We start from the raw sequence: 42,418 nt of genomic DNA on the forward strand, positions 1-42,418 counted from the left end.
GATTCTCGCCCACAGAAGAAATGATATTATAGCTATTTTCTCCACCATAGCTAGAATGACATTAAGTATTTCTTTAAACAAAATTATAAATAATAAATTTATGCTTTTTGATTCTACTATAAATTGTATAAGAAAAGATGGTTATAAAATTCTGCATTTAGGATTAATTGCCATCTCCATAATGGCACTTATTACTGCTTATTTTGCTGAGTATATATTTCATTATATCCCGTGCCCTTTATGTGTTTATGAAAGATTTCCATATTTAATCTTGATAAAAGTTTGTTTAACTGCTCTAATCATCAAAAAGCTAAGCAAATATACTTTGATATTCATTTTTCTCACATTACTTAGTTCTTGCTTATTATCTACATATCATAGCTTAGTAGAAAGAGGTGTAGTGCAACCAAGCGCCATTTGCTCATCAATGATCCACATTCCAAAAGGTCTTTCTATCCAGAATATTAAGCAAATATTCTACAGCCAACCCATAACTAGCTGCACCAAGCCTACTATCAAATTATTCAGCATTTCTATGACAGAGTATAATCTACTCTTAAATATTCTTCTTCTAATATGCTTACTAACCGTCTGGCTTTATCATAAAAAATCTTAGTTATAAAACTTTATTTATTTTTAAATAAAATAGTTAAAAATTAATTGTCTTCTTGCAGAATTTAAAATATCGTGTATAGCTTTGATATAATGTGTAATATCTTCAGAATTTGTAGAGCTTATTAAATCTTTTAGTAGGGTCAAGAATAATTTGAAACAAGCACCTATATAAATTTTGCAGCACTATCATGGAATAAAGCTCTTCTTACATTTTTTAATCATGTACTAGAATCAAATAATAAATTGTTACTTGAAAAGTTATTATCTCAGGATATAAATGTAAAAGAAGATATCAAGATCTAAGATCCATTAGTTTGTAGTACTACCAACTTGTAAATATATGTTATGTCTTGTTAAGAAAGATAGTGTTTACGTATTTTAAAAATACTCAAATTGATTAGAAAACAAAAACTGATATCATAAAACAATGCTTAGGTGTATTGTAAGGAAGTATTATTGACTCATAATATCATTATGGTATTGATAATGCCACAGAAGAAGAGTTAACAAATAATATTTGTTATTATACTTTTAGTATTAAATTAGCTAGAAATATTCACATCCAATTTTAGATTTGGTAAAAAGAAGTTTAAAATCTCTTTTAACTCTTTAAAAAACCTAGCGATTTTAGCTAGTCTAGCACTACCTTATCATTTCAGTACTATAAGCTTTTTACTATAATTTACAGCATGCTCATCTAAAAATAATATCTTATGCAGATGATCTATGCCTATTTCTAGTATAACATTTCATTATTACTATAAAGATACTTTACTAATCATGTCAGTGATTTTTATTGCATAATTAATACCTGTAACTAAAGACAAATTTTTGTTATCAACCATGATTATATTTTTTAACATTTCTTCTAAAAACTTTTTAAAATCATTATTTCTTAGATGTTCTAAAACACTAACTAAACAATTTACTACACCTACTAACTTTTAGAAAATTGCCTCTTGTTTACTTATAGAAAATTTAGCATGTTTAAGTTTAAATCTTGAAAAGATTCACCAAGAATTTTTACCTCAGGATACTACTACTTTTAAAAAAAACTAATTTATTATTATTAATATATAAATCATTTCAAGAATTAATACTAACTTTAGGTAAAAAGTTATCTTTCTGATGAAGAAAATCAATACATTTATTTGCTACTTATTTAACTGCAGTCGTTAATATATTATTCTAAGTTTTTAAGACTATGCAAATCTAGATTTAACGCTCAGCTATTTTAAAATAAATGCTTAAGGAATTATACATTATCCTTTCTTACTATATACTCTGTCCTAATAGAAATGAGAGTAGTACACCTTAATGTTATAAATGATTTTCTAACCATCTATATCTTAATGTATAATCGCATGAAAAGTTAAGAATTGATGACAATAACTTTGTTTTTAAATTATTATTTATATAACTTGCACGTTAGAATCACTATGTTCTATAATAACTGCTTTTTTATATCCATTACCTATAAGGACCAGAGGTACAATTAAATTTAGATATTTAAATATACTATAGTAAGTTGTTTTTGAGATACTGTGGGGTGAATTGTTATATGACCTGAAAGCGCACTTACCGCTTAACCACGCTATCTAAGCCATGTATAACACCCCTAGCTATTTTTTGAGATAACATTTAATAGGTAATGCTCCCAATGACACGAGACAATACCTACATTTCGTTAGGAATTTCAGCATTTTCTGCTTGCCCTAATAATTGTAACAAAACATACTCACTTGCTTCAGTCCAGCTTACAGGTGGCTCTTCACCTGGTAAAGCAGTACCATAACGCTCATTAAAAACTCTAGTAGCCTGCTTAGTAAATATATCAAATGTACTTGTAGATTCTATCCCATAACCATATTCTTTTAAATTTTCCTGTAAAATGTTAACTTTTTCTCCTGTACTATAAGGATTTAATAATACTTTACTCTTTTGCTCTTGTGTAGTCTCATAATATCTACCAAAACCATCTTTAGCTAATTCTTCCCAAGGAAATTTTGATCCTGGAGCTATATGAGCATTTTCCTCTCTATTTACAGTCACCTCAGCAAGACCGACTAAATTCTTTTTTAAATCTATCTCTGGATATCTTGCTGATAAATCTGTAAGAAAGTTTTTTAATTGTGCTATTTGCTTTTCTGCAAATTCACTCTTTGCATCATTAACAAGCATAACTCCGATACCAAAATCATTAACATTTGCCTTTCCATTCCAACTACTCTTACCTGCATAAAAAGTTTTATCTGTTAAATCATTATGATATTGATATTGTATACCGCACTCATCAAGTATGTAATGAACACTTGCTCCATTTTTTTGTAATGTAGCAATAGTCTTATTTAAATCACCATCACAAGCAGAATAAGTAATCACTACACAACTAGGTTTTACTCCTTCCGGCCTTGGGGCCATATATTTACCATTTGGACTATTTGTATTACTAATACCAGTATTCATAAACTCCCTCCTTGTATTTAATAATTGCTATTGGCTTAGAATTTACTAAGCCCCTAAAAAGTAATACTTTAACAATATTAAGTCAATAAAAATTGAAATCTTCTTTATAAGAATCGCTACTTACTTAACAAGTTCAATTATTATCTTTACTAAGCTAACATTTGGATTTTAGTAAATGCTCTAGTGTGATAAAAATTCACTTTATAATTCAAAAAAACTTCATTCTCATATTGTGTTTCTTCTTCAAAAATATTATTTAAGAGATGACCTTTTATTTCTTTGAATAGACATTCAATTTTATTATTATGAAGCATTGTCATTATCAGCTTTTAATTTTTCTTCCTCAAAACTATTAGAAAATATTTAAAAGTTGTAAGGTATATTTAAACTCTTGCAAAATATATAACTTACTTATTAGACATTACTTAATCTGCATATTTTTTAACTTGAATAGCACTACTCCAAAACTTGCCATAATTCTTTTTGACTAATACCTACCGCAATGCGTTGTTCCTTTAAATGTATTATATATTACTTTATTTTGAATAAAGTAACTTGGTTATTTAATAAAATAATATTAAAAGCCTTTATTTATCAAATATTAAAGCTAGTAAATAATGAACTAAAAATATAAAGATAATTAGTAATAAAATAGTAAAATTACTGAATTTTGAGAATATAGTAGAGGAAGTTAGTTTTTTAGGAATTAAACCATCAGTATAATTTATTGCATTTAAATCTAATTTTTTTATTACTCTTCCAAGAGGGTCAATTATAGCTGAAACACCGTTATTAGCTACTCTAATCATAGGTAAACCATTCTCTACAGCTCTACTTCTACTTATATGAAAATGCTGATATGGACCACTTGATTTACCATACCATGTATCATTTGTAACATTAATTATCACATCAACTATTTCATTAGAAGTACGAACAAAATCAGGAAAAATTGATTCATAACAAATTAGAGGTTTAATTTTAAGATTATATTTATCAAGATAAACAAGACCACCGTTTCCTTCTTTATAATCGACTAAGCCATGAGTTAGTTTCTTAAAAGGTAGTATTTTTTTAAGGGGCATATACTCACCGAAAGGTACTAAATGCGATTTATGATATTCAAATAGTTTATGACCATTTTTTGCTAGCGCATACATAGCAGTATAAAGCTCAAAATCATTGCCTTGTTTTTTATTATCTGAGATACCACCTGTTATTAAAGTAGCATCTACTGAATTTAACATTTTTAATAACTTAGATTTTACTTGTGGTATATCTATAGGCACTACTAATGCTGCTTCAGACCAAATAATTAAATCAGTAGATTCTGAATTTTCTGATAAATTAATATGTAGCATCAAATTATGCCAAAACTCAGTTTCATCCCACTTTTCAGTTTGAGGAATTGAAGGCTGCACTAAACGTACTTTTATATCAGTGAAATTTGTAGGATTACTATTTAATCTTATACTACCGTAAATCATAACTGTGGTTAGTATTATAGCTGAACTAACTAGCAATAATTTCAGTTTATTAAATTGCTTAGTAAAAAAGGGATAACAAGAAGTACTAACATATATAACTATAAAACTAAGTCCGTATATCCCGATTATACTTAAAGGCTGAATTAAAATATCTGAAAATAAAAAAGCATAACCTATCAAATTCCACGGAAAACCAGTAAATATCCATGACCTTACCCACTCAAATAATACCCAGCATAAACAAAATATAAATTGGTAATATTTACTTTCTCTAGCAAAAAAACTAATAGTACAAATAGCTGATATAAAAAAAGCTAAAATCAACGGCAGACCGAATAATGCAAAAGGAATTGCCCACCAAAAATCTGCAATATAAACACTAACACCAATACTTACCCAATATATTCCACTTAAAAAGTGTCCAAAACCAAATAGATAAGCAAATTTTGCTGCTTCTTGCCAATTCCTAGAGTTTTGAACTAAATAACATAGATAAGATAATGTTAATAATGCCGGAATAAAAAAAGTCGGAGCAAAAACTAAACCACTTAATATGCCTAATAATAAGCAAATAATCTGGATCTTATACATTTTTACTGATTAAATTTATTTACAAAATAATACATCATGCTATCATTTCAGCAAGTTTTAATTAAAGGTAAATATAATGACTATGGGATTATTAAAAGGAAAAAAAGGACTAATCACAGGTGTTGCAAATAATATGTCTATATCATGGGCAATTGCTCAGCTTGCAAGTGAGCACGGCGCAAAACTTGCTTTTACTTATCAATCTGAGGTCATAGAAAAACGAGTTAAACCGCTTGCAGAAGAGATAGGTGGTGATTTTATTAGTGAATGTGATGTTACAAATCCTAAATCAATTAACAACTTATTTGCTACCATAAAAGAAAAATGGGGTACTTTAGACTTTCTTCTTCATGGTATGGCATTTGCTGATAAGAATGAATTAAAAGGACGTTATATTGATACAAGCTTCGAAAATTTTCAAAACTCTCTGCATATATCATGCTACTCCCTTTTAGAACTTACAAAAGCAGCAGAACCTTTAATGCTTGATGGTGGCAGCATTCTAACTTTAAGTTATTATGGTGCTGAGAAAGTTATACCTAATTACAACGTTATGGGAATAGCTAAGGCAGCACTTGAGGCAAGCGTCAAATACTTAGCAAATGATATAGGCAGTAATAACATTAGAGTAAATGCTATTTCAGCTGGTCCTATAAAAACTTTAGCTTCTAGTGCTATTGGTGATTTTGGATCGATGCTTAAATCTCATGCTATAATGTCTCCGTTAAAACGTAACACTACTCAACAAGACGTAGCAGGAGCTGCTATATACTTATTTAGTGAATTATCTAAAGGTGTCACCGGTGAAATTCATTATGTAGATTGCGGGTATAATATTATGGGAAGTAATAAATTATAACTTTAAGTAGTAACCTTCTTATCACTGTAGGTAGGTATTGCCTGCATAGACTAAAAATAGTTATTGTAGACTAACAGCAGTATCTAAAAATAACCAATGATACATACTACTAGATCCCGCGATTAAACTGCAAGACATATTAGCCATTACCTGCTGTAACCTTCTTTTTTAAGATGTTGATGTTTTGGAGTAACAGATGGCGGTGTATTAGACTTTATCTGAGCATTTTTAACCTTTAGCTCTTGTATAATTTGTGCCGCTCTATGCAAATTATTTTTTTCGTCTTTTGACATGTTAGAATAAAAACTCTCAATTTTATCATTGATTGTTTTCTCTATTTCTTTAAGATTGTTCTTAGAAATTTTATAAGAATTTATACCTATATAACTAGTAAACTTTGACCACCTAGATTGGTTTTTATGTAATTCTTGATGTATTACATCTACTAAATCATTTTTTTTGAATGTTAATACATAATCGGAGGCTTCTACTAAAGATTTAGATAAATACTTCTTAATTTCTCCTAATTGCTTACCTTTAATACTTAACTTCCTATCTTCTTGTAATTTTGTTATTACTTCTTCAATTATTAAGGATATTGCGTTTTCTTTCTTTTCATTTACTTCTGTTTTAGAACTCACTTCAGTATTAGCATGTTCTGCTACTTTTTCTTGTACTAAATGTTTAATATACTTGCTATCAGATTTTTGTATTTCCTGCTCTATTTTATATGCTTTTTCTGGCTCTAATTTTGTATATCTTTTATCTTCTCTTGCAAGAGGAGCATACAATAAAAAATTAATACTTTGCGCTATTCTACTATCTAATGAATCAATGGAATTTCTTTTTGGATAAAATGTTTTTTGAAGAACAGAGTAATGATCTAATATTTCTTGAGAAATATCCTTTACATCAAGAGGTTGCAATTCCCCATCAGCATTAAATCTTGCTTTCATACCTGAGCGTCTTGCTTCCAATAATAATAGTTGTTGAAATACCTTATCATTAGATCTACGACAAACAAAATTAGGATCATTATCTGGCATTAACTCATGTGCATTTTCCATTATTGCTGTATTTAATTTATGTAACTGCTCATTGTTAAGCTTTTTATCTAAAAGCCTTATAAAAGATTCTCTTTGTTTGTGTTTACTTGCAAAGGCATGTTGAATATTTTTTAGAAAACTCAGATCAAAATTTTTATTATCTACTTCCTTAATAACTAAATTTACTAAATTCCCTAGATTAACTTTTAGTTCCTCATTTATTCCAGAATTTTTATTTTTTTTAAACTTTATGGCCACCATGCTAATATTTTGTATGTTATAAACTTAAATTATAGTGATATCACTAAATAATTTCTATGTATCTTTACTATACCTATAATTAAAACTTAAAGCTAGTATCTTAAAAGTCACACTTAATCTTTATTACTTCATTACTTCCTAAAATTTCTATTTTATAAAACTTATCATTAGTAATTGTTTCAATTGAAATAAAAACATCTATTGATTTTAAATTATTGATCTAAATAGATAATTCTATCTCAATAGCAATTTGAGGATTGCTCACTATATCTTTTCTTGTTTTATAATCAATGCTATCTTTAGATATTCTACTAATAAATAAAACAAAGTTTAATTTGTGTCGAACTGCAGCTAATATATATCAAAAGCTTATTTAAATTTTCCATTTAAAGCTTTAAAAGATAATTAATACCTTTCTTAATAAAATTGCTTTTAAAATTCAATATCTTCAAATTTTTTAGGATAAAAATTGTTAATCAAAAACTGATAAAGCTTAAATAACAACCTAGTAAATTAATGATTGAAATTCCATTTTTATCAATTTCTACAGAAGAATTATTTTTTTGCTTCTAAATATAATAAATTACAAAATATAGTATTACCTAATGTTCTAGAGAAAAAAAAAGCGAATACCCAATTAAATCTAATACATGTTTCGTTACTTTTTTATTAAGCTTATTTATGGTATATTGTTTAAACCACTTAAAATAATTCTTTTTTATTACCTTTTAATGTCTGTATATATTTTAACTCTCTAATATAACTTTTTGTGCTTAATTTTATTAATTATGTCTTTTATTACTTCATGTTTATCCTCTGAAACTTCATTATCATCATTTCTCTATAAACATTTTCAATATGTGTTATTTTAAATTTAAAAACTAATAGGTATTTTAGTATTTATTAAGAGGATGATTCAACAATGCTTTTTTGAGATGATTAGTTTGAAGATGAGTATATATTTGTGTGGTAGAAATATCAGCATGCCCCAGCAACTCTTGAATAACTCGTAAATCTGCTCCTCCTTCTAATAGATGAGTAGCAAAACTATGGCGCAATATATGTGGAGAAATATGTTTAGGATTAAGTCCTGCATAAAGAGCAGCAGATTTTAGGAGAATAGCAAAGTTCTGTCTAGTCATGTAGCCAGTTAGTGCTGAGGAAGGAAACAAATAAATAAGATTTTTAGGTTTCGCTTCATTTACAAAGATCTCTCTAATTGCAAGATATTCAGTAATACTACTAACTGCTTGCTCATTTATTACTATAATTCTTTCTTTATTACCTTTACCAAGTACAGAGAATACTTTCTTAATGCTTCCTGACTTTTTATTATTCAGAATATTGCTAAGCTTAAGACTAACCAGTTCAGAAACTCTCAAGCCGCTAGCATACAACAAATGTACCATCGCATTAAGTCTTATACCTTCAGGCGACTTATCTTGTGTACAATATTCAAGTAATGATTTAACTTCGTCTATCGATAATATTTTAGGAAGTTTACTTTGATATTTTGGTAAATCTACAGTAAGTACTGGATTAAAAGTTGTATGATTTTCACTAATCAGAAACTCATAATAGCTTTTTATAGTTGATATTTTACGATTAATAGACCGCGGTTGCAAATTATTATTTGCTAGATATTCAATCCAATGTCTGACATTTTCTGTAGTGATACAGAATTCAGATAATTTTTGTTGAGCAAGATAATTTTGAAAATCATATAAGTCCTGCTTATAGCTAAGTATAGAATTTTTTGATAATGCACGCTCAGCAAGAAGCATTTCTAGGAATTGAGAAATAAATCCCATAAAATTTTCTAATTTCCATGTGGAGGCCAGGGCCGGAATCGAACCGGCGAATAGAGGATTTGCAGTCCACGGCATTACCACTTTGCTACCTAGCCTTAGTTTATTACATATTCGGTGTCATTTTCCAATAGGCAGGAATCCAGAATAAAAACATTTGAGATAATATAAAAATTACAAATTTCATAAACTAACTTTTATCTTTTTTACTTGATGCTTGTATACTTGAAGAATAACATGAGAGCTAAGTAAAAACGTTACTTTTTCCGGATGTTAACAATATCAAGGTAAAAAAGCAACTATTTTATGGGATAATTCTAACAAATGAAAAGTTAGTGTAGAATAGTTTAATTTAGAAAAGAGCAAAACATCTCACAGCTTTTGCTGCAGCATAGATAAACTATTGTAGAAAATTAAAAGTGAAAAGCCACAACACCAATTTTTCAAATTAAAAGAGTATACCCCTCATTCTTGCTAGATATTTAAATGATTTATCATTAATAAAATTTGAGATCTGGCTAACCGAATCTACTATATCGTTATTTTAAACAAGAGGAAAATTTAATAATTTTTTTAAAATATGATTATTTAAATTTGATTGTTTAGGCATCAAAACACTAACTGCTTGAAATAAAAGAATGACTTAAGCAACTCTAGTAATTTTATCAAACTTTGATTTCATTACAATCACTCTAAACATATGAATTTAAGATAAGTGATTGAATAAAAAGAGAAGAAATAAGAAATTTACAAAGAGAAATTGTTAAGTTACATAGTATTTTAATTTTTAAATATATACTCAGCAATGAAGAAATGTATCTCAACATATAAGTAATAATTAAATATTTGGTAATCTTGTTAAAATAGCAATAAGCAGTTATAGGGAATCTATAGAGTATTCATTACATCTTGTAATTAATCATAAAGAAATAATTATGACAATTAAATTACTAAAGCTAATAGTACTAATTTATCAACAATAGGTGATATAATAACTGAATTACAAAACACATATTCAATATTAATACAATCTCTACTTCTGATTTTTTAGACATCTCAACTTCTTCTTTATTTGCTACTAAAAAATCAAATCTTTTACAACCACTATATCTTTATCATTTCATTTTTATGAATTTCCTTGTATAAGATTATATAGCTTCTAATTATCTATAATACTTTTTGCTTTTAGATCCTAATATTTCTACATAAGGTTTTTCATTATGTAAGTTCTTTATCTTCTATTGTCTATAAAACAATTAATAAATTTTATATAATTTTTCAACTTATCTCCCAACTATGTAGAGTAATTCAATAAACTCTACATCAATACTACTAAAGATTTGTTTATTAAAGAAAATATTGACTCATTTTGTTAGATTACTAGGTCTAATTCCTGAATCAATATGAGAATCTTAGCACTAAATTCAAAGCTTAACACTGATAAAATCTTTAAAAAATTTTTTATAAATAATGCGTTACTATTTTGACCTTTCATTAACTAAACTAATAGTAATACTATTAGTTTCAAAAGATCTATAGCTTTTCTACATATTTAAAAGCATTAATTCTTATCTCATCTAATATCTTTTATAATTTTCGCTTTTTTACTTAACAAAATTAGTAACTACTGTAATCTAATAAAAATTAATAATCAAGTATTATTGACTATATATGATAGTTTCAAGTAAGATTTATTTTAGGCTTTTAATCTGCTATATTTTTAATATAAAGAGTAATATTTATGGTTTGTGATTCTTCTTTTTTAGAAACATTTGCTAAATTTATTATCAATAAATTTAGCAAAGAAACATTATGGAAAGAAGTTCAAATAATATTATCGAATAATTTTTCTTGCCTTGAATTAAAAAAGATTTTAATCACTAAACATGAAATAAAAAACTTACCAATTATTATTCCATTTACTTCTCTTATCTCAAAAAAAAATCACTCTTCATATTCTTTATCTAAACTAGAAGAACTGTTTATCTTGTCAAAAATAATTACTGAATATAAAGCATTACCTTTTAATGGTAGCGAATCATTAAAAGCTGCAGATGTTTTAAGCAAATTATTTAATGAGCTTATAGCTAATAATATTGATATAAAATTAATAGAGACTTATAATAATTCTAAATATTGGCAAAAGATTTATACATTCTTAGAATGTAGTTTCTTACAATGGCAAGAACAAATAGCTTTTACTCAAAAACAAAATAGAGCAAGTCATAAATTAAAATTACTACAAGAAGAGATAATAAAGATAAAAAATAGTTATAAGCAGGTAATATTATTAGGAATATTCAAACCTAATTCTTTCTTAAACAGATTTAAAAAAGAGCTACAAAATCATGATATTCCCTTAATTTATTATAATCAGCCAATATTGCTGAATAATATTAGTAATAATGTATCTTATTATGAACCTACAAATATTTATGAAGAAGCTGAGCAAATAGCTAATATATGTAATCAAAATAGCGATAAGAGAATAGCAATTGTTATAAATAATCACAAATTTAAAAAAATATATTGTAGTTTTTTAGAAAAAAATTTAGTAGCATTTAAAGATTTACTAGGCAATAATTTAGCACTTACAAATATTAGTGCACTACTAATTTCTATTATTAAAATAATATGCAACAATTTTGATCTAAAAATTTTATTTTTATTACTTAAAAATCCTTTGATTAATTGTTCTATAGTACAGGAGTTAGAACTAATATTATCTAATAAACATCGCTTTATATCTTCGCCGAAATATTTATTGCAATTACAATTTGATAATGAAGAAGTAACAGATTATTGTCATAACTTGATAGATATGTTATTTACTGATAATCCACATAATGCTAAAGATATTTTAATATTAGCTAAAGAGATAGCTGAAAAACTTGTGCCGAATATCTGGCAAGAAGAAGGAGGAATAGAATTACTTGAATTTTTAACAAATTTAACTAAATATAGTAACTATATAAATATAACCAATAAAAAATATTTTCCTAAAATTTTTTCTTTTTTACTTTCTAGTATTAAATATTATAAAAATACTGATTTTGCCAATATAATTATTGGCATGCCAGAAGATTTAGCTTTATCCAAATTTGATTTGGTAATATTACCAAGTTTTAATAGCGAAAACTGGACATCTGCTTCTAAGGCTCATCCATGGCTTAGCAAAAAAGCACAGCAAATATTAAATATAGATTATGACAATATTACTCTTACCTTATATTCAGACTACTTCGACTTACTTTTACAAAATAAACAAGTAATTATATTAAATGCTAAAAAATATAATGGAAAATTAACAACTCCTTCTAATTTATTTTTAAAGTTACAAAATTGCCATCTTTTATCTCAACATTATTCCAGAGTAAACAAGAATCTAGATCTTTCTATACCAAATGGTGCATATAGTACCTTTTTCCCCAATGTATTATCAGTAACCGATATAGAAACATTAATAAGAAACCCATATGGTTTCTATGCCAGAAAAATCCTTAGATTACGTAAGAAAGATAAAATATGGGAAGAGCCTAAAATATCAGATTTTGGTAATTTTATTCATAAAACTTTAGAAGAATATTCAAAAAATTATGATAAAGAATATATTTATTTTTCTATCACTGGCAAACAAAATGCTTTAATAGCTATAGGTAATAATATTTTACAAACTATAATCTTACCTGTATACACAAAAAAAACTTGGCAAATAAAACTATTAGCACTTAGCAAAGCTTTTATTTCATTTGATATAGAACGCCGAAAAAACTGCAAAAATATTTATTTTGAGGTCAAAGGAGAACTACAGCTAAATATCGTAGGCCAAAATATAAAAATAATTGGGATAGCTGATAGAATTGAAATCAGCAAGTCAAATAAAGTAACTATCTTAGATTATAAAACTGGTACTATTCCAACTAAAAAAGAAATTGAGTTAGGACTCTCACCTCAACTTATTATAGAAAGTTTAATGTTAATAGAAAATGGATTTAGTACAGCGTCATTCAGCAAGTTCGATACAAGTAAATTTTTTAGGTCTCGCTTGTACTCACATACTTCTTGCTGCACAGTCCCGCCCTTAAATTCATCTTATTTAGAATTTTCTGAGTCTAGCTATATTAATATTGCCTATGTAAAAATAATAAGTACTGATCCTTATATCCAAACAATAGAAATATCTTTAAGCAGAGAAGCTTTAAATAAACATAAAACAGGATTAATAAAGTTACTTGAATATTATATTACAAATAAATTCTTTTCTTATGATTTAGATTTATCTAAGTATAACGATTATTTGCATTTGAGAAGGTAGCAAGTTACTAGCATGTTTAAGTTTTTGTCATAACAATAAGGAAAAACTACAAATTTTAACAAAGTAATCTATTAAAAACACTAAGAAACTAATTATTTTATAGCTTGCTGAGCAAGCAAAAATTGCTTACAATGACGTTTTTATTATAATTTCTTGAATCATAATGTGAACTATAAATCCATCATTAACCTAAAACCTTTATTCTGATCTATTACAATCTTACTATTCGCATTATAAATAATTGGATCATTAATTTCTTTATGACCAAATTTATTTGTTTTAAATACTGGTATAGTTAATCTATTTGCAAACATACGAAGCACTAACATTGTTGCTTCAGAATCGTTATCGAATGTACCAAATATTATAGCTTTCACATCTTGAAGCAAACCTGCTTGTTTTAAATGAAGTAAAGCACGATCTAATTGGTACGGCAAGATATTAATATCTTCTAAAAAAAGAATTTTTTCTGTCGTATTTATTTGCCAATTTGTACCAATGCTAGTTTGTATTATAGTTAAATTACCACCAGTTAATTTGCCACTAACAAGCTTATTTGATTTTGCGATATCATTAAGAGCTGATAAATCATCTATAGTAGCTTGCTTTACTTTATCTTTCACTATTTCTGCTATTTTTATAAAGTTACCTTGAGCTTTATCATGTTTTAAGATGTCAGCTATGTTACCACCATGAATTGTTTTCCATCCCCATTTTTGTGATAAAAAAATATGCAAAGCAGTTATATCACTAAATCCTATGAAAAATTTTTCTTTATTCGGTTTTGACAGTTTTTGTAAGTAAGGAATTAATCTTGCTGAACCATAACCTCCCCTTAAACTCCATACTATATTATTAGATTCATCAAATAAGGCATCTCGTAAACAATTAAATCTTACTTCATCGCTACTTGAAAGAAATGGTAACTTGCTTTTGACAAAGCATTTAAGTGGTAAATGCAAATTTAATGCAGCAATATTTTTTAAATTCATTAAAGTTTTATTATCAACTCCTGAGGCAGGAGCAACAACAGTAATAGAAGTATTTTTTATCAATTTTAAAAATTTTTGATTATTTATTTGAATATTAGACTTAGAAAAAGCTGATATTGAGAAAGAGATTACTAGAAGAAAAAAAATAATTCGTATTATATTCTGTAATTTCATTATGATAATTTTAGTTTTTTAGCACATTATCTGTATTAGTAAAGCACTAGTGTATAACACTAGCATTATTCCTCTCAAAAGCAAGAATAACATTGACTATAAAAAAAACCAAATAGGTAATAATTACTTGGAAAAGTATTTATACTAAATAAGAACCATTACCTCTGGCTTGTACTTGTTCAGATATAACTTAACTAATTGTTTTAATATTCGCTAAGATGAAGTATAAAAATAATTTTTAAACTCAGGAGTTATATCATTTCAATGCTACGCTTAGCTTCTATTATTGTTTCTGCAATTATACTTACATGTTATCACATGTCAAAATAAAATGCTAATAAAATTAATCTTTAGAAATACTACAAGCATGCAAGTCTCTTCTAAATTGCAGATTATGATTCTTATTCAAAATTACTCGATAAACTTGAATATTTTCTAATACTCTTTGAACATAATCTCTTGTTTGTGAATAAGGTATTAACTCAATCCAGTCGATTATTTTTCTCATATCTTTTATATCTCGTGGATCACCAAATCTATCTATCCACTTTATTACATTAAAACTTCCAGCATTATAAGATGCAATAGATAAAATATAAGAACCCCGATGATCATTTAGTAATTTTTTGAAATGATGTGAGCCAAGCTTAATATTGTATGTAGGATTCTTAGTTAATGCTGCTACATTACACTTAATATTTATAGACTTTGCAGTATCACAAGCAGTCCCCTTAATAAGCTGCATTAACCCCATAGCATTCGCATAACTTACTGCTTGATGATCAAAAACTGACTCTTGTCTTATTATACTATAAGCTAAGTAAGAATCAATAGGCAAACCATCTAGATTATATGGTGTTGGAAAGGCACACTCTGGAATAAAAGTATTATTTTGAGCAGCAATTTTTGCAACCTCAACCATATGGTTAGCATTATTATTTGCTTTAATAATTTGAGTAATTATCAAAATTTCCACAGGATTTTTAGTATTTTTAATAGCTGCTTTAGAATATATCATGGCTAAATGGTTTTTATTATATTTAACTAGTAACTTTATTGCTTTAATAATGTCTTTGCTTTCTATAGCTTGTTTCTCTTTAGAAGTTACAAGAGGAACAGAAGGTAAAATTAGCTTTGTTCTATTTAGTTCAACACTTGCTGCTTGCCCATAAAATGTAAAAGAATATTTAGCAGCTTGCTCATAAAATTTCTTAGCAGTTTTTCTATCACCTTTTGCTTCATAGCTTCTGCCTACCCAATAAAACCCACGTGCTAGACTAATGGGAGTTTTAACTACTTTAATAAATTTATTAAAATGCACTAATGCTTGATCCGGTTTCTTTAAAAAGCTTAAAGCAAGCCAACCAGCTAGCCACTCCTGGTCTCTTATCGTTTCATGGCATACAGCAAAGGGTAATGTAGCGAGTTTATAACTATTAGCAAAATCTTTATAATCAATAAATTCACGAGCATAATAAGACTGCATACGACACCACTTAGCAAAATGCTTACGATTATTTTTAGCTTTTTTAAATAAAGTAATAATCTCACTTGTTAGCTTTTGTGTTTTTTTAAAATCTAAGTAACGATACAATAATCCAGAAGTATGATATTTTTCAGATATATTTGTAAAAAGTTTTTCAGCATTTGCTGATTTACGTATAATAGCAATTTGTGCTTTAAAAGAATCTTTGTACCCCTGATCTACATATTTTAGTGATTGCTCTGCTAATTTAATATCTGAATTCCATAAATGCTCTTCTATTCTTTCAATATGATCATTTGCAGTTAAATATTTATGCCACTTATTGTAATATGCATTTTCCTCTTCATAATTAAAATTAGCATATATCCAAGCTTCTTTAATAATAGGCAGTAATATTTTATGATCTTTAATTAAACTACTTGCTGCAAGTGCATAGAATTTATATCCTTTACCAGTAATAGGAGGATGTTTGCTAAACCAATCGAGGATTACTTTCTTACTTGTATTATTATTTAAATACCCTTCAGCTCTTTCTTCTAATATTTTATTTTGAGGCCACTCTGGATTACCACGCAAAAATTTTATTACTTGCTCAAAATTATTATCTGAATATTTATCATCTAAAAATTTTTGTGAAAGAACAATTTTTGTTAAAACCTTATTATTTACCTTTAATGCTAATTTTTCAGCTTGCGACCAATTTTTCTGATCCATATAGATAAAAGTTTGCTTAATATTATCTATGGAATCAGAATTAGCATTCATGTTCAGAGCTAATAACAAAAATATAGTAATTAATAATTGTATTGTAATTTTCATAAAACTTATTCACGCATAAAAAAGCATGAAAAACGTTATTGCGAATGACTAAATGAGCTTAGCAATCATTAATAAGCAGTTTTATAATACTTTCTCTGGATTGCTTCGTTAAAAGCTGAAAATTGAATAGAATCAATATAAGCTAGCGTGGTATTAAATACCAGTGGAGCCAAAACCAGCACTACCGCGAGATGTCTCTTCAAGAGTGCTAACTTCTTCCCATGATATACGTTCATATTTTGCAATTATCATTTGTGCAATTCTCATACCTTTTTCTATAACAAAATCTTCTTTGCCTAAGTTAATAAGAACAACTTTTATTTCACCTCGATAATCAGTATCAATAGTACCAGGAGAATTAGCAACTGTAATTCCATGCTTAACAGCCAGCCCTGAACGTGGTCTTATTTGTGCTTCAAACAAGTCTGGTAGTGCTATAGCAATGCCGGTTGGAATTAGTGCTACTTCACCAGATCTTATAGTTATAGGCTCGTTGTTCGCTGATATTAAATCCATACCTGCACTATGCCACGTAGCATAGCTAGGTAACAAACCAGTAAAATTGTCTAGTTTTTTAATTTTAACTTTATTATGTAGATCTTGTTGTTTGAAAGTCATTATTTTAAATAAAATTTATTATTAATAATCTTATTTTCAACTGCATTAGTTAAGGAATCAGCAAAATCATCAGCTAATATTTTGCTTCCCATACCAAGTTTCTTTTTAAGCCATGGCTGTTTAGCACAAAGATATTGAAACTTAATATTATCACCGAACTTTTCTTTCATTACGCTATACATATCACCTATACCATCAATTAAGCCGTAATCAAGAGCTATTGGCCCTGCCCAGAATTCACCGTTAAATAAAACCTCATCTTGCTGAGTTAGTCTCCCTGCTCTTCTTGTTTTTACATACTCTACAAAATGTTCATAAACATGCCTTTGTAAATTTTTAATAATTTTAAGATCATCTTTATTAATAGGTTTAAAAGGATCTAGAACTGCTTTATTTTTTCCTTCTGTATAAACTCTTCGTTCTATTCCAAGTTTATTAATCGCTTCATGGAAACCAAATCCACTTGATACTACCCCAATACTACCTATAACTGAGCTATGCAAGGCATATATTTGATCACCGCTACAAGCAAGCCAATATCCACCTGAAGCTGCTATATCTTCTATAAAACTATAAATTTTAATTTTATTTTCTTTAGCAAGTGCACGAATACGTTTTGCAATAAGTTCAGCCTGTACCGGCGCACCGCCAGGAGAATTGATAATTAGACACAAAGCTTTTAATTTTTTTATCTTAAAAGCTTTTTCTATTAGTTCATTTAATGATTCTAATGTAAGACCTGATTGCAAGTTACTTACTTTACCAATAACACCGCTGAGACGTAAAACAGCAATTACATCTTTAGAATTACTAAAAATTGAGGTAACTAATTGATCTAATTTACTTATCTGACGTTTAGTTATTATAGAATCAAATTCTGCATTAGCAATAGTTGATTTATTTACTTTATTCATTATGTTGCTCATTTTTAACTTCTGAATTAATATCCTCAATCATTACTGATTCTTGAGCAGGAACTACTTGAGTACTATTTTGATTTATTACGTCTTTAACTATCCCATTCTTTATGGACTGCAAAGGTTTAACAAGTTTATTAAGAGATTGTCTATTATAGCTATTTTTAGGATCCGGATAATTTCCTGATATAGATGATAAAATGATTCCTCTAACTTTTTCATCGTACCAATTTGTATTACCGACAAAGCTAGTTATTATTTTTCCGCTTGGATCTACTAATATGCTAGTCGGTAAACTAACAACACTTAAAGCTTTAAATAATTCATTCCTATAATCATAATAAATCGGCAAATATCTTATTTGATAGCTTTTAAAATACTCTTTAATAATTTTTATGTCTTGATAATCTTCTGAGATTGGAATTACTGAAAAAGGTAATTTTCTAAAATCTTTTTGTAACATATCAAGATCTGGCATTTCTTTGATGCAAGAAGCACTCCAAGTAGCCCAAAATACTAACAGTATAGTTTTTCCTTCAAACTGATCAAGAGAATATTGATTTTTTTCTTCATCAAAAAAAACTATATTATCAGGAACATTTAAGCCGTTTAAGTGTTTTACCTTAAATTTAGCATAAACTTTAGGAATAAAAATTGTTATAGATAATAAAAATACTATAATATATATTAAATATTTATTATAATTACTCAGGTTCATATAAAATTTATTGTAATGAAAACATTCTATTTATTTGTATTCACAATTATATGTGCTAGTGCTGTATTGTGTTTGTGTAGTTGTGGTATAAAAAGACCTTTAGAACCACCGCAAAAGGAATTACCTGCTGGTTCAAAAATAATGGTCATCCCTGCAACATTGGAAACCCAAAAGAAAGATAAAAAACTATAGATCTGGTGAGTATGCAAAAAATCAGTTTTTTATTTATCTTTAATGTGTTCTCGCGTAGGCTGGAATAACACAAAATGTTTTTTAAAAATTATAAAATAAAACCTCAGCTATCTCAATCTTAATATCGCTTCAGTGTCGTACCTTGTAACACTAGGTCAAAGCAATATGATTCCATACTATGCTGTGGTTCAATTAATGTATGGTTTATTTCACCACATTCACCAGTACAAATATTTTTTTCTAATAAATCTAAACGTGTTTGCAATGTTGTAAGACTAGGATGCTCTACCCTTATATTTGCACTTCTTAAATAACTAGAAGATTTATAAGGCAACATACTAATAAAATAATATTCTCCTTTATTATTAGTAGTAGCAGTACCAGAACCAGTAAAACTTGAATCATTTTTATCAGTAAATTTCTTTCTATCAACACAAGTTTTTAAAGGTTCATAAGGATATTGAGCATTACTTCCTGCTTGCCACAAATAAACTTTAGCATCTGCAACCGGTACACAATTTTGATCTAACACTTTGCCCTTAATTAATATTTTTTTACCATGAAACTTTGGTAATTGTCCTGTTTTACGTAATAAATTATTAGTAGGCTCAAATACTTTTGGCTCATAATCATTAAATATATTTCTAGTAATTTTACAACGATTAAGCTTATTAGGGTAGGTTTTAGAAACAGCAAATATGCTGAATGTCCAAAAACATAAAAAACAAAATATAAATTTTTTCACTTTTATACTCCTAATAAATGAAGAATCAGTAGATGAAGTTTAATTTGAATAAAGAGCAAGAAACCTTACAGCTTTTGATTGCAGTATAGATGAAATTATTGGAAAAATCAAAAGCGAAAAACGTTGGATTAAATTTTCTAAATTAAGTAAGTATAACATATCTTATTTTTTTATTCAGGTCCTGCATCTAAAATTTAGAATAATTATTTATATTAATCAAATTATTTTTATTCTCATTTGATTATTGATTAATTGATTGTTATAGTAAACTTAATTGCACTAAATTTTAATATTAATTAAATATGCAAAAGTTTTTATCTTTAATAATTGTAATTCTAGTACTTTACAATATAGTAAAGTTAAAAATATCTCCTGACAACACTAATTCTACAATTGCAGAACAAACAGCTTCAGATAATTCATATACCAATGAAAATCAGACCAGCATCAATAATGATGTTCCTATTTCATTAAATGGTAATTTATTTGAGCGAACAGTTTCAAAAATAGTAATAAATGCTCTTAAAACCGAAGAAGGGAAAGCATTTTTTGAAAATATTCTGCAGCCACTAAATAAACCTATAGATACTAAGGATTACACTATTGAAGTACATAAGAATTTAGTAGGACCATTATTTAAGATTAATACACTTGGTAGCGGTAATATCGGCCCTGCCTCTTGTGGACATGTAGTTACTGTATTTTATCAAATATCAGATATAAACAATAATCTAATATCAGAAGGTACTAAAACTTTCACTTTAGGTTCTGCCCCTATAATGATTGGCTTAGATAATGTAATAGTTGGTATGATGGTAGGAGAAGCACGAGAAGCTATTATTCCGGCAAGATATGCTGTTAATAATAGTAATAATACTATCTCCAATGATATGGCTTATAAAGTCAATGTAATGTTAAAATCTATATTACCACAAAATTTTGTTAAAAGTAATGAAGTTAAAATTTTTGATGATGCAATAGCGTATCGTATTCCTTTATTATGTGGTGAAAAAATAACTTTTAATGCTAAAGTTACTCGCTTATCAAATGGTAAAATATTATATGATTCTAAAGAAAAAGGGCAAAAAATAGATATGAAAATTGGTGATGTTACTTATCCTTTAATTTTTTCTTATGCATTACAAGGTAAAGTACCGGTAGGAACACGAACTGTTATTGCGAAATGGAAATCTTTTAAAGCTCTAGGCTCTAAGATAAATAAAATTATTTCTCATGAATTATTACCAGTAAATGAATATCTTTTGCTTGAGCTTAATGATTTTAAATAAAATTAAATAAGTATGAAACAAAATAAAATATCAGATAATCAAAAATAAAAAAATTATATTTTGTTATCTGTCCTTGTCATAATGATAATAATTGTATATCTTGTAGCTTTAATAAAAATTATGTAATTATTAAAAACTTAAGACTCAAATGAGATATTAAAAAAATCTTACTTTAAACTTGAGTTAAGCAAAAGGTTTAGTATGGAAGTTATAAAAAAAAATAAAAATATTATTATATCAATAAGTATAATATTTTTATTAGCAGTAATTATTTATATCTCTACAAATAAGAGTTCCAATAATAAAGGAAATGATAATATATTAGAAGTAAAGATATCTATAAAAGATCACAAATTTGTTCCAAATGTAGTTGAAGTACCAAAATCTACTAAGGTGCGGTTAATTATTCACAATCAAGATAATACCGTAGAAGAATTTGAGAGTCATGATTTACATCGTGAAAAAATAGTTATGCCGCATCAGTCAATAAATGTTATACTTGCACCATTAGCTCCTGGGAAATATGAATTCTTCGGAGATTTTCATCAAGATACAGCTCAAGGTTTTATAATTGTTAATAATTAGATAAAAATATGTTTAAAATTGCTTTAATAGTGTTTCGTGAATGTTTAGAAATATCTTTATTACTTGGCATGATACTTGTAGTAACAAAACAAATAGAAAAATCTCGTCTTTATATTATTGCTGGGGTGATGCTTGGAGTAGTATGTGCTTCAATTTTTGCATTTTTTACACGTAAATTATCTCTATCTTTTGGTGGAATAGGAGATGAACTATTTGATTCGGGAATCATGATACTAATAACAATTCTAATTAGCTGGACTATAATATGGATGCAAGGTTATGGTGTAAAAGTAAAACAGCATATAAATAACTTATCAGCAAAAATTCATAAAGGTAATGCCAGTCATCTAATGTTAGTTTTTTTAGTTGCCACTACCATATTACGAGAAGGTGCAGAAATTATTATTTTAGTGTATAGTATATCTTCAGTTGAAACAATAAAAAGTAGTATTTACTTGCAAGGAGTAATAATAGGTGCTACAAGTGGTTTCCTACTTGGTTTAACAATATATTTCGGTTTAATTAAGATTGCTAATCAAAAATGTATTTTTAAAATCTCTACTATATTATTAATGTTAATAGCAGGGGGTTTTGCAGCAAGTGCAGCAGGTATTTTAACTTCGTCCGGTTTGATTATGTTTTTATCTGATCAACTCTGGGATAGTTCATGGTTAGTAGCCGATAGAAGCATGGTAGGCAAGATGTTACATATTGTTACTGGTTATATTGCAAGACCTAATGGACTGCAAGTACTTGCTTATTTCACTACTATATTACTGATAAATATTTTTATACAAATAAGGTTAAGATATTCCAAAAATACCTTGATGTCAGTACAAGAAAATGAATCAAATTAATTTTAGTTAAAGAGACAACAATTAAAGTATTTTATAAATAAGTTAAAAATTTAAATATGTTAAAACTTTTATCAGAAATTGCTCCGGTAATAGTATTTTTTGGGAAATTTTTTTATGGTGGTGGTATACAAGATGCTACTCTTTACATGCTCATTACTTCTATTATTTGCATTGCTCTTTGCTATATTATAGACAAAAAAGTATCAAAACTTTCTATTATTTCTACATTTGTTTTATTAGTCTCAGGAAGTATAACTCTAATTAGCGGTGATTCAATGTATATAAAAATTAAACCAACTATATTATATGTTATTTTCGGAATAATTTTTCTTATGAGCGGTATAAGAAAAAATCCCTTTATTAAGTATGCTTTAGAAAGTATCATACGTCTAAAAGAAGAAAGTTGGATAACTTTAAGTTATAGAACAGCAGCCTTTTTCTTTTTTATGGCTGTGGTTAATGAAGTAGTCTGGCGTAATTTCTCAGACGAAACGTGGGTAAAATTTAAAGTATTTGGAGTAGTACCAATGACTATTATATTTATTTTACTGCAACTACCTCTTTTATTAAAGAATAAATTACCTGACAGTAAAATATAATTTATATACAAAGAATGTCAAAAGTTATAGTTTTTATAATGTTATCTTTAGTTTTAGCAGGTTGCATGCCAGCTATTTTTACTGCTGTAGCAACTACTGGTATTGCTGCCTCAAAAGATCAACCAATGTCTGAAACATTAAATGATTCAAGGATTTCTACAGGTATTAAAGCTGATTTAGTAAAAAATAATTTTAGAGATCTAGGTACTAAAATCAAAGTTGAAGTATCACAAGGAAGAGTATTATTAACTGGAAATGTTCAAAAAGAGAAAGATATATTAAAAGCTGTTGAAATTTCTTGGAATCAAAAAGATGTAAAAGAAGTTATTAATGAATTAAAAGTAAATAAAAATAGTAATCATTTTGACTTAGCGCAATATACTAAAGATTGTATGATAACAGCACAAATTAAAGCTAAGATTTTAGTTAGAAAAGATATAAAATATGCTAATTATACAATTCTAACTGTAGATAATATTGTTTATTTATTTGGTATTGCAAGGTCAGAAGAAGAGCTAAATAAACTTGCTTCTATTGCATCAAAGATAAAAGGCGTTAAAAAAGTTGTGTGTTACACTAAAATAATAGATTATTTTAATAACGATAATAATGATAAAGCATTATAATTTTAGCTTATTAATTTCATTAATTTTTTGTTTTAGTCTAAGTGGTTGTAATTTTTCAAAAAAAGTACCATGTTTTTACAAATACTCATATAAAGAATTATCAAAAGAAGATCCACATAATATAGTTTATCAAGGACATTATAAAGTTGGTAAAAATTATAAAGTATATGGGAAAATTTATAAGCCCTACATCCCTAAATCTTTTACTGAGACAGGTTATGCATCATGGTATGGTGGATATAAAGACGGTTTTCATGGCAAAAAAACAGCTAATGGAGATAAATTTAATAGAAATCTATTAACTGCTGCACATAAAACTCTTCCACTTCCTTGTCTAGTTAAAGTTACTAATAAAGCCAATAATAAGTCAGTAATTTTAATGGTTAATGATAGAGGACCTTTCAAAAAAAATCGTATAATAGATGTTTCTCAAAGAGCAGCTGAAATTTTAGCATTTAAAAATCAAGGTATCGCTAAAGTAAAAATAGAATATTTACCAAATGAAACTAAAAAATTTTTAAAAAATATTAATTTAAACAAATCACAAGGTAGAACTCTAGCTAAGAAATCTTTATCTACTAAGGTAGTAAAAAATAATAAATGTAGCATTAACTGCCATATAAAACTCATAAATTTAAAGCATCGACTGGCAGTAAATCCTTAACTATACTGCTATATTTAAGAACTTTTTAAGATAAATTCTAAAGTAAGAAAACTTGCTAGCTGTATATCCTTTTTTCTTTATTATTTTTGTTTAACTTTTACTTTAAAACTTTTTATTTAGAAACAACTTTAAGTGAAGGTTTAACTTGAGCTATATTAAAATGCTGGTCTAGTAATCTGATCATTTTTTGATCACGAGATACAGCACTTTTGCTGCCCGTAACAACCGCAATTAATGACTTACCATTTCTTGAAGCTGCAGTTACTAAATTATAACCGGCTGGAACATGGTAGCCAGTTTTTAACCCTTCAGCGCCTTGGTAATTTTTAGTAACATTATTATGTCCATTTACTATATTTCCACGAAATACAAAACTAGTTCTAGAAAATAACGGATAAAATTTAGGGTAGTTTTTTTTTAGTGCCATAGCAAGTCTTGCTATATCTCTTGCTGTAGTTTTCTGTAGTGGATCATGCCAACCTGAGGCATTTTTAAAATAGGTATTTTTCATTCCGAGTTGTTTAGCTTTAAAATTCATCAAGTTTGAGAAAGCTTTCTCAGAACCTTTCATACCCTCTGCAACGGCTACTGCCACATCATTAGCAGATTTAACTATTAAAGCGTTAATTGCCTCTCTAACTGTTAAAGTCTCACCTACTTTTAAACCAAGCTTACAAGGTGGCATTTTTGCTGCTTTTTCTGATACAAAAAACTTTTTATCTAAAGATAACCTACCGGCTTCAATTGATTCAAACATTAAATATAATGTCATAAGTTTAGTTAATGATGCAGGATAAATTTTCATTTGTGAATTATGAGCATGCAAAATTTTACCGCTTTTTGCATCAATTACCAAGCTAGTTTGAATAGGAAGCTTAGTAAAATTTTTAACAGTTTTCTTTGCTTCACTTATTGGAGCGAAAAAAAATGTTATAATAAAAATACAAGGTAATAAAAATTTACTAAACATTTTAAAACATAAGTATTTTTAATATAAAAATATTATTTTAATTAAATTAAGATAACTTACAGCTTTCCATCTTAGATTCTCTTTAGATTACTATACATTAGCTCTTTTTATTAAGGTACATTAATATAACTAATGCAGGCAAGGCTAAAATTATAGTAAAAATAAAAAAATTATTCCACCCTAGCATATTTACCAGTTTACCAGCATAAATAGTGAAAGTATTATTACATAAACTACTTGCACTACTAAGTAATGCGTATTGAGTTGCAGAATATTTTTTATTGCATAAATTACCGATATATCCTACTAAAGCCGTAGCACCCATAGCACAAGCAAAATTCTCTATAGTAATAGCAATTAACAAAGCTTCAAAAGAAGGAGGTTGATGATTAAGCCAAATAAAGGCAAAATGTGTTAAGCTTTGAGCAATACCCGTAATAATTAAACCTTTAAAATTTCCGACCCTATACATTACAATACCGCCAGCAAACCCACCAATTAATGTTGCTATTAAACCATAAAATTTAACAATGATAGCTATTTCAGCTTTTGTATAACCAAGTTCTATATAAAAAGGTGAGGCAACCGCTCCAAGCATAGCATCACCAAGTTTAAAAAAAATTACTACTAAAAGAATACTTATAGCCAATTCTCTTTTAAAAAAATCCTCAAAAGGATTAAGTACAGCTTTAATCCAAAAAGTAAAAGAAGTAATATTAATTTTTTCTCTTATTAATTCTTTTTCATTTACAGTTATTATAAATAATGTAGCAAGAGCAAATATTATACCTATAGTGAGGAAAGTTAGTTGCCAATTATTATTAGTTATCTCTGCAAGATATAAAGCTCCTGCACCAGTAATAAGCATACCGATTCGATAACCAAATACAGCGGTTGCACTAGCTAGTGCTTGAGTTTCTTGCTCAAATTTATCAATACGCATGGCATCAACAGCAATATCAAATGTACTAGATAAAAAACCCAATGATATAGTTAGAAAATACAAAGTAGTTAAGGAATTGCTTGGATTTTGCTTACTCATAAAGAGTAGTACTAAAGACATTAAAGCACTGCATAATATAAGCCAGCTCTTTCTGTGTCCCCATCTACTTAATAAAGTTACTTTAAAATTATCAACTAAAGGCGACCAAAATACTTTTAAAGAATAAGATAGCCTTGCAACCGCAAAAGTAGTAATAACAGCAATATCAATTCCTGATTCCTTTAACCATACAGAGAGTGTAGAGAAAATTATAGCAAGCGGCATACCACTCACTATTCCTAAAATTAATATTTCAAATAATCGATAATCCTTAAAAATTTTAGTAATAAGCATATATTAACTTCTTATTAAAAAGACAGAATTTTAAAATTATTTATTTTATAGGTCAACTATTTTCTTTTAATTCTTTACTATATAATTTATAATATTCATCTTTATTATTAAGTAATTGTCTATGAGTTCCCTGCTCACAAACTATCCCATTTTTCATAACGATTATATTATCGAGATCAGTAATACTACTTAAGCGATGAGTGATGATTACAGTAGTTTTTCCTTGACGTAATTTTTTTAAGGATGCTAGAATTTTTTGTTCAGAACTTTGATCCAACGCACTTGTTGCTTCATCCCAAATTAAAATAGGTGTATCTTTTAAGAAAGCTCTAGCAATTGATAAACGTTGACGCTGGCCACCCGAAAGCGTAGTACCTTGCACTCCTATTACAGTGTCATAACCATTCGGTAATTGCATAATAAAATCATGCGCATCAGCATATTTAGCTGCCTTAATTATCTCATTTCTTGTAGCATCAGCTTGACCATATGCTATATTTTCAGCAACAGTTGTATTAAATAAATGAGTATCTTGAGTAACTAAAGAGATTTGCTGGCGGAGTGAAATAATCTTAATATCTTTAATATCATGACCATTAATTAAAATTCTTCCATCACTTGGATCATAAAAGCGTGCTAACAAATTACTCAACGAAGTTTTACCGCTACCGGAATGTCCAACAAATGCAGTTATTTTATTAGGTTTTAGCTTTAAGTCTATGTATTTTATAGCTATCTTATTCTCAAAACTTAGAGCTAACTTCTCAAAAGTAATTTGTGCATTAGATAAATCTACAGCTTTAGTGCCTTCATAATCTTTAATGAAAGGTTCTGTGTCTAGAATGTAAAATACTCTTTTAGCAGCAGCTATTCCTTCCTGTAAATTAATATTTAACGATACTAAACTTTTAAATGGCCTATAAGCTGAAGCAAAGGCAGCAAGAAAAGCAAAAAGCGCACCAGCTGTAGTTTTCCCTTCAATTACTAAACCACCCCCATACCATACCATACCTCCAACTGTAATACCACTTAAGCCCTCCATAATTGGTGAAACTAATGCATCCAGTTTAGATGTTTTTTTATAAAATTCTAAAATATTATTAATAATTAATGATGCTCTATTACTTTCTATTTTTTCACCGACAAATGACTTAATGATCTTAATTGACTGAAATGTTTCATCAAGTCGTGAAGTATAATTACCTAGTTCTTCTTGTGACTGTGCTGATATTTTTCGTATTTTTCTACCCATCTTTTGTACAGGATAAACAGCAAGTGGGAAAACAAGAAAAACTATACAAGATAACATAGGTTCTAATGTAAACATTGTTCCTATTAAAAATACTACAGTAAGAAAATGTTTAGCACAGCCGACAAGTAAATTAGAAACAGCACCTCGCATTAAAGAAATATCGTTAGTAAAACGAGATATAAGACGCCCTGAAGACTGGCTTTGAATAAAAGCAATATCAGCAAATAGCAAATGCTCATACATTTTCATTTGTAAATCAGCTAATACTCGTTGTCCTACAAATTTTATTAGGTAATTTTGATAATATTCTGCAATACCTTTTATAAAAAAGGTTGTAGTAATTACTATAGGCATTATTATCAGCATTTTCCTATCATGTGTTAAGAAAACTTGGTCGATAATAGGCTTTACTGCATGAACAATCACTGCTGTACAAATTGCTGCAATAGCCATACAGAATATGGCAAAATATATTTTACCTGCATATGGTTTAACATGATTTTTTATCAGCCTTTTTACAATATAAATAGCTGTGTAAGCATGATTTAAGTTATTACTCATTGTCACTCAAAATATTAAACTGGTGATGTGATATATTCGACATAGGCATTTTCAAATGCTCAAAAGCAGCATGGGTTATTACCCTACCGCGTGGTGTTCTTTGCAGTAAGCCTATCTGTATTAAATACGGCTCTATAGTTTCTTCAAGTGCATCACGCTGTTCAGATAATGCAGCAGCGATTGTCTCGATCCCAACAGGTCCACCCCTATAGTTATCTGCTATAAATTTTAAGTAACGATAATCATTACTATCAAGCCCTATTCTATCAACTTCTAAACGATTTAAACTAAAATTAGCTATTTCTTTATCTATTTCTAGCTTGCCATCAACTGCTGCAAAATCTCTTATACGCCGTAGTAACCTTAAAGCAATTCTTGGTGTCCCTCTACTTCTTTTTGCTATCTCTTCTGAACCTGACTCAGTTAAATCAATATAAAGTAATTTACTTGCTCTGTTTAAAACTTTCTTCAGCTCCTCTGTATTATAAAAATTTAACCGCAGCGGAATACCAAATCTATCACGTAAAGGATTACTAAGCAGCCCAAGCCGCGTGGTAGCACCAATTAAAGTAAATTGTGGCAAGTTTATTTTGACAGATCGTGCAGCCGGACCTTCACCAATGATTATATCAAGCTCAAAATCCTCCATAGCTGGATATAAGACCTCCTCAACTGAAGTATTCAAACGGTGTATCTCATCAATAAATAATACATCATTTTTCTCAAGGTTGGTAAGAATAGCAGCTAAATCAGCTGCTTTAAGTATAGCAGGGCCGGAAGTAGATTTGAAATTCCCACCTATTTCATTGGAAATAATCTTTGCTAGCGTAGTCTTGCCAAGCCCAGGCGGACCATAAAATAAAGTATGATCAAGATGCTCACCTCGTACTTTAGCAGCTTTAATAAAAACTGATAGGTTCTCTTTAACCTGCCGCTGACCAACAAATTCCTGTAAATATAAAGGCCTTAGAGGTAATTCTTGATCATTCTGATTTTTTTCAGGTGATAATATCTTTGTCATTATGTATATGTGGTAATTTATTTTAAATAGAAATCATTGAGTGTTATTGTGCTGATAGTCACAAGTCATTGCAAAACGGCCAAAGACCTTGTGATAATCTGTAAAATGACCAATTTTATAATATTTTTACTAGATTGCTTCGCTGACACTTATAGTTTGTCCTCATAATGATATTAAAAACCAATTAAATAAAGCATTACGACTAATAATAACTGAAAAATAGTTTTATGCCATATTTTAATTTCAACATAATTTTACTTATTAATTTTAATAACTAAAAGTAATATGCAATGAACATTAATTTACCAACTAATTTTTTATCTTTTTAAAAATTAGTATTATGATTTTTTAGAGCTGTTCTTATTAACTCATCAATAGAGATTCCAGGATTTTTTGCTATAATTTCTTGTACAGCACTTTGTGCTTTACATCTAGAAAAGCCTAAATTTATTAAGGCTTTTACCACTTCATTGCTTGCAATTGGTGTGATACTTTTTATATTTAAATTATCTTTAATAGTAGGTGTAATTGCTATTTTTGCTATCTTATCTTTTAACTCGAGTACTATACGTTCAGCAAGTCTAGATCCTACTCCAGATACTGTTTTAAAACTATTTTTATCTTCATTATTTATAGCAATTTGGATATCTGTTGGAGTAAGGCTTGATAGTATAGACAAAGCCATTCTTGTACCTATACCACTTACAGATTGCAGTAAATTAAAAAAATTCTTCTCTTCTAAAGTCAAAAATCCATAAAGATGAATATGATCTTCTCTTACATGAGTTTCTATAAATAACTTACAAAACTCTCCATTAATAAGGGTACTTAAAGTTTTACCTGAAACATAGACTAAGTACCCTATCCCATTTATGTCAATAATAACGTAATCATCATAATTAGAATCAACTTTACCACTTAATTTACCGATCATATAATTACTTTTTCTTTTCTCCTAATTTTTTATTCTTACTATTTATTAAGGCTAGTATTGGTAAAGAAGTAATAATAGAAGCTAAAATATAGTGAATAACAAGCGGTCTATCTACTGCATGGCACTGCCCATCATCTGGAATTGTTTGAGCTAAAATCATATAAGCAACTATTATAATTACTACTATATATAGAAAAGTAAAAAACAAACATTTTATAAAATTTTTCATTTCAATCCCCTATAATTTATATGCTATCACATGATTCTTTAAAAATTATCAGTCTTATTGCGTTGTATGCTTTTTATCATCATTACATGTAAAAGCTGTAACTTTTCGACTAAATAATCAAGAAAAAATTCTAATTTACAGAATTGTTTTATTTTAATTTCATTAAACTTGTAATTTTTATATGCAATCAAGAATATTTATTCTGGATTCTTGCCTATGTGGGAGAATGACATCAATCACTTTTTAAGTGCCATATCACATGTCACAATGCCTTTAGCCGCTCACAATGATGATTAAGATTATCTATCTCTATATCTTGTATTGTTCTACTTTTACGGTCTTTCATTTCAACAATATTGCTTGACGCTTTTTTAGTCCCAATTATGATTTGATAAGGTGACCCAATAAGATCATGTGTTGCAAACTTACTTCCAGGTCGTACATCAGTTTCATCATATAATACCTCTATATTTTGAGCTAACAGTTCTTTATAAGCTCTTTCTGCAAGTTCTACACATCTACTATCATGAATATTTAAATTAACTAAAGAAACTTTAAAAGGTGCAACATTAGAAGGCCATACAATACCTTTTGCATCACAATTTGCTTCTATAATAGCAGCAACTAATCTTGAAATACCTATTCCGTAAGAACTCATTTCTATCGGTATTAGCTTGCCATGTTCATCATTAATAAGTGCATTCATACTAACTGAATATTTTGTTCCAAGATAAAAAATATGTCCGACCTCTATACCTTTACTGCTTATTACATCTTCCGGTATTAAAGGTAATTTACTTATATCATGTTTTTCTTCAGCAGCTGCATACCAGCTTTTAATTTCCTCAATATCAATATCAAGATTATCTTTTAAAGCATTAAATCTTTTATCATAAAAAATGGTACTTTCACCAGTTTTAGCAATAATATGAAACTCATGACTCAAATTACCTCCAATTGGGCCGTTATCTGCAATTACTGGTATAGCAAATACACCTAAATCCTTGAATGTATTAATATAAGCCTTATACATTTGATTATATGTTCTAACGGCATTTTTTTCGTTTATATCAAAGGAGTAAGCATCCTTCATTAGAAATTCTCGTCCTCTCATAACACCAAAACGAGGTCTCATTTCGTCACGGAATTTCCATTGAATATGATAAAGATTTTTTGGTAAATCTTTATACGACTGAATACTATGACGGAAAATATCCGTAATCATATCTTCATTAGTTGGACCAAACAATAAAGTATTATCATGACGATCTTGAAACTTTAGTATTTCCTTACCATAATTATCAAAACGTCCTGATTCTATCCATAAGCTAGCTGGTTGAATACAGGGCATTAAGACTTCTAAAGCGCCTGCTTTATTCATGTTTAAGCGCACTATATTTTCAATATTTCTAAGTACTTTTAACCCCAAAGGTAACCAGCTATATATACCAGCTGCCTGTTGCCTTATCATTCCACTTCTTAACATTAGTTTATGTGAAGTTATTTGAGCTTCACTTGGGTCTTCTTTTAGGACAGGTAAAAAATACTTTGATAATAACATATTACTTATTTACTTTTGATGTAAGATTTAGGAATTCGCTGCGATATTTTTGTTGTTCAGCAAATATTCCTGTATAATGCATGGTGTTCATAACACTATTATCTTGCATTACTCCTCGCATTGACATACAGCTATGTACTGCTGAAATTTTTACAGCAACTCCAAGAGGTTTTAAATGTTGCTGTAAACTTTCAGCTACTTGTATCGTCATTTTTTCTTGAATTTGTAGTCTCCTTGCAAAAACACTCACTATTCTTGCAAGTTTACTTATACCTATAATACAATTATCAGGAACATAAGCTATATCAGCCTTGCCGCTTATCGGTAATATATGATGTTCACAAAGTGAGTAGAAATGAATATCCTGTAGCAAAATAAAATCCTGAAAATTGTCAGCATAAAATTTTGTACTTAATATTTCAGCTAAATCTTTTTCATAACCAGAAAACATTTCAAGATAACTATTAATTACTCTATCAGGTGTTTTAATTAATCCTTCTCTATGTGGATCTTCACCAATGAATTTTAGTAGTGTCCTTATCGCTTCTTTTGCTTCTTCCTTGGAAGGCTTTTTTAATGTCATAACTTTGATTACTTGTAAAAAAGATTGTTTTATACTTGCCTAATTTATAAAATTAACTTTGTTATTTCTTACTTTTGATCTTCGACTCATATATCTATGCTGCTACCAAAAGATGCCTTATTCCTTTTTAAAATTAAACTTTGTCTACCTAATTTCTTCATTTATTAGAGATATACCACATATATAAACAAACATCAAGCCACCGACTATAGCAATCATCACACCACTGCCCATCATTCCTATTAATAACTTAGCAGGTAGCGGCATAAAAATATTAGGGTCTTGATACGCATAACACCATAACTACCTGTAAAAATCAGCTCTAATAATATGTAGAATTTGACCAAAAGTTAGCAGATAAAATGTAAAATTTATTTATAATCATATTTTGTGATGATAAAATATAATAGCTATAACCTGCAATACTGATCCATACAATAGAACCATGATACTGCACGGGCATCACTATATTTATACCTGAGATACCTATTGTAATTAATCCACTGAATAGAAATAAAGTAATAGAACATACTAATAGTAGTTCTATTAAATTTATTAATGACTGTTTTAAATGATAATAATTCAAGTACCATACTTATTAAATATTAAGATAGGTGGTAATACCATCTAAACATTTCATATGATTTATATAGAATACTTTAAATGCACCGTCAATAATGATATAAAACATATGACCAAATATAATAATAAGGCCAAAAATAAAATTTAAATAAAGTAGGAAAAGATAGAATTTTTGAAATTTTAATTCTTTATTTATCAGCTCTTCTAACAAAATAATCTAAATAAACATTAATATTTAATATTTGTGTACATATAAATTATAATAAATGTCCTCTGCTCCAAAAAAGCAGTTCATAATAACACTCTAATCTTAACAGAAATAATTTAGACAATATTTTGTAATCCACTATAAGACCATCCAAAACAAATCTAAGTTATAATAAACATTACTGGGTTATGCCCTGATATAGGAGAAATAGCGATTAAAGAAGTATCTAAAAGTGCAAGTTTTTGGGCAGATATCATTCCAATTAATAAAGTACATTCAATACTTGTTATACCATTACCATACCTCCTCCATAGTATCTATATTGTTAGCTAAAACAAATGATATTCTACTAAAGAAATAAGCGCCATAAAACCCTCCCAACTATAATAATTACTGTAGACTAATTATTACCTACAAAACTTATTACTTATGCGTTATTTATCTTTAAATTCATTTATTAGAAAAAGAAGAATCTATAACCTATTGTTGTTGCTATCATAATGCACCAAACCCAATATTACTAAGAAATAAACTATTTTCTATTTTCAACGTCCACAAATATATACATAGTAGTTTTATATTCAACTATAGTAACCTCCTATGTTAGAAGACACCTTACCTAACAAGATAAAATGCAACAATTATATAGCTAACTTCAAAAAAAAAAATTATAGTGTTAAATTTCCTATATGTTTAAAATAAAATCTAACTGATAAATTTATTGTCAAAGTACTAAAAGGAAGACTTTCAAAGAATAAAAGAGTACATATAAATTAGAAAAGAAAACTAAAATAAATGGTAACATCAGTTGAACCTACAGATAAAAATTAAAGCATAGAGAGAGGATATCAGCACTCAAATTTTAAGTACTTACTTTATTTTAAAGATTAAGTCGCGTTGCTATATGAACAGTTTAGTGGTGGGTTTGAGAAGACTTGAACTTCCGACCTCACGCTTATCAGGCGTGTGCTCTCACCAGCTGAGCTACAAACCCACAATTTAAATAATTAATAACGTGGTGAGCTCGCCGGGATTTGAACCCGGGACCATTTGATTAAAAGTCAAACGCTCTACCAAACTGAGCTACGAGCTCTTAAAAATATATTTAAGAATAATGTTTTACTTTATCGTAGAAAAAGGCTAATCTGTCAATAATTATTTTTTAATTTAATTTTAAATATTAGGAAATTTATGCTGTATCAGGACGTAGCTATAATTATTCCGTCACGGCTTAACTCAACTAGGCTAAAACAAAAACCACTACAGCTTATCGGCTCATTAACTTTAATAGAAAGAGTATTTAAACAAGTAAATCAGACTAATCTTGAACATATTTATGTTGCGACTGACTCAGAAGAGATAGCAAATATCATTAAAAAAATTGGTGGGAAAGTAATATTCACTGATAGTGATATCCCTACTGGTACTGATCGTACTTATGCAGCTTTCAAACTAATCCCAAATAATCAAAGTATTAACTATATAGTCAATGTACAAGGAGATATGCCTTTCATTGAACCTAGCTCCATTTTGAAAATAATAGAGTATTTAAAAAATAGCAACTATGATATAGTAACACCAGTAGTAAAAGTTGATATAGAAGTTGTAAAGAGTAGTAGTAGTGTTACTGTAGCTGTTGACTCTAAAGGAAAAGCATTATATTTTTCGCGTAGTCTCATTCCAAATGGTGTAAATAAATTCTTATATCATGTAGGTATGTATGGTTTTCATAAAGCTGCTTTAGAGAAATTTGTAGATCTTAAGCCTACTTTTTTAGAAAAAACAGAACGTTTAGAACAATTACGCATTCTTGAGAATGGTATGACTATAGGGACATGTTTAGTTGATAATGTGCCCATTTCTGTGGATACAGAAGAAGATTTAGAAAAGGCAGTAAAATTTTTACAAAAATATTTAGTAAGTTAGGTTTATATAAGTAACAAATGGTACGCTTTATTTTTATTACAGGAGGAGTAGTTTCATCACTCGGTAAGGGTTTAACTGCTGCATCTCTTGCTATGCTATTACAAGCCAAGGGTTTTAAAGTTTGCCTAAGAAAGCTAGATCCTTATCTTAATGTTGATCCTGGTACTATGAACCCTCATGAGCATGGTGAAGTATATGTTACTGATGATGGAGCTGAAACCGATCTAGATCTTGGTCACTATGAGCGTTTTACTGGAGTTCCATCGTGTAAATCTGATAATATAACTACAGGCGCTATATATTCAAAATTACTTAGAGATGAACGATTAGGAAATTATACTGGTGTTACTGTTCAAGTTATTCCTCATGTTACAAATATAATAAAAGATTTTATACTTTCAAACACCAAAGATTTCGACTTTGTTCTTTGTGAAATAGGAGGTACTGTCGGCGATATTGAAGGTTTGCCATTTTTTGAAGCTATAAGACAAATCGGTAACGAATTAAAAAGTGAGCGTTGTTTATTTATTCACTTAACTTTATTACCATACGTTAAAACAACTCGTGAATTGAAAACAAAACCTACTCAACATTCAGTAAAAGAATTACGTGCTATTGGTATTTCACCTAATATATTAATATGCAGAACAGAGTGTAATATTTCAAAAAGTGAAAGAGAAAAAATAGCTTTGTTTTGCAATATAGACTTTGAATATGTTATTCCAGCAATAGATCAGAAAAATATATATTTAGTACCGCTTGCATATCATAATTCCAGGCTTGATAATAAAGTTTTAAAATTTTTTAATCTTAATATTGTACCATCTAAATTAGATAAATGGTATGATATAATTGATAGGTTAAAAGATTCTAACTCAAAGGTAAGAATCGCTATAATAGCTAAATATAATAAATTAAAAGATGCATATAAATCAGTAATTGAAGCACTTGGTCATGCCGGTATTTACTACAAATATAAAATCGATTTAGTATGGATAAATGCTGAAAATCTAACTGAAGTAAATATTCATAAAAAATTATTAGATATAGATGGAGTTTTAGTACCTGGAGGATTTGGCGAGAGAGCAACTCAAGGAAAAATTATAACAATAAAATATGCTCGTACTAATGATATACCTTTTTTCGGTATATGTTTCGGTATGCAACTTGCTGCTATTGAAATAGCGAGTAATTTAATTGGTATTAAAGATGCTGGGTCAGAGGAGTTCAAAACGGTAGGTATTAAAATTATCAAAAAGATAAATAACAATAATATAGATTATAATGAGCTAAGTATAACAAAAGAAAATATAAAAAAAACTATGCGACTTGGTTCTCATCCTTGTAGCTTAGTCCCTAATACTATTGCTGCTACAGCTTATGGTAAACTTGAAATAAATGAAAGACATCGTCATAGATATAAATTTAATAATGACTTTCAAAATATCTTTGAAAAAAGCGGAGTAAAATTTAGTGGTTTTTCAAAAGATAAAGAGATTGTAGAAATAATTGAATTACCTTTACTTCGTTGGTTTGTGGGAGTACAATTTCACCCCGAGTTTAAATCTAAACCTTTTGAACCTCATCCTTTGTTTACTCAGTTTATTAAAGCTGCAATTGAGTATAATAAATATAAAAGAAAGTAATCAAAAATTATTATATGTTGCTTTTAAAAATCTTGACATAGTTTTTATTATAGTTTAGGCTGTGCTGAAATACGCCTGTAGGTAATTAATGGATATCGTGAATTCTAATTTCACCCTTTGGAATAGAGCCAGAAACAGTAAATTTAGACATATAGTATGGCCTATTAGGTCATATGAATTAACCAAATTCATACCTATGGCTTTACTAATGTTTTTTATTTTACTTAATCAAAACTTAGTCCGTAGCATTAAGGATAGTTTCGTTGTCACTTTAATTAGTTCAGAGGTTCTTAGTTTCATCAAGCTTTGGGGTGAAATGCCTATGGGTGTTTTGTTTGTTATTCTTTATTCTAAACTCTGTAATGTTATGACTACAGAGCAAGTTTTTAGAATAATTACCAGTACTTTTTTATTTTTCTTTGCAATCTTTGGTTTTATTCTATTTCCATATAAAGAATTTTTTCATCCCGATCCCAAGTTAATCAAACATTATGTGATGCTTCTTCCTCATTTAAAGTGGTTTATAATAATCTGGGGACAATGGAGTGTAGTATTATTTTATATTATGGGAGAGCTATGGCCGGTGATAGTATTTACTCTTTTATATTGGCAGCTTGCAAATAAAATTACTAAAGTTGAGGAAGCCCCAAGGTTTTACTCATTCTTTACTTTATTTGGACAAACTAATTTACTCATTTCTGGAACTGTAATTATTTATTTTGCTAAGAGCGATCATTTCTTATTACCTTTATTTTCTCATCTAAGCGATACAAATGAGATTCTTTTAAAATCATTTGTGACGATTATTTTAGTGTCTGGATTAATTTGTTTAGCTCTCCATAAATTTATCGATAAATTAATTGTAGAATCTGATAAAAATATTAAATTTAAAAATCAAAGAATGGATATATTAAAGTTAAACCTAATTGAGAGTGCAAAAGTAGTATTAACATCTAAATATCTTGGTTTTATTTGTATTCTTGTAATATCCTATTCTATGAGCATTAGTTTAATTGAAGGATTATGGATGTCAAAAACAAAACAACTTTATCCAGAAACTAAAGATTTTATTTCATATCATGGTGAGGTATTTTTTTGGACAGGAACATTAACTCTAGTTAGTGCATTTTTAGGAAGTAGTTTAATTAGAATATGTGGCTGGTTTTGGGGAGCTATTATAACACCAATTATGATGTTTGGGGCTGGTGTCATGTTCTTTTCATTTACAGTTTTTGAGAATTATTTGCAGCATATTGTCTCTACTCTTGGTTATAGTTCTCCGCTTATTGTTATAGTTTTTATAGGTGGTTTATGGCATGTGCTTTCCAAATCAGTAAAATATTCACTTTTTGATGCTACTAAAGAAATGGTATATATTCCACTGGATAGTGAAATGAAAACTAAAGGTAAAGCAGCTGTTGATGTTATAGGAACAAAGATTGGCAAATCAATAGGTGCTATTATTCAATTTATATCTTTTAGTATTTTCCCAAATGCAGTGCATGATGATATAGCTGGGTTATTAATGTTTAGCTTTATAATTGTGTGTCTACTGTGGTTATATGGTGTAAAAATTTTATCAGAATATTATAATAAGCTAATTAAGCATTAAGAACATTATTGCAAACAGCTAAAGACATTGCCTGCATGGTTCAAGAGAATTAAAATATGTCATTTAATTCTTGTACTAAAATTTACTGAATTTCCACTTTTATTAGGAATACAAACTATATAATAAAGTATTTAGTAATTTATAATAGCAATATAATCTTTTCAAAAAACCTTTTTTCTTGAATAAATTTATAATATAGTAAACAAATATATAATTATTGTATGAGGACATAATGAAAAAAAAATCAAAAATATCATTAATAGGTAGCGGTAATATTGGTGGTACACTTGCCCATTTAATTAGCATTAAGGAATTAGGTGATATTGTGTTGTTTGATTTGGTTGAAGGAGTACCACAAGGAAAAGCACTTGATATTATGCAAGCTAGTGCTTTAGCGGGTTCTAATATCAAAATAAAAGGAAGTAATGATTATAAAGATATTGAAGGTTCCGATGCTATAATTATTACGGCTGGTTTACCAAGAAAATCTGGTATGAGTAGAGATGATCTAATTAACGTTAATACTAAAATTATAACATATGTAGCACAGAATATAAAAAAATATGCTCCAAATGCTTTTGTCATAGTAATTACCAATCCTCTTGATGTTATGGTTTATGTAATGCTAAAAGAAAGTGGCTTACCTCATAATAAAGTAATTGGTATGGCAGGTGTACTTGACTCATCAAGGTTTAACTTTTTTCTTGCTGAAGAGTTTAAAGTATCAGTGAGTAATGTTAATAGTATAGTTCTTGGTGGTCACGGTGATGCAATGGTACCTCTTGCAAGATATTCGACAGTATCAGGAATACCGATACCAGATTTAGTGAGAATGGGTTTATCAAGTAATGAAAATATTGAAAAAATAATTGATCGTACTAGAAATGGTGGAGGTGAGATTATTGCATTACTTAAAGCATGCTCTGCTTACTATGCACCAGCAGCTTCAGCAGTTGAGATGCTTGAATCATATTTAAAAGATAAGCGTCAAATTCTAACTTGCGCTGCTTATTTACAAGGTGAGTATGGCGTACATGATTTATATGTTGGGGTACCAGTTATTATTGGTAAGGAAGGAGTAGAAAAAATAATAGAACTACAATTAACTGAAGAAGAAAAAGCATTGTTTGATAAGTCAGTTAATACAGTTAGAAAGCTAATTGAGGCAATGAAGTAAATATTAAATTTACAAGCGAAGTCTATATATTTTGTTTTTCAACTTCATGATTTATGTCTACAGTTTTTTGTAGACATAAAAGTTACACTAGATTATGCATACAAAATTTAATAAACTGTACTATAGAGATAAGAATAATTATCAATGAATTAATTTAATATTAGTATTTTTTATTTTTAGTTCATTACATATCTTGTGATTAGTTATTATGTTGTAAAATATATTGATAATGATGTATGCTCTTACCTCCTCTATATTATTTTCTGGAGTATTTGATCTATAAGTACACTAAAATTCACTGAGATTTATGCTTTGATATACTAATCTATTTGCTGTATAATCTTGTTGGTCTCTTTTCTTAAAAAGACAACACTGTGCTAGCACTGATTTTACCAATATTCTATTATTAAAATAGATGAAATAGTAGTTTTTGCTATAATATAAAAATTACTATATTTTCTGTTTTAGATTATATAAAACCACTATAGTACCTATTAATATTACAAGTAAGCAAATAAAAAAGCTTAAGGTTAAAGGTAGTGACTTAAAGTTTTGCCATAAAAGCATACTAAAAAAAGGAGTGCTTGAAGATAGAATAATACTCCCTAGCGAGTGAGATAAGCTATAAAGCCTCATTCTAACAGGTGTAGCAAATAAGAACTGAACAACAATTTGTAGTGGTATAGCATAAAATGCTGCAAGCCCTATTAATATCACAGGACAGAAAATAGTAAATATTTGTTTATATAGTAATATTTGCATCCATAAAGCAACGATAATGCTGGCAAATAAAGCCCATGTAATCTGTTTTAAAGGATTTATTTTATCAGCAAGTAGTCCTGCAAATAATGCTGATATCCCATAAATAGTAATAAGAGCTATATTCATAAACCCTATTTCATAATGGTTCATAAAAGCTATTTTTGTTAAAAAAACTCCTAGGAAGATCACTAAAAAGTGATATACCCCTCCAATAGCACCATTCACTAGCAACGCTATCGTAAAAGATAATTTATTATCTTGTATAATTTGTCGTATGGTGCTTTTTAATAAGACTTTATTTTTATAAAATAAAAACTCACTGCTTTCTTTAAACAAATTTCTCATCAAAATAGCAAATAAACCGAATATAGCACCAATCAGGAAATTAAAACGCCATAAATAGTAGATATCAGAATTACTAGCGTAATAATAAGCTATAGCAGCAAGTAATGCACCTATTTGGCTACAACATGCAACTATCCCTATATTAAAATTTTTTTGACTATCTCCTGTTTTTTCAGCTATATAAACCTTTATTCCATCAACTTCTCCAGCAAGGCTTGCTAAAAAAATCATTCGGCATAATGTCAGTATAACTGTAGCAAGAATACCTATCGTCTCAAAGGATGGAGTAATAGCAATCAATCCAGTAGAAATAGCACTAATAAACATTGATGTTTTGATAGATTGAGTGCGCCCATATTTATCTCCAATAAATCCAAAAATTATAGATCCTAAAGGACGCACTATAACAGCAACACTAAGCACAGCAAAAAAACTAAGTAACTGCTTATCATACTCTATACTTGGCAAAAAATTTTGTGCTAAAATGCTTGCAGATAAACCAAATAAAGCATAATCGTAATAGCGAATAACTGCTACGAAAAATGCAATTAAAAAAGCTGAATTAGACATATAATATATAAAATGATTATACCTAGCAAAAAATATAGACATTGTTACTACAAGTACCTAAAGATATTAAAGCATAATGACAGTAGCCCGTAGCGACATCCATCCTCCCTTAGCAATGAAATAATAACACCTATATAGTCAGGAATGCTATGATTAATACAAATTGATACGATATACTAAATATTCTTTCTATGAAAGGAATGCTTTTTTAGCTTGAATATAAATAATTATATTTCTCTTTTTAAATTTTGTTTCTCTAATTTTTTTCTTTGTATTGCTACCTTTTGTGACAATTCATCTTTATTATTATCTATTTCTTTAAATAGTTGTTTACCAATATCTTTTGCTTCTTTCTTTATATCATTTGAAACTTGAGATAGCAATGGACTAGAAACATCACCTCTAAGTACTAGA

At 28.3% G+C, this 42,418-nt stretch carries 28 protein-coding genes, 3 tRNA genes and 6 pseudogenes; 13 read left to right on the forward strand and 24 right to left on the reverse strand.

Features of this window, described 5'->3' with window-relative positions; all coding sequences use genetic code 11:
* The first annotated feature begins 100 nt into the window (after positions 1–100).
* Positions 101–616 (forward strand): disulfide bond formation protein B, encoded by a 516-nt coding sequence (locus AC27F4_RS03210; protein ID WP_487062091.1) that lies wholly within the window; start codon positions 101–103, stop codon positions 614–616.
* Positions 617–2,292: 1,676 nt separating this feature from the next.
* Here AC27F4_RS03210 and AC27F4_RS03215 read toward each other — a convergent pair.
* Positions 2,293–3,081: an N-acetylmuramoyl-L-alanine amidase gene (locus tag AC27F4_RS03215; RefSeq protein WP_487062039.1), complete on the reverse strand. Its 789-nt coding sequence runs from the start codon at positions 3,079–3,081 to the stop codon at positions 2,293–2,295.
* Between the two features lie 587 nt (positions 3,082–3,668).
* Entirely contained in the window at positions 3,669–5,159 is a 1,491-nt protein-coding gene (lnt, locus tag AC27F4_RS03220; RefSeq protein ID WP_487062041.1) for an apolipoprotein N-acyltransferase, read from the reverse strand.
* 76 nt (positions 5,160–5,235) lie between these two features.
* Here lnt and fabI point away from each other — a divergent pair, with 76 nt between their 5' ends.
* Complete coding sequence (gene fabI / locus AC27F4_RS03225; protein WP_487062043.1) at positions 5,236–6,018, forward strand: enoyl-ACP reductase FabI; 783 nt, start codon at positions 5,236–5,238, stop codon at positions 6,016–6,018.
* Between the two features lie 146 nt (positions 6,019–6,164).
* On the opposite strand, the gene AC27F4_RS03230 is transcribed toward fabI, so the two are convergent.
* The 3 genes from AC27F4_RS03230 to AC27F4_RS03240 form a co-directional block, all read right to left on the reverse strand.
* Entirely contained in the window at positions 6,165–7,325 is a 1,161-nt protein-coding gene (locus AC27F4_RS03230; protein ID WP_487062045.1) for a DUF5410 family protein, read from the reverse strand.
* 893 nt (positions 7,326–8,218) lie between these two features.
* Positions 8,219–9,136, reverse strand: coding sequence for a site-specific tyrosine recombinase XerD (gene xerD, locus AC27F4_RS03235; RefSeq protein WP_487062047.1), 918 nt, complete (start codon positions 9,134–9,136; stop codon positions 8,219–8,221).
* Positions 9,137–9,156: 20 nt separating this feature from the next.
* Positions 9,157–9,231, reverse strand: a tRNA-Cys gene (locus AC27F4_RS03240).
* 2,465 nt (positions 9,232–11,696) lie between these two features.
* On the opposite strand from AC27F4_RS03240, the pseudogene AC27F4_RS03245 reads away from it, so the two are divergent.
* Positions 11,697–13,448: pseudogene (locus AC27F4_RS03245) on the forward strand (PD-(D/E)XK nuclease family protein); the annotation flags it as partial.
* Positions 13,449–13,618: 170 nt separating this feature from the next.
* Here the strand turns inward: AC27F4_RS03245 and AC27F4_RS03250 are convergent.
* From AC27F4_RS03250 to AC27F4_RS03275, 6 genes and pseudogenes are all read right to left on the reverse strand, one after another.
* Positions 13,619–14,614: an LD-carboxypeptidase gene (locus AC27F4_RS03250; RefSeq protein WP_487062049.1), complete on the reverse strand. Its 996-nt coding sequence runs from the start codon at positions 14,612–14,614 to the stop codon at positions 13,619–13,621.
* Positions 14,615–14,957: 343 nt separating this feature from the next.
* Positions 14,958–16,919 carry a lytic transglycosylase domain-containing protein gene (locus AC27F4_RS03255; protein WP_487062051.1) on the reverse strand — a complete coding sequence of 654 codons (1,962 nt, stop codon included), beginning with the start codon at positions 16,917–16,919 and terminating at the stop codon, positions 14,958–14,960.
* Between the two features lie 153 nt (positions 16,920–17,072).
* On the reverse strand, positions 17,073–17,537 hold the full coding sequence (dut, locus tag AC27F4_RS03260; RefSeq protein ID WP_487062053.1) for a dUTP diphosphatase: 465 nt from the start codon (positions 17,535–17,537) through the stop codon (positions 17,073–17,075).
* On the reverse strand, positions 17,537–18,451 hold the full coding sequence (locus AC27F4_RS03265; RefSeq protein WP_487062055.1) for a S49 family peptidase: 915 nt from the start codon (positions 18,449–18,451) through the stop codon (positions 17,537–17,539). The genes dut and AC27F4_RS03265 overlap by 1 nt, the downstream gene beginning before the upstream one ends.
* Before the next feature lie 109 nt (positions 18,452–18,560).
* A pseudogene (locus tag AC27F4_RS03270) lies at positions 18,561–19,172 on the reverse strand (TlpA disulfide reductase family protein); the annotation flags it as partial.
* A 310-nt stretch (positions 19,173–19,482) separates the two neighbouring features.
* The gene (locus tag AC27F4_RS03275) at positions 19,483–20,109 is read right to left on the reverse strand and encodes a dioxygenase family protein (RefSeq protein WP_487062057.1); all 627 of its coding nucleotides are present in this window, start codon (positions 20,107–20,109) and stop codon (positions 19,483–19,485) included.
* Positions 20,110–20,411: 302 nt separating this feature from the next.
* Between AC27F4_RS03275 and AC27F4_RS03280 the strand changes: the two genes are divergently transcribed.
* The 6 genes and pseudogenes from AC27F4_RS03280 to AC27F4_RS03305 all read left to right on the forward strand — a co-directional run.
* Positions 20,412–21,398 (forward strand): FKBP-type peptidyl-prolyl cis-trans isomerase, encoded by a 987-nt coding sequence (locus AC27F4_RS03280; protein WP_487062059.1) that lies wholly within the window; start codon positions 20,412–20,414, stop codon positions 21,396–21,398.
* A gap of 201 nt (positions 21,399–21,599) precedes the next feature.
* Positions 21,600–21,983: a cupredoxin domain-containing protein gene (locus AC27F4_RS03285; RefSeq protein ID WP_487062061.1), complete on the forward strand. Its 384-nt coding sequence runs from the start codon at positions 21,600–21,602 to the stop codon at positions 21,981–21,983.
* Positions 21,984–21,991: 8 nt separating this feature from the next.
* Complete coding sequence (locus tag AC27F4_RS03290) at positions 21,992–22,840, forward strand: FTR1 family protein (RefSeq protein ID WP_487062063.1); 849 nt, start codon at positions 21,992–21,994, stop codon at positions 22,838–22,840.
* 56 nt (positions 22,841–22,896) lie between these two features.
* On the forward strand, positions 22,897–23,439 hold the full coding sequence (locus AC27F4_RS03295) for a septation protein A (protein ID WP_487062065.1): 543 nt from the start codon (positions 22,897–22,899) through the stop codon (positions 23,437–23,439).
* 14 nt (positions 23,440–23,453) lie between these two features.
* Positions 23,454–24,065 carry a BON domain-containing protein gene (locus tag AC27F4_RS03300; RefSeq protein WP_487062067.1) on the forward strand — a complete coding sequence of 204 codons (612 nt, stop codon included), beginning with the start codon at positions 23,454–23,456 and terminating at the stop codon, positions 24,063–24,065.
* Positions 24,066–24,072: 7 nt separating this feature from the next.
* Positions 24,073–24,729 (forward strand): annotated as a pseudogene (locus tag AC27F4_RS03305) (septal ring lytic transglycosylase RlpA family protein); the annotation flags it as partial.
* A gap of 112 nt (positions 24,730–24,841) precedes the next feature.
* Here the strand turns inward: AC27F4_RS03305 and AC27F4_RS03310 are convergent.
* The 11 genes and pseudogenes from AC27F4_RS03310 to AC27F4_RS03360 form a co-directional block, all read right to left on the reverse strand.
* Positions 24,842–25,699: a D-alanyl-D-alanine carboxypeptidase family protein gene (locus tag AC27F4_RS03310; protein ID WP_487062069.1), complete on the reverse strand. Its 858-nt coding sequence runs from the start codon at positions 25,697–25,699 to the stop codon at positions 24,842–24,844.
* 97 nt (positions 25,700–25,796) lie between these two features.
* Positions 25,797–27,035: an AmpG family muropeptide MFS transporter gene (locus AC27F4_RS03315; RefSeq protein ID WP_487062071.1), complete on the reverse strand. Its 1,239-nt coding sequence runs from the start codon at positions 27,033–27,035 to the stop codon at positions 25,797–25,799.
* Positions 27,036–27,087: 52 nt separating this feature from the next.
* Positions 27,088–28,848, reverse strand: a complete 1,761-nt coding sequence (locus AC27F4_RS03320) for an ABC transporter ATP-binding protein (RefSeq protein ID WP_487062073.1) — start codon at positions 28,846–28,848, stop codon at positions 27,088–27,090.
* Positions 28,841–29,869 carry a Holliday junction branch migration DNA helicase RuvB gene (gene ruvB / locus AC27F4_RS03325; protein ID WP_487062075.1) on the reverse strand — a complete coding sequence of 343 codons (1,029 nt, stop codon included), beginning with the start codon at positions 29,867–29,869 and terminating at the stop codon, positions 28,841–28,843. Before ruvB ends, AC27F4_RS03320 begins: the two co-directional genes overlap by 8 nt.
* Before the next feature lie 325 nt (positions 29,870–30,194).
* A complete protein-coding gene (gene ruvA / locus AC27F4_RS03330) occupies positions 30,195–30,803 on the reverse strand; it encodes a Holliday junction branch migration protein RuvA (protein ID WP_487062077.1) in 609 nt (202 codons plus the stop codon).
* 4 nt (positions 30,804–30,807) lie between these two features.
* Positions 30,808–31,032: a Holliday junction ATP-dependent DNA helicase RuvA gene (locus AC27F4_RS03335; RefSeq protein ID WP_487062079.1), complete on the reverse strand. Its 225-nt coding sequence runs from the start codon at positions 31,030–31,032 to the stop codon at positions 30,808–30,810.
* 262 nt (positions 31,033–31,294) lie between these two features.
* On the reverse strand, positions 31,295–32,593 hold the full coding sequence (gene proS, locus AC27F4_RS03340) for a proline--tRNA ligase (RefSeq protein ID WP_487062081.1): 1,299 nt from the start codon (positions 32,591–32,593) through the stop codon (positions 31,295–31,297).
* 1 nt (position 32,594) lies between these two features.
* Complete coding sequence (folE, locus tag AC27F4_RS03345; protein ID WP_487062083.1) at positions 32,595–33,176, reverse strand: GTP cyclohydrolase I FolE; 582 nt, start codon at positions 33,174–33,176, stop codon at positions 32,595–32,597.
* A 144-nt stretch (positions 33,177–33,320) separates the two neighbouring features.
* Positions 33,321–34,208, reverse strand: a pseudogene (locus AC27F4_RS03350) (hypothetical protein); the annotation flags it as partial.
* Positions 34,209–34,883: 675 nt separating this feature from the next.
* Positions 34,884–34,960: transfer RNA gene (locus tag AC27F4_RS03355), tRNA-Ile, on the reverse strand.
* Positions 34,961–34,982: 22 nt separating this feature from the next.
* Positions 34,983–35,059: transfer RNA gene (locus AC27F4_RS03360), tRNA-Lys, on the reverse strand.
* 98 nt (positions 35,060–35,157) lie between these two features.
* Here AC27F4_RS03360 and AC27F4_RS03365 point away from each other — a divergent pair.
* From AC27F4_RS03365 to mdh, 4 genes and pseudogenes are all read left to right on the forward strand, one after another.
* A pseudogene (locus tag AC27F4_RS03365) lies at positions 35,158–35,906 on the forward strand (3-deoxy-manno-octulosonate cytidylyltransferase).
* Between the two features lie 3 nt (positions 35,907–35,909).
* Complete coding sequence (gene pyrG / locus AC27F4_RS03370) at positions 35,910–37,538, forward strand: CTP synthase (RefSeq protein ID WP_487062085.1); 1,629 nt, start codon at positions 35,910–35,912, stop codon at positions 37,536–37,538.
* Positions 37,539–37,626: 88 nt separating this feature from the next.
* Positions 37,627–39,150 (forward strand): nucleotide exchange transporter Tlc2, encoded by a 1,524-nt coding sequence (gene tlc2 / locus AC27F4_RS03375; protein WP_487062087.1) that lies wholly within the window; start codon positions 37,627–37,629, stop codon positions 39,148–39,150.
* A 232-nt stretch (positions 39,151–39,382) separates the two neighbouring features.
* Complete coding sequence (gene mdh / locus AC27F4_RS03380) at positions 39,383–40,327, forward strand: malate dehydrogenase (RefSeq protein ID WP_487062089.1); 945 nt, start codon at positions 39,383–39,385, stop codon at positions 40,325–40,327.
* A 450-nt stretch (positions 40,328–40,777) separates the two neighbouring features.
* On the opposite strand, the gene AC27F4_RS03385 is transcribed toward mdh, so the two are convergent.
* Positions 40,778–42,004 (reverse strand): MFS transporter, encoded by a 1,227-nt coding sequence (locus AC27F4_RS03385; RefSeq protein ID WP_487062093.1) that lies wholly within the window; start codon positions 42,002–42,004, stop codon positions 40,778–40,780.
* A 227-nt stretch (positions 42,005–42,231) separates the two neighbouring features.
* Positions 42,232–42,418 (reverse strand): annotated as a pseudogene (locus tag AC27F4_RS03390) (hypothetical protein); the annotation flags it as partial.

This window comes from Candidatus Rickettsia mendelii (genome assembly GCF_057543435.1).

Coding starts and splice junctions, on each gene's coding strand:
- AC27F4_RS03290 (WP_487062063.1), top strand. CDS start 21,992: ATGTTTAAAATTGCTTTAATAGTGTTTCGTGAATGTTTAGAAATATCT.
- AC27F4_RS03295 (WP_487062065.1), top strand. CDS start 22,897: ATGTTAAAACTTTTATCAGAAATTGCTCCGGTAATAGTATTTTTTGGG.
- AC27F4_RS03300 (WP_487062067.1), top strand. CDS start 23,454: ATGTCAAAAGTTATAGTTTTTATAATGTTATCTTTAGTTTTAGCAGGT.
- AC27F4_RS03310 (WP_487062069.1), bottom strand. CDS start 25,699: ATGTTTAGTAAATTTTTATTACCTTGTATTTTTATTATAACATTTTTT.
- xerD (WP_487062047.1), bottom strand. CDS start 9,136: ATGGGATTTATTTCTCAATTCCTAGAAATGCTTCTTGCTGAGCGTGCA.
- proS (WP_487062081.1), bottom strand. CDS start 32,593: ATGTTATTATCAAAGTATTTTTTACCTGTCCTAAAAGAAGACCCAAGT.
- tlc2 (WP_487062087.1), top strand. CDS start 37,627: ATGGATATCGTGAATTCTAATTTCACCCTTTGGAATAGAGCCAGAAAC.
- ruvB (WP_487062075.1), bottom strand. CDS start 29,869: ATGACAAAGATATTATCACCTGAAAAAAATCAGAATGATCAAGAATTA.
- fabI (WP_487062043.1), top strand. CDS start 5,236: ATGACTATGGGATTATTAAAAGGAAAAAAAGGACTAATCACAGGTGTT.
- AC27F4_RS03280 (WP_487062059.1), top strand. CDS start 20,412: ATGCAAAAGTTTTTATCTTTAATAATTGTAATTCTAGTACTTTACAAT.
- lnt (WP_487062041.1), bottom strand. CDS start 5,159: ATGTATAAGATCCAGATTATTTGCTTATTATTAGGCATATTAAGTGGT.
- AC27F4_RS03320 (WP_487062073.1), bottom strand. CDS start 28,848: ATGAGTAATAACTTAAATCATGCTTACACAGCTATTTATATTGTAAAA.
- AC27F4_RS03255 (WP_487062051.1), bottom strand. CDS start 16,919: ATGAAAATTACAATACAATTATTAATTACTATATTTTTGTTATTAGCT.
- AC27F4_RS03210 (WP_487062091.1), top strand. CDS start 101: ATGCTTTTTGATTCTACTATAAATTGTATAAGAAAAGATGGTTATAAA.
- AC27F4_RS03250 (WP_487062049.1), bottom strand. CDS start 14,614: ATGAAATTACAGAATATAATACGAATTATTTTTTTTCTTCTAGTAATC.
- AC27F4_RS03230 (WP_487062045.1), bottom strand. CDS start 7,325: ATGGTGGCCATAAAGTTTAAAAAAAATAAAAATTCTGGAATAAATGAG.
- AC27F4_RS03385 (WP_487062093.1), bottom strand. CDS start 42,004: ATGTCTAATTCAGCTTTTTTAATTGCATTTTTCGTAGCAGTTATTCGC.
- ruvA (WP_487062077.1), bottom strand. CDS start 30,803: ATGATCGGTAAATTAAGTGGTAAAGTTGATTCTAATTATGATGATTAC.
- AC27F4_RS03315 (WP_487062071.1), bottom strand. CDS start 27,035: ATGCTTATTACTAAAATTTTTAAGGATTATCGATTATTTGAAATATTA.
- AC27F4_RS03285 (WP_487062061.1), top strand. CDS start 21,600: ATGGAAGTTATAAAAAAAAATAAAAATATTATTATATCAATAAGTATA.
- dut (WP_487062053.1), bottom strand. CDS start 17,537: ATGACTTTCAAACAACAAGATCTACATAATAAAGTTAAAATTAAAAAA.
- folE (WP_487062083.1), bottom strand. CDS start 33,176: ATGACATTAAAAAAGCCTTCCAAGGAAGAAGCAAAAGAAGCGATAAGG.
- AC27F4_RS03265 (WP_487062055.1), bottom strand. CDS start 18,451: ATGAATAAAGTAAATAAATCAACTATTGCTAATGCAGAATTTGATTCT.
- pyrG (WP_487062085.1), top strand. CDS start 35,910: ATGGTACGCTTTATTTTTATTACAGGAGGAGTAGTTTCATCACTCGGT.
- mdh (WP_487062089.1), top strand. CDS start 39,383: ATGAAAAAAAAATCAAAAATATCATTAATAGGTAGCGGTAATATTGGT.
- AC27F4_RS03335 (WP_487062079.1), bottom strand. CDS start 31,032: ATGAAAAATTTTATAAAATGTTTGTTTTTTACTTTTCTATATATAGTA.
- AC27F4_RS03215 (WP_487062039.1), bottom strand. CDS start 3,081: ATGAATACTGGTATTAGTAATACAAATAGTCCAAATGGTAAATATATG.